Source organism: Kocuria sp. CH-021 (assembly GCF_049716185.1).
Taxonomy (GTDB): domain Bacteria; phylum Actinomycetota; class Actinomycetes; order Actinomycetales; family Micrococcaceae; genus Kocuria; species Kocuria cellulosilytica.
In genome coordinates this window covers 57,672-100,879 of sequence record NZ_JBNAFK010000016.1, presented here as the reverse complement: position 1 = coordinate 100,879, position 43,208 = coordinate 57,672, and the positions used below count along the sequence as shown (strand labels likewise).

The window sequence follows — 43,208 nt, the reverse complement described above, 5'->3', positions numbered from 1 at the left end:
GGCCGGGGCCGTGCGCCCCGACCCGGCCGCCCCCGTGCCCGGCGCCGCGGAGGTGGCCGCGGCCGTGGACCCCGCGCTCGCCGGCGCGCCCGCCGGGCGGCGCTCCGTCCTGGTGGCCGACGCGCTCACGGGGACGCCGCTGCTCGAGCGGGACCCGGACGTGCCCCTGGTCCCCGCCTCCAACCAGAAGCTCGTCACGGCGCTGTCCCTGCTCACCCACGCCGATCCCCGGCAGCGGCTGCGCACCACGGTGGTCCAGGGGCAGGAGCCGGGCACGGTGGTGCTGGTGGCGGGCGGCGACACCCTGCTGAGCCCGGGCCGCTCCGACCCGGACGCCGTGCTGGGCCGCGCCGGCGTCCGGACCCTGGCGGAGGCCACGGCCCGGGCCCTCGCCGAGCGCGGGACCGGCGGGCCCGGCACCGTGCGGTGGGACGCGAGCCTGTTCACCGGCCCGGCCCTCAACGGGGCCTGGGCCGCGGGCGACGTCGCGGCGGGGCAGATCGGGCCCGTCGCGCCCATGGCGTTCTGGTCCCACCGCGTGCCCGCGGGGGAGGGCCCCTCCGCCGCGCGGCCCGCCGACGCGGCGCGCGACGTCGCCGAGGTCTTCGCCGCCGAGCTCGCGGCCCGGCTCAGCGCGCACGGAGTGCCGGCGCCCGTCCCCGAGGTCGCGCCCGGCCGGGCGCCCGAGGGGGCGGCCGAGCTGGCCGCCGTCGAGTCCGCGCCGCTCGCCGAGCAGGCCGGGCTGATGCTGCGGGACTCCGACAACCACCTCGCCGAGGTCCTCTCGCGACTGGCGGCCCGGGCCGCGGACCGGCCCGCGAGCATCGCCGGCGGCCGCGCCGCCGCGGCCGAGGCGCTCGAGGCGCACGGCGTCGGCACGGCCGGCGTGGAGCTGTCCGACGCGTCCGGGATGTCCCTGGGCAACCGGATCCCCGCCCGCGCGCTGGAGCAGGTCGTGCGGGCCATGGTCACCGACCCCACCGGAGCACTGGTCCCGGGGGCCCGGGCCCTTCCGGTGGCCGGGGGCAGCGGGACCCTCGCCGACCGGTTCGACGACGACGCCGAGCGACCCGGGCGGGGCCTGGCTCGGGCGAAGACGGGCACGCTGAACTCCGTGGTCTCCCTCGGCGGCCACGTCACCACCGACGGAGGGCGGCTGCTGACGTTCTCCGTGCTGCTCAACGAGGTCACCGACCCGGCCGCGGCCCGGGACGCCGTGGACCGCGCGGTGGCGGCCCTGGCCCGACTGTGACGGGCCGCGGCGGGCGCTCCCAGGCGCGTGTGGTTGCATGAGGCCATGAGCGCAGCACAACGACCCCCGGTGACCCCGGAGACGGAGACCCCGGAGACGGAGGCGCCCGGGATCGTCCGGTGGGACCTCGCGGCCTCCGCCGCCGCCCGGCTCACCCCGCCGGGGCCGCGGATGTCCGCCCGGGCCATGCAGACGGCCGTGGCCTCCCTGCGCCGGCACGCCGAGGCGTCCGTGGACCACGTCCACCGGATCACCGGTCTGGAGGCCGCGCGGGACCTGCGGGACTCCACGGTGCTGGTCGTGGACCGGGCCGGCTGGTCCAAGGCCAACGCCCAGGCCTTCGAGGTGCTGATGGAGCCGGCGGTGGAGGCGCTGCGCCGGCGCCGCCCGGAGCAGTTCGGCGCGGCCGCCACCGCGCTCGGCGGCACGGCCACCGCCATGGAGATGGCCGCGGTGCTGGGGTTCCTCTCGGCGAAGGTCCTCGGCCAGTACGACCCGTACGCCGGGCTCGTCTCCGCCGTGGCCGCGCAGCGGCACCCCGGTGGACGGCTGATGCTCGTGGCGCCCAACATCCTGACGGTCGAGCGGGAGCTCAACGTCGAGCCGGAGGACTTCCGGCTGTGGGTCTGCCTGCACGAGCAGACCCACCGCGTCCAGTTCGCCGCGGCACCCTGGCTGCGGGAGCACATGATCGAGCAGATCAACGAGCTCGCGGACTCCCTCATGGGCCACGCCGAGACCCTCGGGGCGCGGCTCACGGAGGCGGTCCGGTCCCTGCCCGGGCGCGGCTCGGCGGGAGAGCCCAAGGCGTCCCTCGGCGTGGTGGGGCTGCTCATGGGAAGGCGGGAGCGGGAGGTGCTCTCCCACCTCACCGCGGTGATGAGCCTGCTCGAGGGGCACGCGAACTTCGTGATGGACGGGGTGGACGCCTCCGTGGTGCCCTCCGTGAAGACGATCCGGCGACGCTTCGAGCGGCGCTCCGAGCTGCAGGGCAGCCTCGACCGCTTCGTCCGGCGCCTGCTCGGGATGGACGCGAAGATGCGCCAGTACAGCGACGGCCAGCAGTTCGTCTCGACCGTGGTGGCGGCCGTGGGGCTGGAGCGGTTCAACCGCATCTGGGAGGCGCCGGAGCACCTGCCCACGGAGGCGGAGATCCACGCCCCCGAGCGCTGGGTCGAGCGCGTGCTGGGCCCTGCCTGAGCGCCTTCCCGGACCGGCGCCGCCACACGGGCGCCGAAAGTGTGGTAAGGGCGGCGCACCCCCGGTTGACATGCACATTCATTGAAAAAGTGACCGGAGTGACCCGCCCGTGAGGTCCCGGTCACAGCGCGACACGCGATAGGCCGGATCACCATTGTGTGACAAAATCTTTACGTGAGCACAGAGAATATCGAACAGCAGGTCAAGCTGTACGGCCAGCCCCTGTCGGAGCGCTTCGGCACGGTCGTCCAGGCCTACGGCATCACCCAGCGGCGGCTGGCCGAGGTCCTCGGCCTCTCCGCCCCGATGCTGTCGCAGCTCAACAGCGGCCGCCGGATCAAGATCGGCAACCCGGCGGTCTACGAACGCCTGGTGATGCTGGAGCAGCGCATCGGCACCCCGGACATCGAGGAGACCCTCTCCGCGGTCGAGGCGTCGCAGCCCGTGCTGTCCACCACGCAGATCCAGGCCGGCATCCACAGCGAGACCAACGCCGTGGCGGCCCTGGCCCACGTGGTCCCGCGGCACGAGCTCGAGGCGGCCCTGGACCTGCTCGGCGAGACCGCCCCGACCCTGGCCAAGGTCGTGCGCCTGGCCGTGCGGGAGTCGCAGAACCAGCAGGCCGCGAGCGACCGCGAGGACGCCCGCCGGTGACCCAGTTCGCCCGCCGCGGCCGACTGTCCCCGGACGTCGCCGCGGGGCGGCGCCGTGTGCTCGACTCCGTCCGGCGGCACGTCCCCCGGGGCTCCGGGGAGCCGCCGCTCGTGCTGGTCGCCTGCAGCGGCGGGCCGGACTCGCTCGCGCTGGCCGCCGTGGCGGCCCACTTCGCCCGGCGCGGCACGCTGCGCGTGGGCGCGGTGGTGGTCGACCACGGCCTGCAGGAGGACTCCGCGGCGGTCGCGGCGCGCACCGCCCGCACGCTCGGGCGGACCGGGCTGGGGCCCGTCGTCGTCACTGCCGTGACCGTGCGCCGGGACGCCGGCGGACCCGAGATGGCCGCCCGCACCGCCCGCTACGCGGGCATCGCGGAGGCCGTGGCCCGCACGGGCGCCGACGCCGTCCTGCTCGGCCACACCCTGGACGACCAGGCGGAGTCCGTGCTGCTGGGCCTCGCCCGCGGCTCCGGTACCCGCTCGCTGGCCGGGATGCCGCCCGTGCGCGAGCTCGACGGCGTCACCTACCTCCGTCCGTTCCTGGACCTCTCCCGCGAACAGACCCTGCAGATCTGCGCCGCCGAGCAGCTCGAGCCCTGGCACGACCCCACGAACCGGGACACCACCCTGATGCGCTCGCGGGTCCGCCACCGCGTGCTCCCGCTGCTGGAGGACGAGCTCGGCCCCGGCCTGGCCCGCGCGCTGGCCCGCTCGGCGGCGATCCTCGGCCCGGACGCGGACTACCTCGAGGGCACGGCGGCCGAGCTGCTCGAGCGCGCCCGCGCCGCGGCCCCGGCGCTGCCCGGCTCCCTGGCCCTCGACCTCGCCGCGCTCCGGGCCGCGCACCCCGCGCTGCGCCGCCGCGCCCTGTCGGCCGCCGTGGTCGCCGCCGGCGGGCAGACCCCCGCCTACGAGCGGCTCGGCGCGCTGGACGAGTTCGCCGCGGGGCACGGCGCCGCGGGGCCCGTGCAGATGGCGGGTAAGGTGTCCGTGTGGCGCCGCCGCCCGGCGGCGGGCACCCGTGGCCCGGGGCACCTGGAGCTCGTCCGCCCGCGGCCCGCGGTCCCCGCGAGCGCCACCCGACCCGCATCCGCATCGTACGAGGAGCGCCGTGAAGGCTGAGGACGTCCAGGGGGATCTCACCGAGGTCCTGTACACCAAGGAAGAGATCGACACGAGGATCGCCGAGCTCGCGGCGGCCGTGGACGCCGACTACCGGGGCCGGGACGTCCTGCTCGTGGGCGTGCTCAAGGGTGCGGTGATGGTCATGGCGGACCTGTGCCGGGCGCTCCAGGGCCAGTACCCCATGGACTGGATGGCCGTGTCCTCCTACGGCTCCGGGACCAAGTCCTCGGGCGTGGTCCGCATCCTGAAGGACCTCGACACCGACCTCACGGGGCGGGACGTGCTCATCGTCGAGGACATCATCGACTCCGGGCTGACCCTGTCCTGGCTGCGGGCCAACCTGGAGTCCCGCGGCACCGCCTCGGTGGAGATCTGCGCGCTGCTGCGCAAGCCGGAGGCGGCGAAGACCTCCATCGACGTCAAGTACGTGGGCTGGGACATCCCCAACGAGTTCGTCGTGGGCTACGGGCTCGACTACGCGGAGAAGTACCGCAACCTCGACTGCATCGCGACCCTGGCCCCCCACGTCTACGAGTGAGCCGAGGCCCCGGCGGGCGTCCCGCGGCGGTTCCCGGGCGGGCTGTCCGCTGACAGGGAACTCCCGGCCCGTCCGGGGCGGGAGCCGGAGTCCGGGCTGTACATTGTAGGTCTGCGTCCCCTGGACCCCCGGCCCTGGGCGGGCCCCGGCTCGAGGGGGCCGGACAACCATCCACGGGAGGATCAGCGGCTTGGCCACGGCGAAAAAACCCAACAACTTCTTCAGGGGACCCTGGTTCTGGGTCCTGCTGGCCGCTCTGATCCTGTTCCCCCTGGTCGGCACGCTGACCACGGGCTCCTCCGGGCGCGTGGACACCAACGTCGGGCTGCAGCTGCTCCGGGACGGGCAGGTCTCCGAGGCCAAGATCTACGACGGCCAGCAGAAGGTCGAGCTCCAGCTGGAGGAGGACCTCTCCCTCGACGGCCGGGACCTCGGGCGCAGCGTGGAGTTCTACTACGTCACCCCGCGCGGGGAAGAGGTCGTCGACGCGATGAACGCGGCGGACCTCGAGGGGTTCACGGACCAGCCCGTCGAGTCGAACTGGTTCACGAACCTCCTCGGCTTCATGCTCCCGTTCCTGATCATCCTGGCCATCTTCTGGTTCGTGTTCTCCCGGATGCAGGGCGGCGGGTCCCAGGTGATGCGCTTCGGCCGCTCGAAGGCCAAGATGTTCGACAAGGACAACCCCACGGTGACCTTCGCCGACGTCGCCGGCGCCGACGAGGCCGTGCAGGAGCTCGACGAGATCAAGCAGTTCCTGGTGGAGCGCGAGCGCTTCACCGCCCTCGGCGCGAAGGTGCCCAAGGGCGTGCTGCTCTACGGCCCGCCCGGCACCGGCAAGACCCTGCTCGCGCGGGCGGTGGCCGGTGAGGCGGGTGTCCCGTTCTTCTCGATCTCCGGCTCCGACTTCGTGGAGATGTTCGTGGGCGTGGGGGCTTCGCGGGTGCGCGACCTGTTCCAGCAGGCCAAGGAGAACGCGCCGGCCATCATCTTCGTGGACGAGATCGACGCCGTGGGCCGCCAGCGCGGCGCCGGCATGGGCGGGGGCAACGACGAGCGCGAGCAGACCCTCAACCAGCTGCTCGTCGAGATGGACGGCTTCGACGCCACGACCAACGTCATCCTGATCGCCGCGACCAACCGGCCGGACGTGCTCGACCCCGCCCTGCTGCGCCCGGGGCGCTTCGACCGGCAGATCGGCGTGGACGCACCGGACATGAAGGGCCGTCTGCAGATCCTCCGGGTGCACTCCCAGGGCAAGCCGCTCGCGGACAACGTGGACCTCGCCGCCGTGGCCAAGCGCACCCCCGGCTTCACGGGCGCGGAGCTCGCCAACGTGATGAACGAGGCGGCCCTGCTGACCGCCCGCTCCCACGCCCAGCTCATCGACGACCGCGCCGTGGACGAGGCGATCGACCGCGTGATCGCCGGCCCGCAGAAGCGCAGCCGGATCATGAAGGAGCTCGAGCGCAAGGTCACCGCCTACCACGAGGGCGGGCACGCGCTCGTGGCCGCGGCCCTGCGCAACACGGACCCGGTCACGAAGATCACGATCCTGCCCCGCGGCCGGGCCCTGGGCTACACCATGGTCATGCCCATGGACGACAAGTACTCGACCACCCGCAACGAGCTGCTCGACCAGATGGCCTACGCCATGGGCGGGCGCGCGGCGGAGGAGATCGTGTTCCGGGACCCCTCCACCGGTGCCTCCAACGACATCCAGAAGGCCACCGACACGGCCCGCAAGATGGTCACCCAGTACGGCATGAGCGCCCGCGTGGGCTCGATCAAGCTCGGCGGGGACAGCTCCGAGCCGTTCCTCGGCCGGGACGCCGCCGGCTCCGGCCGGGAGTACTCCGAGCGCACCGCCGCGATCGTGGACGAGGAGGTGCGGGCCCTGCTCGAGCAGGCCCACGACGAGGCGCACGCGATCCTGATGGACAACCGTCCCGTCCTCGACCGGCTCGCCCTCGAGCTGCTCGAGAAGGAGACGCTCAACGAGGCCCAGATCGCCGACATCTTCCACGACATCCGCAAGCGGGACCTGCGGCCCGTGTGGCTGTCCAAGGACACCCGCCCGCTCTCCGAGGACCCGCCGGTGGTCACGCAGGCCGAGCGCGAGGAGGCCCGCCGGATCCACGCCCAGGACCCCGCCACGCTGGCCCCGCAGGACCAGGCGGCCGCCGCCAAGCCGGAGCACCCCCTCGAGGTCCCCGAGCGCGGGCACTCGGTGCCGCCGGAGGAGGGCGCGGGCTCCTCGAGCAGCACCCGGACCCCCCCGGCGCCGGGCACGGACTGAACCGGCCTAGGATGGAGCGACAGCCGGTCGCGTCCGCCGACCCCCGTTCCGCCCGGCAGACCCGGTCGACCCCGAAGGAGGGCGCGTTGCCCCACGAGGCCCGCACGAAGCAGACGACCGCGCACGACCCGCGCGCGGAGGCGTTCGAGCCGCCGTACCCCGACCCCGCCCCAGCGCTGGAGGCCGGCGCCGGCGCGGTGGACCAGCCCCGGGTGGCCGCGGCCGTGCGGGAGCTGCTGCTGGCGATCGGCGAGGACCCCGACCGGGACGGGCTGCAGGGCACCCCGGGGCGCGTGGCACGGGCGTACGCGGAGATGTTCGCGGGTCTGCACCAGGACCCCGCCGAGGTGCTCGGGACCACCTTCGACATCGGCCACTCCGAGATGGTCCTGGTGAAGGACATCGCCTTCTACTCGACCTGCGAGCACCACCTCGTCCCGTTCCACGGCCACGCCCACGTGGGCTACATCCCCGGCCACGACGGGATGGTCACCGGTCTGAGCAAGCTCGCCCGCCTCGTGGACCTCTACGCGCGCCGGCCCCAGGTCCAGGAGCGGCTGACCACCCAGATCGTGGAGGCCATCGTGGAGCACCTCCAGCCGGCCGGTGTGATCGTGGTGATCGAGTGCGAGCACCTGTGCATGTCCATGCGGGGGGTGCGCAAGCCCGGCGCGATGACCGTGACCTCGGCCGTGCGCGGCCAGCTGCGCGAGACCGCCACCCGCGCCGAGGCGATGAGCCTCATCCTGGGGCGCTGAGCACGTGCCGACCCTCCGCCGCACCGACCCCGCGCACCGGCCCCCGGGCTGGGGCTCCTTCGAGGCCCTGCCCACCGGGCGCACGCTGGTCATGGGCATCCTCAACGTCACCCCCGACTCCTTCAGCGACGGCGGGGAGCACGCCGGGCACGAGGCCGCGATCGCGCACGGGCTGCGCATGATGGCCGAGGGCGCCGACATCGTGGACGTCGGGGGCGAGTCCACGCGGCCCGGCTCCGAGCGGGTCGACCCCGCCGAGGAGCGGCGCCGGATCCTGCCCGTGGTCGAGGCCCTCGCCGCCGCGGGGGCGGTGCTCAGCGTCGACACGCTCCACGCCGCGACCGCCGAGGCCGTCCTGGACGCCGGCGCGCACATCGTCAACGACGTCTCGGGACTCGCCGCCGGCCAGGACATGATCGACCTGGTCGCCGAGCGGCAGGCGCCCTACGTCCTCATGCACGCCCGGGGGCTGCCCGACGTGCAGGACTCCCGGGCCGTCTACGACGACGTCGCCGGGGAGGTGCTCGGGGAGCTCGGGGCGCTGCGGGAGCGCTGCCTGGCCGCCGGCCTGGCCCCCGAGCGGCTGGTCCTGGACCCCGGGCTGGGCTTCGACAAGCGGGGGGCGCAGAACTGGGAGCTGCTCCGGGCGCTGCCGCGCTTCACGGCCGGAGGCCACAAGGTGCTCGTGGCCGCGTCCCGCAAGCGATTCCTCGGCACCCTGCTCGAGCAGGACGGGGTGCCGCGCCCGGCCGCCGGGCGGGACGCGGCCACGGCCGCGATCAGCGCGCTCTCCGCGCACGCGGGCGCGTGGTGCGTGCGCGTCCACGACGTGCGCGCGAGCGCCGACGCCGTGGTCGCCGCGCACGCCTGGCGCGGCGTCGAGCCGGCGCTCCTGCGCCCCGCCGCGGGCACCGGCGCGGACTCCGGCGCGGGCGCCGGCGCGCCGGCCGCGGGATCCCCGGGAGCGCACCGGTGAACCGGGCGCCGCAGGAGGGCCCGGACGCCGCCCGGGTGCGCGCCGGGGACCGGGCGGGCCGCCAGCACGTGCCGGCGTCCTCCACGCGGTCCCCCGACCGCCGCGACCGGATCAACCTCCTGGGGGTCGGCGCGGTGGGCTACCACGGGGTCTTCGACCAGGAGAAGCGCAGCGGGCAGCCCTTCTTCGTGGACCTGGTCATGTACCTGGACCTGTCCGCGGCGGGGGCCTCGGACGACGTCGCCCTGACCGCCCACTACGGCGAGGTCGCCGAGGAGGTGCGGGACATCGTCATCGGCCCCAGCGTGAACCTGCTCGAGACCCTGGCCGACCGCATCGCCCGGCGGCTGCTCGAGCGCTTCCCGCTCGAGGCGGTGGAGGTCACCGTGCACAAGCCCAAGGCGCCCATCGAGGTGACGTTCTCCGACGTGTCCGTCACGATCTACCGGGAGCGCTGAGATGGGCACCCTGGCCGTCCTCGCCCTCGGCGCCAATCTCGGCGACCGGGAGGCCACCCTGCGCCGGGCCGCCCTCGACCTGGCCGCCCACCCGCGGATCACCCTGACCCGAGCCTCGCCCATCGTGCGCTCCAAGCCGGTCGGCGGACCGGCCGGGCAGGGGGACTACCTCAACGCCGTCGTGGAGGTGGAGACCGACCTGAGCCCCTTCGGGCTGCTCCGGGCCTGCCAGGAGGTGGAGGAGCGCCACCACCGCACCCGGACCCAGCGGTGGGGTCCGCGCACCCTCGACGTCGACATCGTGGTCTACGGCGACCTCCGCCTGGACGAGCCGGACCTCACCGTGCCGCACCTGCGCGCCGCCACCCGCGCGTTCGTGCTCGTCCCGTGGGCCCTCATGGACCCCGGCGCGACGCTCGAGGGGCGCAGCGTCGCCGAACTGGCCCGCCGGGCGGGCGACCTCGGGGGCCTCGGGCCGGACACGACCCCCCTGCTGGGCGAGCTCCCCGCCCCCGGTGGGGACGAGGACTGAGGAGGAGCCGCCGTGCACGTGCTCACGGTCCCCGCGCTGCTGATGTGCGCGGCCGCCGCCGGCGCCGTCGGCTGGACAGCGAACCGGCTGTCCACCGGAGCGGGCGGGCCGCTGCTGATCCTGCCCTGGGCCTCGCTCGCGGCCCTCGCCGCGGTCGCCGCGGCGCTGCTGGTGCTCGGCGTGCGGGTCAAGCGGCACCAGGAGGGGGAACACCCGGAGCGCTTCGACCCGCTGGTCGCGGCCCGCACCGCGGCCGGCGCGCAGGCCGTGGCCTGGGCGGGGGCGATGCTGACGGGCTGGCACGCCGCCGTCGCCGTCGAGCAGGCGGCCCTCGTGGCCGTGCGCTCCGACCAGGGACCGCTCTGGGCCAGCCTGGTCCACGCCGCGGCCGGGCTCGTCCTCGTGCTGGTGGGCTGGATCGTGGAGGGCTTCTGCAAACTGCCGCCCGACGATCCCGACGCGGAGGAGAGCGCCGAGTACGGTAGGGGACGGCAGAAGGAGCGCCCCGAGGGAGAAGGTGGTTATGCGCGAGAGATCCGCCCCCGGGCCCGTCGGCGGCCCCGGGGCCGCGACGTCCGGTGACCGGGTGCCCCTGCGCAACCCCGCGATCGACCCCGAGGGCCTGGCCTGGACCCGGGTCTCGCCCCGGCACCTCACCGTGGTGGTCCTCTCCACCCTCCTCTCCACCCTGTTCTGGCTCGTGGCCCTGGGCTGGCCGGCGGTGCTGGCGGTCACGGGCGTCTGGGGCGGCGCCCCCCTGGGGCTGCTGCTGCTCCCGCCCGGGGCCGCCCTCGCGGCCGGCCTGCTGTCCGTGCTCCTGGCCCCGCGCCGGGTCCGGGCGATCGGCTACGCCGAGCGCGGCGAGGACCTGCTCGTGCGGCGGGGCCTGCTCTACCAGCGGGTCACGATCATCCCCTACGGGCGGATGCAGTACGTGGACGTGTCGGTCTCCCCGCTGCAGCGCAGCTTCGGCCTGGCCACCGTGAAGCTGCACACCGCCGCCGTGGGCAGCCACGCCGAGATCCCCGGCGTGGAGCACGCCGAGGCGTCCCGGCTGCGCGAGCGGCTCACCGCGCGCGGCGAGGCCCTCCTGGCGGCCCTGTGAGCGCTGCGCCCGCCCCCGCGGCGGCTCCGCAGTGGCACCGTGTCCACCCGCTGACGCCGGTGGTCAAGGGGTGGCTCGCGATGCTCGTGATCGCGGGGGCCGTCGTCAACATCCTCCTCGACGACTTCCTCAACGCCGTCCTCGGCCGCGGGGCCGCCGGGCCGCCCCAGGACTTCGACCCCGCCCGGATGGGCGCCGTGTTCTGGTGGGCGCTGGCCGGGCTCGTGCTGGTCGTGCTCCTCCTGTTCGCGGCGGCCGTGCTGGTCTCCTGGTGGTTCACCCGCTACCAGGTGACCCCCGAGCACGTGCGGATCCGCTCCGGGGTGCTCTTCCGGCAGGAGCGCCAGGCCCGGCTGGACCGGGTGCAGGCCATCGACATCCACCGCCCGTTCCTGCCCCGGCTGCTGGGGCTGGCGGAGCTGAAGTTCGAGGTCGCGGATGCCGGGCAGTCGGCGGTGTCCCTGTCCTACCTCACCCACCCCCAGGCCCGTGCGCTGCGCGGCGAGCTGCTGGGCCGGCTCGGCCTGGCCGCCCCGGGGCGGGCCCCCGCACCCCCCGTGCCCGGCGCGCCCGTGCGGCGGCCCGCGCCCTGGGCGGTGACGGGCGACCAGGAGCGCCCGGTGCTCGGGGTGCCGGTGCCGCGGCTGATCGGCTCCGTGCTCGCCTCGGGCTCCGCCGTCGCCCTGGCCGTGCTGCTGGCCGCCGCACCGGTCGCCCTCCTGGTCGACTCCCGCACCGGGCCGGCGATGCTGGCGGCCTGGCTGCCCGGGCTGCTCAGCTTCGGGGCCATCTCCTACCGCCGCGTGGAGCAGGGCTGGTCCTTCCGGCTGCTGCGCGTCCCCGAGGGCATGCGCGTGCGCTACGGCCTGTTCGACGTCCGCTCCCAGACCGTCCCCGCCGGGCGGATCCAGGCGCTGGGCGTGGACCAGCCGCTGCTCTGGCGGCCCTTCGGCTGGTACCGGGTGCGGGTCAACGTGGCCGGCTACGGCCCCGCGGCGGGGGAGAGCGACGTCATGCGCTCCACCCTGCTGCCCGTCGGCACCCTCCCGCAGGTGCACCAGGTCCTGCACCTGGCGCTGCCCGGCGCCCGGGACGGGGACCTCCCGGGCCTGCTGCGGGAGGGCCTGCACGGTTCGGGCGCGCAGGGCCGGTTCACCACCTCCCCGCGCCGGGCCCGGTGGCTCGACCCCCTGGTGCACCGCCGGACCGGCTTCGCCGCGACCGGCGACGTCCTCGCCGTGCGCTCCGGGCGGTTGAGCCGGCACACCGCGGTGCTGCCCCACGAGAAGACGCAGTCGGTGGCCGTGAGCCAGGGACCGCTCGAGCGGGCCCTGGGCCTCGCCGACGTCCACCTGCACTCCACGCCGGGGCCCGTGACCGTGGTGGTCCCGCACCTCGACACCGGGGACGCCCGGGCGCTCGCCGCCGCCCAGGCGGTGCACGCGGCCGGTGCCCGTAGACTGGCCGACGGCCCGAGCGACCCCCAGACCCCCCGGCAGGAGAGAGCATGACCCATCCGTCCGAGCGCCCCGGACGCCTCGGCGTCGGGGTCGTCAGCGCCGGGAAGGTGGGCGCCGTCCTGGGGGCCGCGCTGCGCGCCGCCGGCCACGCCGTGGTCGGCGTGAACGCCGTCTCCGAGGCCAGCCGGGACCGGGCCGAGGCCCTCCTGCCCGGGGTGCCCGTCCTCGACGTCCCGGCCGTGCTCGAGCGCGCGGAGCTCGTGCTGCTCGCGGTGCCCGACGACGAGCTGCCGGGGCTCGTGCAGGGCCTCGCCGACGCCGGGCTGTGGCAGGCCGGCCAGCTCGTGGTGCACACCGCGGGCCGCTGGGGCACCGGTGTGCTGGAGCCGGCCCGCCGGCTCGGGGCGATCCCGCTGGCGATCCACCCGGCGATGACGTTCACGGGCATGAGCCTGGACCTGGCCCGGCTGAGCGACTGTTCGTTCGGGATCACGGCCCCGGCCCCCGTGCTGCCCATCGCCCAGGCGCTGGTGGTCGAGATGGGCGCCGAGCCCGTGGTGGTCGCGGAGGGCGACCGCGCACTGTACCACGCCGCCCTCGCCCACGGCGCCAACCACCTGATGACCGTCGCGGCCCAGTCCATGCAGGTGCTCCGGGACATCGGGGTGGAGCACCCCGCCCGCACGGTCGGGCCCCTGCTGCGGGCGACCCTGGACAACGCCCTGGCCGCGGGGGAGTCGGCGCTGACCGGTCCCGTGTCCCGCGGCGACGCGGGGACCGTGGCCGCCCACCGGGACGCCCTCGACGAGTACGCGCACGGCCACGGCGGCGACGACGTCCTGCTGGCCTACCTGGACCTCGCCCGCGTCACCGCCCGCCGCGCCCTGGACCGCGGGCTGCTGGACCGCCCGCGCTACGACGCCGTGCTCGCCGCCCTCGAGCTCACCCACGGACCCGACGGCACCGACGGCACCGACGGAGAGGACACCCCGTGAGCGAGCCCACCACCGTGCCCCGCGTCTGCCGGGGCATCGACGAGTTCCGGACGGCCCTCGCCGACCGGCTCGGCGCGGTGCCGCAGCAGCCGTCGCTGGGGCTCGTGCCCACCATGGGCGCCCTGCACGAGGGGCACGGGCACCTGGTGCGCCTCGCCCGGCAGGAGAACGCCGTGGTCGCGGTCTCGGTCTTCGTCAACCCGCTGCAGTTCGGCCCGGACGAGGACCTCGAGCGCTACCCGCGCACCCTCGAGGCCGACGTCGAGCTGCTCTCCCGGTTCGGGGCCGACCTCGTGTTCGCCCCGTCCGAGGCGGAGATGTACCCGGACGGGGAACCCCTCGTGCGCGTCACCTCCGGCCGGCTCGGCTCCGTGCTCGACGGCGCGAGCCGCCCCGGCCACTTCGACGGCGCCCTGACGGTGGTCAACAAGCTCCTCAACATCACCGCCCCGCCCGTGCCGGCCGCGTTCCGGGCGTACTTCGGGGAGAAGGACGCCCAGCAGCTGCTCCTCGTGCGCCGGATGGTCGCCGACTTCGACCTGCCCGTCACCGTGCGGGCCGTGCCCATCGTGCGCGACGACGACGGGCTCGCCCTGTCCTCCCGCAACCGCTATCTCGACGCCGCGCAGCGCCGGGCCGCGCTGGTGCTCCCGCGCACGCTCCGTGCCCTCGCCGCCGGGGAGCTGGACCTCGGGGCCGCCCGGCAGCGGATCGACGCCGAGGACCTGGTCCGGCTCGACTACCTCGTCGTCGTCGACCCCCGCACCCTGGCGCCGGTCGAGCCGGCGCCCGGCGCCCTCGCCCTCGTGGCGGCCCACGTGGGCGGCACCCGGCTGATCGACAACCTCGTGCTCTGAGCCGCCCGGCCGGGATTTGACCCCTCCCGTTATCCTGGACAACTGTGACCAACGCGCAGAACACCTCCCCGACCGCCCAGGACGAGGCCGAGCAGGCCGAGCTCTCGGACCAGATGCAGTTCCGGCTCGCCAAGCGCGCCCGGCTGCTCGACTCGGGCCGGGAGGCCTACCCCGTGGGCGTGGAGCGCACGCACACCCTCGCCGAGGTGCGGGAGGCCCACGGCCACCTCGAGCCCGGCGAGGAGACCGGCCGGTTCGTCGGCGTGGCCGGGCGCGTGGTCTTCGTGCGCAACACCGGCAAGCTGTGCTTCGCGACCCTCCAGGAGGGGGACGGCACCCGGCTGCAGGTCATGCTCTCCCTCGCGAAGGTGGGGGAGGAGTCCCTGGCCGAGTGGAAGTCCCTCGTGGACCTCGGCGACTTCGTGGCCGTGCACGGCGAGGTGATCGCCTCCCGCCGCGGCGAGCTCTCCGTCATGGCCGACACCTGGTCCATGGCCTCGAAGGCGATCCGGCCCCTGCCCACGCTGCACAACGAGCTCAGCGAGGAGACCCGGGTGCGCCGGCGCTACCTCGACCTGATCGTCCGGCCCGAGGCCCGCGAGGTGGTCGTGCAGCGGGCGCGGATCATCCAGACGGTGCGCAACGTCCTGGTGGCCCGCGGCTACGTGGAGATCGAGACGCCCATCCTGCAGCTCGTGCACGGCGGGGCCACGGCCCGGCCGTTCGAGACCCATCTCAACGCGTTCGACCAGGACATGACCCTGCGCATCGCCACGGAGCTCTACCTCAAGCGCGCCGTGGTCGGCGGGATCGAGCGGGTCTTCGAAATCGGACGGGTCTTCCGCAACGAGGGCGTCGACTCCTCGCACAGCCCCGAGTTCACCACCCTGGAGGCCTACGAGGCCTACGCCGACCAGTTCACGATGGCCGAGCGGATCAAGGAGATCATCCTGGCGTGCGCCGACGCCCTGGGCGTCGACACCATTGAGACGGAGCGGGGCACGATCGACCTGCGCGGGGAGTGGCGCTGGCTGTCCGTCTATCCCGCCCTGTCCGAGGCCGTGGGCCAGGAGATCACCCCGCAGACGCCCGTACCGGCCCTGCACCGGATCGCCGAGGAGCACGGGGTGGCCGTCGGCCCGATGTGGGACGCGGAGAAGTACGTGCTCGAGCTGTTCGGCGAGATCGTGGAGCCCACCCTGGTCCAGCCGACCTTCGTGTGCGACTACCCGCCCTCGGCGCAGCCCCTCGCCCGCCAGCACCGCTCCGAGCACGGGCTGATCGAGGCCTGGGACCTGATCATCGGCGGGATGGAGCGCGGCACGGCGTTCTCCGAGCTGATCGACCCCGTGGTCCAGCGCGAGCGGCTCACCGAGCAGTCCCACCGGGCCGCGGCCGGCGACGCCGAGGCCATGCGGCTCGACGAGGACTTCCTGCGCGCCCTCGAGCACGGCGCCCCGCCCATGGGCGGCCTGGGCCTCGGCCTGGACCGGCTCATCATGCTCTTCACCGACCTGGGGATCCGGGAGACCATCCTGTTCCCCCTCATGAAGCCGGAGCAGGACTGAGCCCGGGGCCGCGGCCGTGCCGCGGCCCCGCACCGTCCTCAGCCACCGTCCAGATCTCCCCGGGAGAATCGCACCCATGGAATACATCGCTGTCCTGCTGCCCTCGATCAGCATCGGCATCATCTTCTGGTTCGTCCTCCGCTGGATCTTCCGCGGCGACCGCACCGAGCGCGCCGTCGAGTCCCGCTCGCAGGAGGACGCCGAGCGCTGGTACGAGGAGCTCAAGCGGCGCGACGGCGAGGACCTGCCGTTCGGCCCTTCCCCGCGCCGTGACCGCGGGACGGATCGCTGAGCTCCTCCTGAGCTGATTCCCGGCTCTTGCCGATGAATTCGAATTGGTGCCCGGTTTGTCCGCTTTTTCGTGCTGTTGAATTCCGTGCCGGAATCGTAGGATAAACTCGACGGCGCCGGGAGTTCGTTCTCCCGGTGGTCGCCGGAATTCACGATCCGGATCAACCGGTCCGACACGGGGGAATCAGCACCGCCTCGGGGCACGCCGTTCACCGGCGCGTCCGGGGAAAGACGAGCGCCGAGAGGCGGAGGAGAGTTTCAGCTATGGCACAGACCGTGAAGATCATTCTCGAGGACGACCTCGACGGCGGACCCGCCGAGGAGACCGTGCGCTTCGGCCTCGACGGCGCGCAGTACGAGATCGATCTCTCCGAGGAGAACGCGGCCAAGCTGCGCGACGCCGTGCGGCCGTTCATCACCAAGGCCCGGCGCGCCCAGAGCAAGCAGACGGCGAAGCAGGCCCGCCCCACCGGGAAGTCCAACCCGGACACCGCGGCCATCCGGCAGTGGGCCCGGGAGAACGGCCACCCGGTCTCCGACCGCGGCCGCATTCACCAGGACGTGCAGAAGGCGTACTACGACGCGCACCAATAAGAACGGGCCCGGCGCCGCCGAACAGGCCGCCGGGAAATAGGAGGAGGGACCGGTCCGCCGGTCCCTCCTTTTCCCTTTCCGGCGCCCCTTTCCGGTTCCGCTTTTCGGGGCGGGGAGGACCCTGTCGGGCGCGGGCGGTTCCCGGCGGGAATTCTCCGGCATTCTTTTGATGACCTGCGCCTTTGTCGGTGCGGAAGCGAACGGCGGAAATTGTCGGGTCCCTTTCCGGCGCCGTCCGAGCCCCGGTGCACCGGTCTTCTCGCCGGTGGCGAACAGCCGCCCGTTACCCCGTGCGGGTGCGTAGCATCGGGTGCAGACATCGACTGAGGAGTATCCATGTTCGAACGCTTCACCGACCGCGCCCGCCGGGTCGTGGTGCTGGCCCAGGAAGAGGCCAGGATGCTCAACCACAACTACATCGGCACCGAGCACCTGCTGCTCGGGCTGATCCACGAGGGCGAGGGAGTGGCCGCGAAGGCGCTCGACTCGATGGGCATCACCCTCACCGGCGCCCGCGAGCAGGTCCAGGACATCATCGGGCCGGGCCAGCAGGCCCCGTCCGGGCACATCCCCTTCACCCCGCGGGCCAAGAAGGTCCTCGAGCTCTCGCTGCGCGAGGCCCTGCAGCTCGGCCACAACTACATCGGCACCGAGCACATCCTGCTGGGCATCATCCGCGCGGGCGAGGGCGTGGCGGCGCAGGTGCTGACCAAGCTCGGCGCGGAGCCCCAGAAGGTGCGCTCCACCGTGCTGGAGCTGATCTCCGGCTACCAGGGCGGTGGCACCCCCGAGAAGGAGGGCGCCGGCGTGCGCTCGGCCGGCCAGTCCGAGGGCACTCCCGCCGGCTCGGCCGTGCTGGACCAGTTCGGCCGCAACCTCACCGCGGCGGCCCGCGAGGGCAAGCTGGACCCGGTCATCGGGCGGTTCCGCGAGATGGAGCGGGTCATGCAGATCCTCTCCCGGCGCACCAAGAACAACCCGGTGCTGATCGGCGAGCCCGGCGTGGGCAAGACCGCGGTGGTCGAGGGCCTCGCCCAGGCCATCGTGCGCGGGGACGTCCCGGAGACGCTCAAGGACAAGCACCTCTACACCCTGGACCTCGGGTCCCTCGTGGCGGGCTCCCGCTACCGCGGTGACTTCGAGGAGCGGCTCAAGAAGGTGCTCAAGGAGATCCGCACCCGCGGGGACATCATCCTGTTCATCGACGAGATCCACACCCTCGTGGGCGCCGGCGCGGCCGAGGGCGCGATCGACGCCGCCTCCATCCTGAAGCCCATGCTGGCCCGGGGCGAGCTGCAGACCATCGGCGCCACGACCCTCGACGAGTACCGCAAGCACATCGAGAAGGACGCGGCCCTCGAGCGCCGCTTCCAGCCGATCCAGGTGGACGAGCCCTCTGAGGCGCACGCCGTGGAGATCCTCAAGGGGCTGCGCGACAAGTACGAGGCGCACCACCGCGTGTCCATCTCGGACGACGCCCTCGAGGCCGCCGTGCACCTCGGCGCCCGCTACATCTCCGACCGCTTCCTGCCGGACAAGGCGATCGACCTGATCGACGAGGCCGGCGCGCGCCTGCGGATCAAGCGGATGACCGCCCCGCCGGAGATCAAGGAGCTCGACGACCGCATCACCGAGGTGAAGCGGCTCAAGGAGGCCGCGATCGACGGCCAGGACTACGAGAAGGCCGCCTCGCTGCGCGACACCGAGCAGAAGCTCATCGCGGAGCGGGACGACAAGGACCGTGCCTGGCGCGAGGGCGGCGACGAGCTCGCCGAGGTGACCCCCGAGGTCATCTCCGACGTCCTCTCCGCCTCCACGGGGGTGCCCGTCTACAAGCTCACCGAGGAGGAGACGGGCCGCCTCCTGCACATGGAGGACGAGCTGCACAAGCGCATCATCGGCCAGGACGACGCCATCAAGGCGCTCTCCCGGTCGATGCGGCGCACCCGCGCGGGGCTGAAGGACCCCAAGCGCCCGGGCGGGTCGTTCATCTTCGCCGGGCCCACGGGCGTGGGCAAGACCGAGCTCGCGAAGGCGCTGGCGGAGTTCCTGTTCGGGGACGAGGACGCCCTCATCACCCTGGACATGTCCGAGTACCAGGAGAAGCACACCGTCTCCCGGCTCTTCGGTGCCCCTCCGGGCTACGTGGGCTACGAGGAGGGCGGCCAGCTCACCGAGAAGGTGCGCCGCAAGCCGTTCTCGGTGGTGCTCTTCGACGAGGTCGAGAAGGCGCACCAGGACCTGTTCAACTCGTTGCTGCAGATCCTCGAGGACGGTCGCCTGACCGACTCGCAGGGCCGCGTGGTGGACTTCAAGAACACCGTGATCATCATGACCACGAACCTGGGCACCAAGGACATCTCCCGTGCCGTCCCCGTCGGCTTCCAGACCGGCGTGGACCCCGCGTCCAACTACGAGCGCATGCAGGCGAAGGTGCAGGACGAGCTCAAGGAGCACTTCCGGCCCGAGTTCCTCAACCGCGTGGACGAGATCATCGTCTTCCCGCAGCTCACCGAGAACGAGATCGTGCAGATCGTGGACCTGTTCGTGGCCCGGCTGCAGGAACGGCTGCGCGACCAGGGGATGTCGATCGAGCTCTCCGACTCCGCGAAGCGGTGGGTCAGCCGCAAGGGCTACGACCCGTCCATGGGCGCCCGCCCGCTGCGCCGCACCATGCAGCGGGAGATCGAGGACCAGCTCTCCGAGAAGATCCTCTTCGGGGAGATCAGCACCGGGGAGAAGATCTTCGTGGACACCGACGGCGAGGGGGACGAGCAGAAGCTGGTCTTCTCCTCCACCCCGATGTCCGACCTCACGGGCGACGGCATGGTCGACCCGATGGGCGGTCTGGAGGACGTCGACGTCTCCCGCGGTGACGGCGAGAACCGTTCCGAGGGCTGAGCCCGTCCGACTCCGCCGAGGGGCGCCGGCGTTCGCAAGCGTACACTTGCGGCGTGACCGACCTGCGCCTGCGACCAGCCCGCACCTCCGACGTCCCCGCCATCAAGGACCTCGTGGCCCCGCTGGCGCGCGCCGGGGTGCTCATCAACAAGGACACGGTCGCCTACTACGAGGGCATCCAGGAGTTCCTGGTGGTGGAGGCGGTCGGCGACGAGCAGGCCGGCCTCGTGGGCTGCGGCGCGCTGCACGTGATGTGGGAGGACCTGGGCGAGGTCCGCACGCTGGCCACCTCCGACGCGTGGCGGGGCCGCGGGGTGGGCCGCACCCTGCTGGCCGGGCTGATCGAACGGGCCCGCGCCGTGGGGGTCTCCCGGGTGTTCTGCCTGACCTTCGAGGTGGACTTCTTCAGCCGCTACGGCTTCGAGGTCATGCCCAACCAGAACCAGGTGGACCCCGACGTCTTCGCCGAGCTGCTGCGCTCGCACGACGAGGGCGTGGCCGAGTACCTCGACCTGGCCCGCGTGAAGCCCAACACCCTCGGCAACACCCGGATGCTGCTGGAGCTCAGCCCGGAAGACTGACCCCGGCGGGCCCGGCGACGGCCAGCCCGTCCCGCACCAGCCCGTCCAGCGCGCGCCGGCGCTGCTCCTCCGGGGCCTCCAGCCCGTGCAGCGCGTCCAGGGCCCGGAGGGCCTCCGGCGGCAGGCCCGCGCCCGTCGCGACGTCGACGGGACCCGTGAGGTGGTGGGCCGGCACCGGCGCGGACCCGGCCCGCAGCACCGCCATGACCGCCCCGCGGACCTGGCGGTCCGTGCCGTGCCACCGCTGGCCCCGGGGGGCCTCCAGCGGCTCCGGCCGGCCCGCGGCGACCCACGCGCACGCCGACCGCACCGGGCACTGCTCGCACCGGGGGGAGCGGGCCGTGCAGACGAGGGCGCCGAGCTCCATGACCGCCTGGTTCCAGCGCACGGCCAGGGCGTCGTCGGCCGGCATCAGCTCCTCCGCGAGCCGCAGCTCGGCGGCCGTCAGCGACCGGGCCGGCAGGGCCCGGCCCGTGACGACCCGGGCGTGCACGCGGCGGATGTTCGTGTCCACCACGGTCTGCCGGTCCCCGAAGGCGAAGACCGCGATCGCGGCGGCCGTGTAGGCGCCCACGCCGGGCAGGGCCAGCAGCGCGTCGTGCGCCGCCGGCACCCGGCCCCCGTGCTGCTCGGTGATCTCGACGGCGGCCGCGTGCAGGCGCAGGGCCCGCCGCGGATAGCCGAGCCGGCCCCACGCGCGCACGGCCTCCCCGGCGCTCTCGGCCGCGAGGTCGGCGGGCCGCGGCCAGCGCCGCAGCCACGCCTGCCACACGGGCAGCACGCGCGCCACCGGAGTCTGCTGGAGCATGAACTCGCTGACCATGACCCCCCACGGGGTGCAGGCCGGGTCCCGCCACGGGAGGTCCCGGGCGGCGTCGTCGTACCAGTCGGTCACGGCCCGGTGCAGATCCGGCAGGCCGGCGGCCGGGACGGGGGGCGGGGCAGCGTGCGGGGAGCTCATCGAAGTCCACTGTAGCCTGGGAGCATGGCGCAGAAGGGTTCCGGGAGCACCCCCCACGGACGGTCGGGGAACGGTCACGACGACGACGGACGAGCTCCCCGCCACCCCGGGTCCCGGCGCGAGAGCCCCGAGGTGTACCGGCGCCGCCGGCTCGTGGCGGCCCTCGCCGCGGGCGTGCTGCTCGTGCTCGTGGCCGTGGGGCTGGTCTCGGCCGTGGCGGGCATGCTGGGCCCCGAGGAGACGGAGGGCGTCCCGGCCCCGGACACGGCCACCGCGTCCGCCGCCGCGGCCTCGCAGGAGCCCTTCGCGGACTTCACACCGCGGCCGGACGAGAGCGCGTCCGCGGCGGGGTCCGCGCCCGCCACGGAGGGCCCGGTCGAGGAGTGCGGTCCCGAGCTGGCCGTGCGGGCGTCCACGGACCGGGAGAGCTACGCCGAGGACGCGCAGCCGGTCCTCGTGCTGAGCCTCGAGAACACGGGGGAGGACCCCTGCCGCGTCAACGCGGGCACCTCCCAGATGGTCTACGAGGTGACCTCGGGGCCGGACACCGTCTTCGACAGCAGGCACTGCCAGGCCGGCTCCGAGGACGCGGAGGTGGTGCTCGAGCCCGGGCAGGAGCAGAGCGCGCGGCTGAGCTGGAACCGGGTGCGCACCGCCGAGGGCTGCACGGAGGCGGGGGGCGAGGCCCGGCCCGGCTACTACCGGCTCGAGACCTCGCTCGGGGAGCGCACGTCGGAGCCCGTGCCGTTCGTCCTGGAGTGAGCGCGCCGCGCGCGGCTCACATGAAGCGCTCGAGCAGGCTGGTCTCGGCCATCCGGGAGAGGGACTCGCGCACCGTGCGGGCCCGCTGCTCGCCGATGCCCTCGACCGCCTTGAGGTCCTCGAGGTTGGCGGCCATCAGGGACTGCAGGCCGTCGAACTGGCGCACCAGCCGGTTGGCCACCGCGCGCGGCATCGACTTGATGCCCTCCAGCAGCCGGTAGCCGTGCGGGTGCAGGTCCGTCTCGAGGCTGCCCTGGGGTTCGACGAGGCCCACCGACACCGCGATCCGCTGCAGGTCGATGAGCTCCGTGGGGGTGAGCTCGGCGAGGCGCGCCAGCCCCTCCTCGATGCCCTCCGCGGGGGTGCCGTCGGGCAGGTAGTCGCGCAGCACCACGTCCGGCCCGGGGCCGGTGCCCGCGGTGAGCTCCTCGAGCTGCAGGGCGATGAGCCGCCCGTCCACCCCGAGCTCGAGGACGTACCAGCCGATCTCGGAGGAGATCCGCCGGACCATCTCCATCCGCTGGAGGGTCAGGGCCACGTCCCGCGCCGTCACGGACGCCTCGATCTCGAGCGAGGACAGGTTTCCCAGCACCTGCTCCATCCGGTGGCTGTAGTGCTCGAGCGTCTGCAGGGCCTGGTTGGCGCGGGCCATGATCGACTGGGAGCCCTCGATGGCGTACCGGGTCTCGCCCACGTAGATCGTGATGACGCTCATGGACTGGCTCACGGAGATCACCGGCACCCCGGTCTCCTTGGCGGTGCGCTCCGCGGACCGGTGCCGGGTCCCGGACTCCGTGGTGCCGATGGAGGGGTCCGGCACGAGCTGGACCCCGGCCTTGAGGATCCGGGTGGCGTCCCGGTCGCAGATGATGGCGCCGTCCATCTTGGCCAGCTCCCGCAGCTTGGGCGCGGAGCAGTCGGTGTCGATGTCGAAGCCGCCGGAGCAGATGGTCTCGACGGAGCGGTCGAAGCCGAGGACGATCAGCCCGCCCGTGCGCCCGCGCAGGATCCGCTCGAGACCGGTGCGCAGCTCGGTGCCGGGCGCGATGCGGGCCAGCGTCTTGCGCAGTGCGTTCTCAGGGGTCTTCGCCACGGTCACATCATACGGCCGCGGCGGTCTGCCGCTTCCGGGCGGGAGCCGCGGCGGAGGCCGGGAAGAGCAGCTCCATGGCGTCGTTGATGGTGGTCACCTCCCGGACGGTGAACCCCGCCGGGACCGGGCCCGGCCCCGTGGGGCTCGCGGGCACCACCGCGTGCGTGAAGCCCAGCCGGGCGACCTCCTGGATGCGGCGCCCGATGCCCGGGACGGGCCGCACCTCGCCCGCCAGGCCCACCTCTCCGAAGCACACCAGGCGCTGCGGCAGGGGCCGGTCCTGCGCGGCCGAGGCCAGCGCCATGGCCACGGCGAGGTCGGTCGACGGCTCGGTGAGCTTCACGCCGCCGACCGTGGAGACGTAGCAGTCCAGCCCGGCCAGGTTCACGCCCGCCCGGCGCTGCAGGACGGCGAGCAGCATGGCGACCCTCGAGGAGTCGAGGCCGGCGGTGGCCCGCCGGGGCTGGGCGGTGGAGGAGCGGTCCAGCAGCGCCTGCACCTCGGCCAGCAGGGGCCGGCGGCCCTCGAGGGTCACCGTGAGGCACGTGCCGGACACCGGCATGGCCGTGCGGGAGACGAACAGGCCCGAGGGGTCCTCCACGCTCGTGATCCCGGTCTCGGTGAGGTCGAAGCAGCCGACCTCGTCCGTGGGGCCGTAGCGGTTCTTGACCGCCCGCAGCAGCCGGATCCGGGAGTGCTTCTCGCCCTCGAACTGGCACACCACGTCCACGAGGTGCTCGAGCAGCCGCGGACCGGCGATGGAGCCGTCCTTCGTCACGTGCCCCACGAGCAGCGTGGTCATGTTCCGCTTCTTGGCCGCGGCGATCAGGGACGCGGCGACCTCGCGGACCTGCGTCACCCCGCCCGCGGAGCCCTCGACCTCGGCGCTGGCCAGCGTCTGCACGGAGTCGACCACCAGCAGGCGTGGGGAGATCGTCTCGATGTGGCCCAGCGCCGTGGCCAGGTCCGTCTCGGCGGTGAGGTACAGGGTGGGCGCCACGGCGTCGATCCGGTCCGCGCGCAGCTTCACCTGCGCGGCGGACTCCTCGCCCGTGACGTAGAGGACGTCGCGGGTCCCCGAGCCCGTGCCCTCCGCGAAGCGGGCGGCGACGTCGAGCAGCAGCGTCGACTTCCCGACCCCGGGCTCGCCCGCCATCAGCACGACCGCGCCGGGGACGAGCCCGCCGCCGAGGACGCGGTCCAGCTCGGGCACCCCGGTGGGCGCCGAGGTCGCCACGGTGGCGTCCACCTGGGCGATGGGGCGGGCGGGCTCGGCGATCGACCGGGCGGCCGTGGTGCGGGCCCTGTGCTCGCCGATCTCCTCGACGGTGCCCCACGCCTGGCACTCCCCGCACCGGCCCACCCACTTGGCGGTGCTCCAGCCGCACTCGGTGCAGCGGTAGGCGGGGGAGTTGCGGCGGGTGCGGGTGCTCATGGCGTCCAGGCTAGCCGCCGGGTCGGACGGCACAGGTCCTGAAGACCCCGCGACCCGTGCTCAGGCGCGGTCCCAGCCCTCGAGCCGGGGGAGCTGGGCGCGCGCCTCCTCGTGCGTCATCCCGGCGGCCTCCAGGAGGTCCACGACCATGGGGCGCAGGTCCAGCACCAGGGTCTCGCCCTCCATGGTGCGCACCCCCATCCGTCCCGGGTGCAGGCGCCCGGCCACGTCGGCCAGCTCGTTGCGGGCCTGGCGCAGATAGCTCTCCCGGGAGCCGGGGGAGGCCACGGCGAGCGCGTTGCCCAGTGTGGTGACGGCGTCGGCGAGGTCGTCGAAGGCCGTGCCCATGGAGGCCACGGCCTCGTCCGAGAGCGTCACGTGGTTGAGCACGGAGGCGAGGCGGCGGGCGAGGACCCGCGCGTTGCGCACGGCGAGGTCCAGATAGCGGATGGAGTGCGCGATCCCCTCGATCTCCGCCCGGCGACCGCGGTACAGCGGTGAGGCCGTGGCGATCTCGAGGGAGGACTTCAGCCCGGACGTCACGGAGTCCACGAGCGGCTGGGTCTGGCGGGCGCGCACGAGAGCGTGCCAGGCGGCGGTGGCGTCGTAGTCCTCCACGGCCCGGCTCGCCTCCCGGAGGACCCCGGAGAACTCGTCGACGAGCGCCCGCAGCCCCTGGCGCGGCTGGCTCCGCGGGTCCGTGGGCACGAAGTAGGCCATGGCCAGGGCGCAGAGCCCGCCCACGACCGCGTCCGTGGAGCGGGCGAAGACCCCGTCCTGGGACGGCGGCAGCAGGACCACGAGCACGGACTGCAGCCCCATCTGGGTGGTGAACAGCGTGCCGTTGTCCAGGAAGCGGGCCAGCAGGATCGAGGTCATGAGCACCACGCAGGCCTGCCACACGCCCGTGCCCAGGACGTGGATCAGCGTGTCCCCCACGGCGATGCCGAGGGTGCAGCCGATGGAGACCTCCAGGACGCGCCGGTAGCGCAGCCCGTCCTTCGCGAAGCCCAGCGAGACCAGGGCCGCCGTGGCCGCGAAGATGGGCCCGGAGTGGCCCAGCAGCTGCTCGGCGATCACGTAGGCCCCGACGCTGGCCACCGTGATCTGGAAGCTCTGGAGCAGGCCCGTGCGGACCCGGGTGAGGCCGACCCGGGTGCGGCTGCGCACCGCGCGGGCCGCGGCTCGCGCACGGTTGCCTGGCTGCATGGGGCCATCCTAGGCGAGCGGCCCGGGGCCGCCGGCGCGCGGGCGGGGCCACCGTGCCGACCCGGGAACGGGTGGCCGCGGTGTGAGATCCGCAACTCCGGCACGGCTCCGGAGGCCGGTGTTCACCCGCCGTTCATCTTGCCAGGTCAATCTGGCCACCTGCGCTCCCTAGCGTCTTCCGGAGAGAGGTTCGCGGGTCGACCGCAGATCCACCTCTTGCACCGGCCCGGAGATCCTCCGGCGCCACGACGGACCACGGCCCCGTGACGGGCCACGACTGTGATTTGAGGGGCAACAAGTGAAGGCATCCCACCTCGGCCGTTCTGCGGCCGTCCTGGCCATCGGCACGCTCGCGCTCACCGCGTGCGGTTCGGACAACGCCACGGGCGGAGGCTCCGGCTCCGCCGAGACCTCTGCGTCCGGCGTCTCCGGCACGCTGACCGGCATCGGGTCGTCGGCCCAGAACGCCGCGATGACGGCGTGGCAGAACGGCTTCCAGGAGGCCAACCCCGAGGCCACGGTGCAGTACTCCCCGGACGGCTCCGGCGCGGGCCGCGAGGCCTTCACCGCCGGCGGCGCCGACTTCGCGGGCTCGGACGCCTACCTCGACGAGGAGGAGTACGAGGCCTCCAAGGAGGTCTGCGGCCCCGAGGGCGCGTTCCACGTCCCGGCCTACATCTCCCCGATCGCGGTGGCGTTCAACCTGCCGGGCGTCGACACCGTGAACATGGACGGCGCGACCATCGCCCAGGTCTTCACCGGGGAGATCACCGAGTGGAACGACCCCGCCATCGCCGAGCAGAACCCCGACGCGGAGCTGCCGGACACCCCGATCACCGTGGTCCACCGCAACGACGAGTCCGGGACCACCGAGAACTTCCAGGAGTACCTGGCCGCGGCCGCCCCCGAGGTGTGGACCGAGGAGGTCTCCGGCAACTGGCCCTCCCAGTGGGCCGCCGAGAACAACAAGGGCACCGCCGGCGTGGTCCAGTCCACCAACGCCACCGAGGGCGCCATCACCTACGCGGACGCCTCCGCCGTGGGCGATCTCGGCACCGTGGCCGTGGGGGTGGGCGAGGAGTACGTCGAGTACTCCTCCGAGGCCGCCGCGAAGGCCGTCGAGGCCTCGTCCCCGGTCGAGGGCCGCGCCGAGTACGACATGGCGATGGACCTCGAGCGCGACACCACCGAGTCCGGGAGCTACCCGATCGTGCTCGTGTCGTACGAGATCTTCTGCCCGCAGTACGATTCCCAGGAGACCGCTGACCTCGCGAAGGCGTTCGGCGAGTACGTCATCAGCGAGGAGGGGCAGCAGGCGGCGGCCGAGGCGGCCGGCTCCGCCCCCATGTCCGAGAACCTGCGCACCGCCGCGCAGGAGGCGATCGACCAGATCACGGTCGCCGGCTGATCCAGTTCTGCTGGTCCCGTTCGGTGCGGGCCCGGGCCCTCCCGCCCGCGCCCGCGCCGAACGGGACATTCGTGTGTGAGGCGACCTCCGCGTGAGGCGCGTCACCGGACCCACGCGCGGGGACACCACTGCGTCCCCGCACCACCCGTGTCAGGCAATCGAAGGGGCACCCGACATGTCCACCACCGTCACCACCAGGAAGACCGCCGCCGGCGGCAAGGCGGGCGACTCGATCTTCTCCGGGCTCAGCCTCGGGGCCGGCGTGCTGATCCTCGCCGTCCTGGCGGCCGTGGCGCTGTTCCTGTTCCTGCAGGCGCTACCCACCTTCCAGGCCCCCGCCGAGGAGATCTCCGGCGGCGCCGGCTTCTGGTCCTACATCTGGCCGATGGTCATCGGCACGGTGATCGCCGCCGTGATCGCGCTGGTGATCGCCACCCCGATCGGCGTGCTGGTGGCCCTGTACATCTCCCACTACGCGCCGGCGCGGATCGCCAAGCCCGTGGGCTACGTCATCGATCTGCTGGCGGCGATCCCGTCGGTGATCTACGGGGCCTGGGGCACCACCGTCCTGGCCGCCTCCGTGGTGCCCTTCTACGACTGGCTGTCGACCAACCTCGGGTTCATCCCGATCTTCAGCGGCCCGGCGTCCCAGACCGGCAAGACCATGCTCACGGCCGGGGTGGTGCTGGCCATCATGATCCTGCCGATCATCACGGCGATGTCCCGGGAGCTGTTCGTCCAGACCCCGAAGCTGCACGAGGAGGCCGCCCTGGCCCTCGGGGCGACCCGGTGGGAGATGATCCGGATGACGGTGCTGCCCTTCGCCCGCCCGGGGATCATCTCCGCGGTGATGCTCGCCCTGGGCCGCGCGCTGGGCGAGACCATGGCGGTGGCCCTGGTGCTCTCGAGCGGCCCGCTCACCTCGTCGCTCGTGCAGTCCGGGAACCAGACCATCGCGGCGGAGATCGCCCTCAACTTCCCGGAGGCCTACGGCCTGCGGCTGTCCGAGCTCATCGCCGCGGGCCTGATCCTCTTCGTGATCACCCTCGTGGTGAACATCATCGCCCGCGCCATCGTCGCCCGCTACAAGGAATTCTCGGGAGCCAACTGATGTCCTCCACCGCCTTCCGCAATCCCACGCCGGTGCGTCCCTCCTCGCCCCGCCGGTCGATGCTCACCCGGAACCAGAGGCCGGCGTGGCTGGTCCCCGTGATCGGTGCCGCCGCCGTCGTGGTGGGGGCGGCCCTCGCGGCCCTCCTGGGCTTCTCCACGGCCCTCTGGGCCGTCCTCGCCGCCGTGGTCTTCCTGGTCGCCGCACCCGTCGTCGTCTCGGTGATCGAGGGCGGGCGCAAGGGTGCCGACTCGCTGATGACCTACCTCGTCTACACGGCGTTCGTCCTGGCGGTGATCCCGCTGATCTCCGTGATCTGGACGGTGCTCGCCAACGGCCTCCCGGGCCTGACCTCCAACCTGCTGCTGACGTCCATGAACGGTGTCACCGGTGCCACGGACAACGCCGCGGCCGCGGGGGACGGGCCCGTGCTGGGCGGCGCGTACCACGCGATCGTGGGCACGGTGTCGATCACCTTCTGGGCCACCCTGCTCTCGGTCCCCATCGGCCTGCTGACGGCCATCTACCTCGTGGAGTACTCGAAGGGCGGCTGGCTGGGGCGCGGCATCACCTTCTTCGTGGACGTCATGACGGGCATCCCGTCCATCGTGGCGGGCCTGTTCGCCGCGGCCTTCTTCGGGCTGCTGCTCGGCCCGTCCACCCGCTTCGGCTTCGTGGCGGCCGTCGCGCTGACCGTGCTGATGATCCCCACGGTCGTGAAGAACACCGAGGAGATGCTGAAGATCGTCCCCAACGAGCTGCGCGAGGCGGCCTACGCGCTGGGCGTGCGCAAGTGGCGGACGATCATCAAGGTGGTGATCCCCACCGCGATCTCCGGCATCGCCTCCGGCGTGACCCTGGCGATCGCCCGGGTCATCGGGGAGACCGCCCCGCTGCTCGTCACCGCGGGCTTCGCCACCGCCATCAACTGGAACTCGTTCTCCGGGTGGATGACCACGCTGCCCACGTTCATCTACTACCAGATCATGACGCCCACGTCCCCGACGAACCCCGACCCCTCGCAGCAGCGCGCGTGGGCCGCGGCGCTGCTGCTGATCCTGATCGTGATGCTGCTCAACCTCGTCGCCCGACTGGTCGCACGGGCCTTCGCGCCCAAGACCGCCGGCCGCTGACGCGCGCCGCGCACCCACCGGACCTCCGCACGCACCTCCCGCACGCACCTCTGCGAGAAAGAAGCAAGGAACACACATGTCCAAGCGAATCGACGTCGACCACCTCAATGTCTACTACGGCGACTTCCTGGCCGTCGAGGACGTCAGCATGGGGATCGACGCCCGGTCGGTGACCGCGTTCATCGGCCCGTCCGGCTGCGGCAAGTCGACCTTCCTGCGCACCCTCAACCGCATGCACGAGGTCATCCCCGGCGCCCGCGCCGAGGGCCAGGTGCTCCTCGACGGGGAGGACCTCTACGGCCCCGGTGTGGACCCCGTGGTGGTGCGCTCCATGATCGGGATGGTCTTCCAGCGCCCCAACCCGTTCCCCACCATGTCCATCCGCGACAACGTGCTCGCGGGCGTCAAGCTCAACAGCAAGCGGATCTCGCGCGGCGACGCCGACGCGCTCGTGGAGAGCTCCCTGCAGGGCGCGAACCTGTGGAACGAGGTCAAGGACCGCCTGGACAAGCCGGGCTCGAGCCTCTCCGGCGGCCAGCAGCAGCGCCTGTGCATCGCCCGGGCGATCGCGGTGAAGCCCGACGTGATCCTCATGGACGAGCCGGCCTCCGCCCTTGACCCGATCTCCACCCTGGCGATCGAGGACCTGATCAACGAGCTGAAGCAGGACTACACCGTGGTCATCGTGACCCACAACATGCAGCAGGCCGCGCGCATCTCGGACCGGACGGCGTTCTTCAACATCCAGGGCACGGGCAAGCCGGGCAAGCTCATCGAGTACGGCCCCACGTCCGAGATCTTCAGCAACCCGCGGGAGAAGCAGACGGAGGACTACGTCTCCGGCCGCTTCGGCTGAGCCGTCCCGCCCCCGGAGGCACGGGCGCCGGTCACCCCGCGGGGTGGCCGGCGCCCGTCGTCGTCGACGCCCTCGACCGACTCCCGGGCCCGGCGGCGGAGCCCGCGCGGCCGCCCCTGCGCCGGCGTCCTGGACGTGGTGCCCCGCCCCCCCTAGAGCAGCGGTGAGAGGGCGAGCATCAGGGTGCCGGAGATCGCCGCGCACGCCGGGACGGTGAGGACCCACACGAGCAGGACCCGCTTCACCACCCTGACGTTGACGGTGTGGAAGCGCTGCTGCCGTCCCGCCCCCAGGATCGCGGCGGCGGTGGTCTGGGACGTGGACATCGGCACGGGGATCAGCGTCCCGCCCAGGAACAGCAGGGCTCCCGCGACGCCCTGGGCCACGGCGCCGCGGAACGGGTCGATCGTGATCATCCGGGAGGAGAGGGTGTAGGCGATCCGCCAGGCCCCGAACAGGGTGCCCGTGGCCAGCCCGGCCGCGATGAGCAGGAACAGCCACGGGGTGGAGCCGGCCAGCGGGTCCGCGAACCCGGCGCACAGCAGCAGCGTCGCGAGGATCCACGCGGCCCGGCGGCCGTGGTGGATGCCGTGCCCGAAGGAGACGGCCGCCGCGCCGCCGGCCAGGACCAGCCGGGAGCGGAACGTGGTCGTGTCCGGCTCGGAGTGCCGCAGCAGGTGCAGCAGGGGCACCACGAGCACCCAGGCCACGGCGTAGGCGGACAGCGGCGCCAGCACGAGGGGCACGACGACCTGGTAGAGGGCCTCGGCCGTCAGCGGGTTCCCGTCGACGAGGTCCACGGCGTGGGCGCCCAGCAGCGCGCCGAGCAGCCCGCCCGACAGCGCCGTGGTCGAGGAGCTCGGCATGCCCCACCACCAGGTGAGCAGGTTCCAGCCGATCGTGGTCACCAGGGCGCAGACGATCGTCGCGGAGCCCACCACGTCGTGCGGCACGGGCACGCCCGTGATGATCCAGTCCGCAAGCAGGTACGCGGCGGCCCACACGCCGGCGGCGTTGACGAGCGCGGTGAACACCAGGCCCACCCGGGGCGTGAGCGCGCGGAAGCGCACGGGCAGGGCCAGGGCGTTGGGGGCGTCGTGGAAACCGTTGACGAGCACGTGGGCCACGGCCAGGAGGATCCCGAGAACGGTCAGGGCCGTCAGCACGGGGTCAGGACTCCGCCACGACGATGCGGCCCACCTCGGTGGAGACCCGGACCAGTGCCCGGGCGGCCCCGGCGAAGCGCCGGACTGCGCGCTCCCGCCGCATCGCGGCGATCGCCTTGTGGTGCTCCAGCAGGTGGGACATGTGCAGCTGGTAGATCCGCTCGGACTGCTTGCCCAGCCGCAGCATCTCGTACCAGTAGTCGTCCAGGCCCTGGAGGCTGCCGAGGTCGCGCATCGCCCGGGTGGTCAGCTCGGACATCCGCTCGATCACCCCGAGCTGGTCCGTGGCGTACGAGGGCGGCCGGGTGAGGGCGTAGGCGACGTGGGCCTCCGCGACGGCCAGCAGCTCCTCGGCGGCCTTGTTGAGCCAGTGCCCCAGGATGTAGACGTCCTGCCGGGGAATGGGGATCACGAACGTGGAGCGCACCGTGGTCATCACGGAGAAGTACAGGTCCGTGGACCGGGCCTCGCACTCGCGGACCGCGTCGAGGGTCGTGGTGTCGACCTCGGGGGAGCCCAGCAGCTCGGACAGGAGCCGGACGGCCTCCGTCACCTGTCCCGACATGTCCGCCAGCAGGTCCAGGACCAGCTCGTCCTCCGGGAAGATGCGAAGCGCCATGTGGTGACCGTCCTGGGCGTGGGGACCTGCGCCGCGGAGCACGGCGGATCCCACTGTACATGGGGGCGTCGGGCGGCCCGGGGGCGCCCGGTGGTCCCCGGGAGGAGGGAAGAGGGGCGGTGCCGGACCGGGAGCGCCTCTCGGCGGAAGGCCGCTCGTGGCGGCTATGTGATGGAGCCCGGGGCTGCCGCGGCCCGGCACCTGGCTCCCATGGTAGTCGACGTGCACGTGAGGCCAAGTCCTGCGGCTGTGGGCTCCCGCACGGCAGGGCTCACGGGGCCGGCGCGGCGGAGCTCAGTCGAGGTGGCCGCGGCGCCACTGGTTCGCGGCGGCCTCGAGCTCCTCCGCGGTCCGTTCGAGCCGCTGGGTGAGGGCCACGGTGCTCGGGGGCCGTGCCGCGCCGGGGTCCACGACCGGCATCTGCCCGGTGTCCGTCAGCCGGATCCGGCCGAGGGCGATCACGCGGCAGAAGGCCGCGAACCGGTCCAGGGCGACGTCGAACTCCCCGTTGAACGCCCCGGAGAGGATGGCGTCCGCCATCGAGGTGATCTCCTCCGCCCCGGGCGGCTCCGCGACCCCGGCCACCACGTGCGAGACCTGCGCGGTGCTCCGCCCCGCCGCGAAGTAGCGGCCCATCCGCACCGGGTCCTTCCGGACCCCGGCCCGCAGGGCGTAGAGCCGCCACAGGGCCCCGGGCAGGGAGACCGCCGGGGCCTCCGCCCACATCTCGGCGATCCCCTCCAGGCCCTGCTCGTCGGTCAGCTCGATGAGCCGCCGGCTGATCTCGGGGTCGTCGCTGGCGCGCCCGCGGGAGACCAGGGCGTGGGCGGCGAGGTGGGCGGCCTCGGAGACGCGCGCCGGGTCGGGGCCGCCCTCGTGCGCGTCGAACTGCTCCGGGGAGAACTTCACCGGCTTGTGGTGGCGGGGAGCTTCGCTCATGCGTCCAGCGTACGGCCGTGGCCCGCGGCGGGCCACGGAGCGCTCACCAGTCGCTGGCCGAGGCGTGCACCGCCGCGTCCCGCCACTGCTGGTCGGCCCGCTCGAAGCCGTCCCGGGCCAGTGCCTTCCACAGCCGCAGTCCCAGGGCGGGGTCCTCCTGCTCGAGCTCCGCGAGCGTCTGCGGGGGCAGCACCCGCGCGGTGACGTCGGTGACGGCGCTGAGCGTCACGTGCTGCTTGTCCCCGGTGCCGAGGGCGAGCTCCCCGAAGCTCATCCCGGGCCCGAGGACCTGCAGCTCGACGCGCTCGCCGACGGGGGTGCGCAGGGACATCGAGACGCTGCCGCTGACGATGAGGTGGATGCCGGCGAAGTTCTGTCCCGTGCGCAGGATGTTCTCCCCGGCCGCCCACGTCCGCTCGACGGTCCGGGCGCGGAGGGCGCGGGCGTCCTCGGGCTCCAGCCGGGAGAACAGCTCGGACTCCACGGGCCGGACCCGGGACGGGGTGCACTCCGGTCCGCCGTGCTCCTCGAGCAGCGCGTCCTCGACCCACTTGATGGCCGCGGCCCGGCTGGGGAAGACCTCCAGCGGCGGCTCGCCCTCGAAGGAGCCGGCGAAGCCCGGATCGGTGGCCACCGCCACCACGGTGCGGCCCGCCGCCTGCAGCTCGGCCCGGGTCTTGGCCAGCAGCGGCATGGCGTACTCCGCGATCACGTCCACCCGGCGCAGGTCCACCACCACGTACTGGGCGCCGTAGGCGACGTCGCGGACCGTGCGGATCGCGGTCTCGGTGCCGGTGAACAGCAGGTCGCCCTGGAGCTCCACGACCACGGCGTCCTTGCCGTGCTCGGCCAGCACCGCCTCGGCCTCGGCGTTGCGGCGCACCAGCGACGGGGACTGGTCGATCGGGTAGCTGGCGCGCACGGTGGAGCGGGCCACCCGGGCGGTGTGCGTGAAGTGCAGGTCGAGGTCCTGGGAGAGCCGCTCGCAGGCGAGCACCCCGCGCACGCTGTTGCCGTGCCGGTCCAGGGCCGGGGAGAAGGTGGCCACCGCCAGCTCCCCGGGCAGGACGGCGATGATGCCGCCGCCCACCCCGGACTTCGCCGGCAGGCCCACCCGGACCATCCACTCGCCGGCGTCGTCGTACATCCCGCAGGAGCTCATGACGGACAGCACCCGGGAGACCGTCCCGACGTCGAACACCTCGTCCCCGGTCAGCGGGTTCGTGCCCGCGTTGGCGAGCGTCGCGCCCATCAGGGCGAGGTCGCGGCACGTGATGAGCACCGAGCACTGGGCGAAGTAGTCCTCGAGGGCCTGGGTCGGGTCCCCGTCGATGATCCCGGCGGAGGCCAGGAGATAGCCGAGGGCGCGGTTGCGGTCCCCGGCGTCGCGCTCCTGGTCGAGGACCTCCGGGCTGATCGCCAGCTCCCGGCCCGCGCACCGCGAGTAGGCGTCCCGGATCCGGTCCCGGCGCAGGTCGCGGTCGCTGTCGGGCACGAGCCACGTCGAGGCGATCGCGCCGGCGTTGATCATCGGGTTGGCGGGCCGCCCGGTGCCGGGCTGGAGGGAGATCTCGTTGTAGGCGTCCCCGCTGGGCTCCACGTCCATCTTCGCGTGCACCGCCTCCGCCCCGAGGTCGGAGAGCGCGAGCGCGTAGGTGAAGGCCTTGGAGATCGACTGGATGCTGAACTCGTCCCGCGTGCTGCCGGCCTCGTAGACGTGCCCGTCCGCGGTGGCGATGACGACGCCGAAGCGCTCGGTGTCGGCCTGCGCGAGCGCGGGGATGGAGGGGCTGGGCTCGCCGCCGCGGACGTCCCGCAGCTGCTCCACCACCTGCGCGAGGTACTCGGTGACGGCCGACGGGCCGAAGAGCCCCGTCTCGGCGCGTGCTTCTTCCTCGGTGCTGGGCTGCGGCACGGTCGGTCCTCCGGTCGGGTCGGCGTGGGCGGCGCGGGACAGGCCACCACTCTAGCCGTCGGGCGGCTGCGCGGATCCGGCCCGCCCGCCGGGGGCGGCGGGGTCCGGATCGCGGCGGGAACCGTGCGGTAGAGTGGTGCCCGCTCCGGACCGGCCGTGCCCCGCGCCCGCCGGTGGAGCACGGGCCTCTAGCTCAGTTGGCAGAGCAGTGGACTTTTAATCCATGGGTCGTGGGTTCGAGCCCCACGGGGCCCACGCAGTGCAAGGGCCCCGGTCCCCGGGAACTCCCGGGGGCCGGGGCCCTTCGCCGTGGCCGGCACGCGGATCGTGTCCCGGGTGCGCCGCGGTCCCCGGGCGGAGGCCTCCGTCGCAGGGGCGGTCCTCGGCGCCGGCCGGGCGGGCGCGCTCCGTGGCGGCCCCGGTGAGGCAGCGGGCGGAGTCGACGAGGCGGGCGTTGCGCTCGGCCGCCCACTGCGGGATCCGGGCGGGCATCGTGGCGTACCAGCCCAGGTTGTCCCGGCACTGCGCCCGCAGGGCGGAGCCGGCGCCGGTGTCGGTCGCCGTCACGGTGAGGGTGGACGGGAAGCGTCGCCGTCCCCGGGCGGACCCGGTGCCGCCGAGACGGAACGCGACGTCCGACCCGACGTCGACGACGGCCGCCTTGCCCTTCTGCCGGACCGTGGCGCCCTCCGCGCGGAAGTGCTCCGTGATGCGGTCCAGGGCCTGGGCGGCGGGCAGCCCCGACGCCCACTCGTCCTGGAGGCAGAAGCGCTCGTGGCGTGCCGCACGGGGGGCCCACCGGCAGAACAGGAGACCGGCGCCGATGGTCCCCAGCCAGAGCACCGTGGCCCAGAGCGGGAGCTCCAGGCGGCGCAGCGCCCAGAACGGCGCCAGCAGAAGAACCGCGCCGAGTGCCGTGAGACCCCTCGGTGTTCCCCGGGTGTCGGTCATGAACGCGTTCCCCCTCCGCGCGGCGAGCCCTGCCCCGTCAGCTGGCTCCCTTCCTACGGGAGGGCATTTGCATCTGCAAGACACGCAAGGGGGGACAGGGGCGGAGGCGATTCGTGCGTGCAGACCGTGGTGCCGTGGTCCCGGCCGCACGGTCCGCGGTCACGGAGCTGCCGCGGAGCACGTGCCGGGAGGCTCCCGCGCTGTGCCGCGGGCGGGGAACTGCTAGTCGAGCAGGGCGAGGGCCTCGCCGATGCGGTCGCGCAGGGCCCTGGCCTGCTCCACGGTCCACGCCTCGTGGCCGATGTGGAGGACCGTGCCGTCGGGGTGGGCGTAGGAGCCGTCCGCGGTGCTGATGACCTCCCAGGTCTCCAGGAGCGCGACCGGTGACGGGCCGGCGAGGGACCGGGCGGGCAGCTCCCGCGAGTTGGTGACCGTCTCGGGGTCGGTCATCTCCTGACGGGTGGCCCAGTGGGGGCGGGGGACGAGAGCGGTGTTCTCGTACATGGGGGTGCCTTCCAGGAAGAGGGGGTATGTCCATGTTTGTGCATGTGACCACGTGTTCGCGCTCGTGGCGTGCGCGTGTCGCCGAGGGATCGAGGAGTAGACGTCCGTCGGCCCCGCCTGCACTTTTGTCCTGCCGGAGGGCGTCGCCGGGCCGGGGCCGGCCTGCTGCCCGCCCTACGGCCCCTCGAGCTGCTCGGAGGGGGTGGGGACGGACTCGGGGCCGGGCGGGTCCGGCGCCGGGGCCGCGGACCCGGTCCCGGGGTCCGTCGGAAGACCGTCCGGGGTGGGAGTCGGAGTGGTCGTGACCGGAGGAGGAGGGCTGAACGAGGTGGGAGAGACGCCGGGCGTGCTCTCCGCGTCCTGCGGCCGGTCGTCGCACCCGGTCAGCGTCAGCGCGAGCAGGGCCACGGCGGGGATCGTGCGGCGCATCGGGAGCCTCTCTGTCGGGGACGACTCCTCCTACGGTAGCGGGGCGCGGCGCCGTCGCGGAGGAACGTCGCGGAGGAAGGTTGCGGAGGAAGGTCGGGTCGCGGGCCCGGCCGCCGCCGGCTCGCCGGCGCCCGGGTGTGCGAGGATCCGGGGACCAGGGTGCCGACCGGCAGGAGCCGCCATGTCCGAGCGAAGCAGCGAACGCACCGCCCTCGTCCTGCTGTCCGCGACCGCGGTGCTGCTGCTCGGGGGCCAGCTCCTCACCTGGTCCTCGGAGGACGGGGCGTTCAGCGCCCTCGTGCTCGTGCTGCTGCTGCTCTGGTCGGCGGTCATCGCCGTCCGGGTGGTCCGCTTCCTCCGGCGGGACCGGGGCCCGGACGACGCCGGGCCCGACGGTCCCGCGTAGGGCGCTGCCGCGGGCTGCCGGTGGGCCGCTCGCGCACCGCCGCGACCGTGTCCCGCGCCGTGTGCGGCCCACGCCGATGAGCGCTGCCGAGCCCGGCCCCGACCCGACCGGTCAGCGGAGGCTGATCGAGTCGAGGGCGGCCTGCGCCTCGGCGGTCAGGTTCTCCGGCAGCGGGGCGCTCTTGACGGCCTCCGACGAGGCCTGCTGGCCCTCCTCGCTGACCACGTAGTGCCCGAACGCCTTGGCCAGCTCGAGGACCTCCGGATCCGCGTAGCTGCTGCAGTAGATGTGGTAGGAGACCAGGACCACCGGGTAGGCCCCGGGCACGTCCGGCTCGCGGTCCAGCTCGAGGGCGATGTCGTGCGGTCCGGTGCCCTCCACGCGGGAGGCCTCGCCGACCGCGGCGCCGGCCGCCTCGCCGGACACGGCCACGTACTCGGAGCCGACCTCCACCCTGGCCTTGCCGAGGGACTCGTCCACGAGCGAGTCGTCCGCGTAGGTCACGGCGCCCTCGGTCTCCGCCGTGAGGCTCACCACCCCGGCGTTGCCCTGGGAACGCTCGGTGGGCAGCTCCGACGGCCAGCTGCCGTCCTCCTCGTCCGTCCACACCTCGGGGACCACCGAGTGCAGGTAGTCGGTGAAGTTCTCGGTCGTCCCCGAGTCGTCCGCGCGGGCGATGGGGGTGATGGGCAGGTCGGGCAGCTCCACGCCCTCGTTCTGGGCGGCGATCGCCGGGTCGTCCCACCGGGTGATCTCGTGCCGGAAGATGCGCGCGATGGTCGCGGCGTCGAGGTTCAGCTCCTGGATGCCGGGGAGGTTGAAGGCGATGCTGATCGGGGAGATGTAGACGGGGATGTTCAGGGCGCCGCCGGGACCGCAGAACTCGCGGACCTCGGCCTGCTCCTCCTCGTCCAGGTACGCGTCCGAGCCGGCGAAGTCCGTGCCGCCGCCCACGAGCGCGCTGCGCCCGGCCCCGGAGCCCGCGGAGAGGTACTGCACCTGGGCGTCCGGGTGCCTCGACTCGAAGCCGCTGCGCCAGGTCAGCATGGCGGCGTTCTGCGCCGAGGACCCCACGCCGGTCAGGATCCCGGACAGGTCCGAGCCGCCCTCCTCCGCCGCCCGGCGCTGCTCCTCGCCGAGCGGGTAGTCGGAGCCGCACCCCGTCAGCGCCGTCAGGGCCAGGACCAGGGCCGGTGCCGCACCGGTCCGCAGCGCCCGGGCGGGCCTGGTCCGGCGGGGCGGTCGCGAAGCGTTGAGCATGGAAGGGTCTCCTCGGAAGCGGTCAGGGTGCGGCGTCAGGGAGGCGGCGCGCCCGCAGGCGTGCAGGTCCGGGCGCCCAGCCTACCGCCACCGGCGCGGTGGGCCGGTCTAGGGTGAGCCCATGGAAAAGCTCTCCTCCTCGTGGCGCCGGGTGTCCAGCAACTTCTGGTTCGTGCCCGCCGTGTGCGTGCTCATCGCCGTCGTCCTGGCCCAGTCCGTCGTGGCCCTGGACCGGTGGCTGCCCGAGGGCCTGGACTCCCCGTGGGTCGCCTGGGTCTACGCCGTCGGCATCGACGGGTCCCGGGCGATGCTCGCCGCGATCGGCGGGTCGATGCTCGGCGTGGCCGCGACCGCCTTCTCCATCACGATCTCGGTGATCGCCACGGCCAGCTCCACGTACGGCCCGCGGCTGGTGCGCAACTTCATGGCGGACCGCTGGAACCAGCTGGTGCTGGGCGTGCTCGTCTCGACCTTCATCTACTCCCTGCTGGTCCTGCGCACCATCCGTTCGGCCTCCGACGACCTCGCCCAGCCGTTCGTCCCCCATCTGGCGGTCAACCTCGCGGTGCTGATAGCGGTCGCGGACGTGGCGCTGGTCGTCTACTTCATCCACCACATCGCGGACTCCGTGCAGGTGGACACCCTCGTGCGCGGCGCGCGCCGACGGCTGCTGGGCGTGATCGAGCGGTGGCACCCGGAGGAGGTGCCGGAGGAGCTCGTCCGGACGGTGCGGCACCGCGACGGCGGGGGCGGGATCACGGCGGGCGCCGACGGCTACGTCGCCGGCGTCGACTTCGAGCGGCTGCGCGACCACGCGGAGTCCGGTGACGTCGAGATCGAGCTCGTCCCGCGCGTGGGCGACCACGTCCTGGCCTCGGAACCCCTGTTCCGGGTGTGGCCCGAGCACCGCGCCGAGGAGCTCCAGGACCGGCTGCGGCGCTGCGTCCGGCTGAGCGACTCGCGCTCGGCCGACGAGGACGTGCGCTTCGCCGAGCAGCAGGTCGTGGAGCTCGCCGTGCGCGCTCTGTCCCCGAGCACCAACGACCCCTACACCGCGGTCAACGCCATCGAGGAGGTCGCGTCCGCTCTCGTCCGGGCCGTCTCGCGCCCGCTGCCCGGCAACACGGTCGTGATGGACGGCGTGCACCGGCTGCGGTACGGGACGGTGGGGATCGACGAGCTCGTCGACATGCCGTTCGACCAGATCCGCCCGCACGCCACCGGGCACGTGAGCGTCCTGCTCGCCCTCGTGGACCTCGCCGCGCGCCTCGAGGAGGCGAGCATCCACCCGTCCGTGCAGCGGCAGGTGCGCGAGCACGTCGAGGTGCTGCTCGACCAGTTCCGGGACAGCGCGCCGCACCCTCGGGACCTCGCCCGGGTGGAGCAGCACGTCAGGGTGCGCTCGGCCGGCTGAGCGCGTCCGCTACCGGCGCCGGAGCCGCGGGACGCGGCGCAGCAGGACGCCCACGGCCACGGCGGTCGCGGCCAGCAGGGCGGCGCCGATCCCGGCCGACAGGTGCACGCCGGCCTCGAAGGCGGCGACGGCCGAGGCCAGCAGCTCCCCGGACGCGTCCGGGCCGAGGGCCGCGGCGACGTCGACCGCCCCGCCGAGGGTCTCGGACGCGGTGGCGGCCTGCTCCGGGTCCAGCCCGGGCGGCAGGACCGTGCGGCGGGCGTAGGTCGCGGTCACGGCCGTGCCCAGGACGGCCACGCCGAGCGCGGCGCCCAGCTCGTAGGCGGTCTCCGAGATCGCCGAGGCGGCGCCGGCCTGCTCGGGCGGCACCTCGGTGAGGACCAGGTCCCCCGCGATCGTCTGGGCCGCGCCCGAGCCCAGCCCGACGACCACGAGGGCGACCACGAGCACGAGCCCGCCGGAGAGGTCGCCGAGCAGGACGAGCAGGAAGCCCGAGGCCATGACGAGCAGCCCGCCGCCGAGCACGAGCGCCGGCGGCACGAAGCCGACCACGTGCACCACCAGCAGCCCCGAGGCGATCGTGACGGCGGCGCCCGGCAGGAGGGCCAGACCCGCCTGCAGGGGCGGCATGCCCTCCACGAGCTGCAGGTGCTGGGAGACGAAGAACAGGAAGCCGATGAAGGTGGTCGAGGCCACCAGGTTGTTGAGCAGTCCGCCGGCGAACGGGGCGTGGCGGAACAGCCGCAGGTCCAGCATCGGCACCGGGCTGCGCAGCTGGCGGCGCACGAACAGCGCCCCGGCGGCCGCGGCCGCCACCGCGGCGGCCAGCACGCCGGCGGAGGGCCCGTGCGCGCCGAGATCCTTGATCCCGTGCACCAGGGCCACCATGGCCACGACGATCAGCGCGGCGCTGGGCACGTCCACCGGACCCGGCGCGGGGTTGCGGGACTCGGGCACCAGCACGGGCGCCAGGACCAGCAGCGGCAGCAGCACGGGGACCGCCAGCAGGAACACGGACCCCCACCAGAGGTGCTGGAGCAGGAACCCGCCGACGACCGGCCCCAGGACCCCGCCCGCCGAGAAGCCCGTGGCCCACACCGCGATGGCCGTCCGCCGCTGCGTGGCGTCGTGGAACATGTTGCGCAGCAGGGACAGGGTGGCGGGCATCAGCATCGACCCGAAGAGGCCCAGCGCCGCCCGCGCGGCGACGAGCACCTCCCCGCTCGGGGCGAACGCGGCCACCGCGGACACGGCCGCGAAGCCCGTGCTGCCCACCAGCAGCAGCCGGCGGCGGCCCACCCGGTCCCCGAGGGCGCCCATGGGCACGAGCAGCCCGGCGAGCACCAGCGGATAGGCGTCCACCATCCACAGCAGCTGGGCTCCGGTGGGGCGCAGCTGCCGGGAGATCTCCGGCAGGGCGAAGTTCAGCACCGTGTTGTCCACGGAGATCAGCAGCACCGGCAGCATCAGGACCACGAGCGCGGCCCACTCGCGGGCGCCGGCGCGGGCCGGGGCGTCGGGTGCCGGGGACAGCATGGCGGGACGGGGCTCCTTCGGGACGGGGTGCGGGGCCCATCCTTCCAGAGCCGGCGCCGGCCCGTTCCGGACGGAGGGGCCCGCGCCGCACTAGACTGCTCGGGACGGCCCGCCGGGCGAGCCCGCCCGGCACGTAGCGGCAAGCACGCAGCGGAAAGATTGAGGTCCCCGATGGTCGAGCCGGTCCCCACGAGCGCGATGTCCGACGCCGCCCCCGGCGTCTCCGAGCAGTACGAGGCGGCCCGGGACCGTGTCCTGGAGCTGCGGGAGGACTACGACCGGGCCCGCGAGGAGTTCCGCTGGCCGCGGATGGAGCACTTCAACTACGCCCTGGACTGGTTCGACCACGTGGCCCGGGATCCGCGGCGCGGGGCCCGGGACGCGCTGTGGATCGCCGAGGAGGACGGCACGGAGCTGCGCCGGACCTTCCGCGAGCTCGCCGAGTCCTCGTCGCGCACCGCGAACTGGCTCCGGGGCCTCGGGGTGCGGCGCGGCGACCGGGTCCTGCTCATGCTCGGCAACCAGCTCGAGCTGTGGGAGGTCCAGCTCGCCGGCATGAAGCTGGGCGCGCCCCTGATCCCCACCGCCGTCATGATGCCGCCCGCGGACCTGCAGGACCGGGTGCAGCGGGGGAGGGTCTCGTGGGTCGTCACGGACACGACCAACGCGCCGAAGTTCGCGGGCGTCGAGGGGGACTACCAGCTCGTCGTCGTCGGGGCGGGGGCCGGAGCGGTGCGTGAGCAGCTGACCGGTCGTCCCGTGCACGCCTACGCCGAGGCCGCGGACGCGGACCCCGTGCTCGTGCCGGAGGGCGTCACCCGCTCCCGGGACCCCCTGCTGCTGTACTTCACCTCCGGCACCACGTCCCAGGCCAAGCTCGTGGAGCACACCCACTACTCGTACTCCTTCGGGCACCTGTCCACGGTCTACTGGATGGGCCTGCGCCCCGGGGACGTCCACCTGAACATCGCCTCGCCCGGCTGGGGCAAGCACTCGTGGTCCAACTTCTTCGCCCCGTGGATCGCGGAGGCCACCGTGTTCATCCACAACCAGGCCCGCTTCGACGCGGTGGGCCTCATGGAGCAGATGGGCCGCGCCGGGGTCACGAGCTTCTGCGCCCCGCCGACCGTGTGGCGGATGCTCATCCAGGCCGACCTGCACCGCGTGCAGGACCCGCCGACGTCCGCCGTCTCCGCCGGGGAGCCGCTCAACCCCGAGGTGATCCGCCGGGTCCGGGACGCGTGGGGCGTGACGATCCGGGACGGCTACGGCCAGACGGAGACCACGCTGCAGATCGCCAACACCCCGGGGCAGCCGGTGGTCCCGGGAGCCATGGGGCGGCCCCTGCCCGGCTTCGTCGTCGAGCTCTTCGACCCGCAGACCGGTGCGCCCGCCGAGGAGGGGGAGATCTGCCTGAAGGTCGACGACGACCCGCCCGGGATCATGGCGGGCTACATCGACGAGCCCGAGCGCACCGCCGAGGTGGTCCAGGACGGCTGGTACCACACCCGCGACATCGCCCGCCGGGACGAGCACGGCGTCTACACGTACGTGGGGCGCACCGACGACGTCTTCAAGGCCTCCGACTACCGGATCTCACCCTTCGAGCTGGAGTCCGTGCTCATCGAGCACCCGGCGGTGGCCGAGGCCGCCGTGGTCCCGGCCCCGGACCCGGTCCGGCACGCGGTGCCGAAGGCCTACCTGGTGCTCGCCGCCGGCGCCGAGCCCACCCGGGAGCTCGCGGGGGAGATCCTGCGCTTCGCCCGGGAGAACCTGGCGCCCTACAAGCGGGTGCGCCGGGTGGAGTTCACCGATCTGCCGAAGACGATCTCGGGCAAGATCCGCCGGGTGGTGCTGCGGGAGCGCGAGGAGGCGGCGGACCGCACCGGCGCCGCGGCGCCCGCGGACGGCGGCTACGGCGTCGAGTACACGGAGGCGGACTTCCCCGGGCTGCGCGG

At 73.7% G+C, this 43,208-nt stretch carries 40 protein-coding genes and 1 tRNA gene (1 of these 41 only partly in view); 29 read left to right on the top strand and 12 right to left on the bottom strand.

Annotated features, from left to right (window positions below):
* The 20 genes from dacB to ACPYN7_RS13180 all read left to right on the top strand — a co-directional run.
* A partial coding sequence (dacB, locus tag ACPYN7_RS13275; RefSeq protein WP_424347950.1) for a D-alanyl-D-alanine carboxypeptidase/D-alanyl-D-alanine endopeptidase occupies positions 1-1,252 on the top strand: 1,252 nt, incomplete at its 5' end.
* A gap of 45 nt (positions 1,253-1,297) precedes the next feature.
* Entirely contained in the window at positions 1,298-2,452 is a 1,155-nt protein-coding gene (locus ACPYN7_RS13270; RefSeq protein ID WP_424347949.1) for a zinc-dependent metalloprotease, read from the top strand.
* A 174-nt stretch (positions 2,453-2,626) separates the two neighbouring features.
* Positions 2,627-3,106, top strand: coding sequence for a hypothetical protein (locus ACPYN7_RS13265; protein ID WP_058875279.1), 480 nt, complete (start codon positions 2,627-2,629; stop codon positions 3,104-3,106).
* Positions 3,103-4,227 (top strand): tRNA lysidine(34) synthetase TilS, encoded by a 1,125-nt coding sequence (tilS, locus tag ACPYN7_RS13260; protein WP_424347948.1) that lies wholly within the window; start codon positions 3,103-3,105, stop codon positions 4,225-4,227. The genes ACPYN7_RS13265 and tilS overlap by 4 nt, the downstream gene beginning before the upstream one ends.
* On the top strand, positions 4,217-4,768 hold the full coding sequence (gene hpt / locus ACPYN7_RS13255) for a hypoxanthine phosphoribosyltransferase (RefSeq protein WP_058875281.1): 552 nt from the start codon (positions 4,217-4,219) through the stop codon (positions 4,766-4,768). The genes tilS and hpt overlap by 11 nt, the downstream gene beginning before the upstream one ends.
* Before the next feature lie 190 nt (positions 4,769-4,958).
* Positions 4,959-7,067 (top strand): ATP-dependent zinc metalloprotease FtsH, encoded by a 2,109-nt coding sequence (gene ftsH / locus ACPYN7_RS13250; RefSeq protein WP_424347947.1) that lies wholly within the window; start codon positions 4,959-4,961, stop codon positions 7,065-7,067.
* 11 nt (positions 7,068-7,078) lie between these two features.
* On the top strand, positions 7,079-7,825 hold the full coding sequence (gene folE / locus ACPYN7_RS13245; RefSeq protein WP_368825958.1) for a GTP cyclohydrolase I FolE: 747 nt from the start codon (positions 7,079-7,081) through the stop codon (positions 7,823-7,825).
* Positions 7,826-7,829: 4 nt separating this feature from the next.
* Positions 7,830-8,801: a dihydropteroate synthase gene (folP, locus tag ACPYN7_RS13240; RefSeq protein WP_424347946.1), complete on the top strand. Its 972-nt coding sequence runs from the start codon at positions 7,830-7,832 to the stop codon at positions 8,799-8,801.
* Complete coding sequence (gene folB / locus ACPYN7_RS13235; protein WP_082697234.1) at positions 8,798-9,259, top strand: dihydroneopterin aldolase; 462 nt, start codon at positions 8,798-8,800, stop codon at positions 9,257-9,259. The genes folP and folB overlap by 4 nt, the downstream gene beginning before the upstream one ends.
* A 1-nt stretch (position 9,260) precedes the next feature.
* Positions 9,261-9,791 (top strand): 2-amino-4-hydroxy-6-hydroxymethyldihydropteridine diphosphokinase, encoded by a 531-nt coding sequence (gene folK, locus ACPYN7_RS13230; protein WP_424347945.1) that lies wholly within the window; start codon positions 9,261-9,263, stop codon positions 9,789-9,791.
* Positions 9,792-9,803: 12 nt separating this feature from the next.
* Positions 9,804-10,373: a DUF3180 domain-containing protein gene (locus tag ACPYN7_RS13225; protein WP_424347944.1), complete on the top strand. Its 570-nt coding sequence runs from the start codon at positions 9,804-9,806 to the stop codon at positions 10,371-10,373.
* The gene (locus ACPYN7_RS13220; RefSeq protein WP_368825963.1) at positions 10,315-10,896 is read left to right on the top strand and encodes a PH domain-containing protein; all 582 of its coding nucleotides are present in this window, start codon (positions 10,315-10,317) and stop codon (positions 10,894-10,896) included. The genes ACPYN7_RS13225 and ACPYN7_RS13220 overlap by 59 nt, the downstream gene beginning before the upstream one ends.
* The gene (locus ACPYN7_RS13215) at positions 10,893-12,407 is read left to right on the top strand and encodes a PH domain-containing protein (protein WP_424347943.1); all 1,515 of its coding nucleotides are present in this window, start codon (positions 10,893-10,895) and stop codon (positions 12,405-12,407) included. The genes ACPYN7_RS13220 and ACPYN7_RS13215 overlap by 4 nt, the downstream gene beginning before the upstream one ends.
* The gene (locus tag ACPYN7_RS13210; protein WP_424347942.1) at positions 12,404-13,351 is read left to right on the top strand and encodes a Rossmann-like and DUF2520 domain-containing protein; all 948 of its coding nucleotides are present in this window, start codon (positions 12,404-12,406) and stop codon (positions 13,349-13,351) included. The genes ACPYN7_RS13215 and ACPYN7_RS13210 overlap by 4 nt, the downstream gene beginning before the upstream one ends.
* A complete protein-coding gene (panC, locus tag ACPYN7_RS13205; RefSeq protein WP_424347941.1) occupies positions 13,348-14,208 on the top strand; it encodes a pantoate--beta-alanine ligase in 861 nt (286 codons plus the stop codon). Before ACPYN7_RS13210 ends, panC begins: the two co-directional genes overlap by 4 nt.
* A gap of 44 nt (positions 14,209-14,252) precedes the next feature.
* Complete coding sequence (gene lysS, locus ACPYN7_RS13200; RefSeq protein WP_368825967.1) at positions 14,253-15,776, top strand: lysine--tRNA ligase; 1,524 nt, start codon at positions 14,253-14,255, stop codon at positions 15,774-15,776.
* A 76-nt stretch (positions 15,777-15,852) separates the two neighbouring features.
* The gene (locus ACPYN7_RS13195; protein WP_058875289.1) at positions 15,853-16,068 is read left to right on the top strand and encodes a hypothetical protein; all 216 of its coding nucleotides are present in this window, start codon (positions 15,853-15,855) and stop codon (positions 16,066-16,068) included.
* A gap of 263 nt (positions 16,069-16,331) precedes the next feature.
* Positions 16,332-16,661 (top strand): Lsr2 family protein, encoded by a 330-nt coding sequence (locus ACPYN7_RS13190; protein WP_368825969.1) that lies wholly within the window; start codon positions 16,332-16,334, stop codon positions 16,659-16,661.
* A 336-nt stretch (positions 16,662-16,997) separates the two neighbouring features.
* Complete coding sequence (locus tag ACPYN7_RS13185) at positions 16,998-19,562, top strand: ATP-dependent Clp protease ATP-binding subunit (RefSeq protein ID WP_424347940.1); 2,565 nt, start codon at positions 16,998-17,000, stop codon at positions 19,560-19,562.
* A 53-nt stretch (positions 19,563-19,615) separates the two neighbouring features.
* A complete protein-coding gene (locus tag ACPYN7_RS13180; RefSeq protein WP_058875292.1) occupies positions 19,616-20,143 on the top strand; it encodes an amino-acid N-acetyltransferase in 528 nt (175 codons plus the stop codon).
* On the opposite strand, the gene ACPYN7_RS13175 is transcribed toward ACPYN7_RS13180, so the two are convergent.
* Complete coding sequence (locus ACPYN7_RS13175) at positions 20,127-21,104, bottom strand: A/G-specific adenine glycosylase (protein WP_058875293.1); 978 nt, start codon at positions 21,102-21,104, stop codon at positions 20,127-20,129. The two genes, ACPYN7_RS13180 and ACPYN7_RS13175, sit on opposite strands and share 17 nt — an antisense overlap.
* Before the next feature lie 24 nt (positions 21,105-21,128).
* Between ACPYN7_RS13175 and ACPYN7_RS13170 the strand changes: the two genes are divergently transcribed.
* Positions 21,129-21,866, top strand: coding sequence for a hypothetical protein (locus ACPYN7_RS13170; RefSeq protein ID WP_231738457.1), 738 nt, complete (start codon positions 21,129-21,131; stop codon positions 21,864-21,866).
* Between the two features lie 16 nt (positions 21,867-21,882).
* Here ACPYN7_RS13170 and disA read toward each other — a convergent pair whose 3' ends face one another.
* From disA to ACPYN7_RS13155, 3 genes are read right to left on the bottom strand one after another with little or no spacing between them, the layout of a single operon-like run.
* Entirely contained in the window at positions 21,883-22,959 is a 1,077-nt protein-coding gene (gene disA / locus ACPYN7_RS13165) for a DNA integrity scanning diadenylate cyclase DisA (protein WP_058875374.1), read from the bottom strand.
* Between the two features lie 7 nt (positions 22,960-22,966).
* Positions 22,967-24,394, bottom strand: coding sequence for a DNA repair protein RadA (gene radA / locus ACPYN7_RS13160; protein ID WP_058875295.1), 1,428 nt, complete (start codon positions 24,392-24,394; stop codon positions 22,967-22,969).
* A 60-nt stretch (positions 24,395-24,454) separates the two neighbouring features.
* A complete protein-coding gene (locus tag ACPYN7_RS13155) occupies positions 24,455-25,603 on the bottom strand; it encodes an FUSC family protein (protein WP_058875296.1) in 1,149 nt (382 codons plus the stop codon).
* Positions 25,604-25,901: 298 nt separating this feature from the next.
* Between ACPYN7_RS13155 and pstS (ACPYN7_RS13150) the strand changes: the two genes are divergently transcribed.
* The 4 genes from pstS (ACPYN7_RS13150) (at position 25,902) to pstB (ending at position 30,111) form a co-directional block, all read left to right on the top strand.
* On the top strand, positions 25,902-27,011 hold the full coding sequence (gene pstS, locus ACPYN7_RS13150) for a phosphate ABC transporter substrate-binding protein PstS (protein WP_058875297.1): 1,110 nt from the start codon (positions 25,902-25,904) through the stop codon (positions 27,009-27,011).
* 175 nt (positions 27,012-27,186) lie between these two features.
* Complete coding sequence (gene pstC, locus ACPYN7_RS13145) at positions 27,187-28,122, top strand: phosphate ABC transporter permease subunit PstC (RefSeq protein WP_058875298.1); 936 nt, start codon at positions 27,187-27,189, stop codon at positions 28,120-28,122.
* The gene (pstA, locus tag ACPYN7_RS13140) at positions 28,122-29,255 is read left to right on the top strand and encodes a phosphate ABC transporter permease PstA (protein WP_424347939.1); all 1,134 of its coding nucleotides are present in this window, start codon (positions 28,122-28,124) and stop codon (positions 29,253-29,255) included. Before pstC ends, pstA begins: the two co-directional genes overlap by 1 nt.
* Before the next feature lie 76 nt (positions 29,256-29,331).
* The gene (gene pstB, locus ACPYN7_RS13135; protein ID WP_058875300.1) at positions 29,332-30,111 is read left to right on the top strand and encodes a phosphate ABC transporter ATP-binding protein PstB; all 780 of its coding nucleotides are present in this window, start codon (positions 29,332-29,334) and stop codon (positions 30,109-30,111) included.
* A gap of 152 nt (positions 30,112-30,263) precedes the next feature.
* Here pstB and ACPYN7_RS13130 read toward each other — a convergent pair whose 3' ends face one another.
* The 4 genes from ACPYN7_RS13130 to glsA form a co-directional block, all read right to left on the bottom strand.
* Positions 30,264-31,277 (bottom strand): anion permease, encoded by a 1,014-nt coding sequence (locus tag ACPYN7_RS13130; RefSeq protein ID WP_424347938.1) that lies wholly within the window; start codon positions 31,275-31,277, stop codon positions 30,264-30,266.
* Positions 31,278-31,281: 4 nt separating this feature from the next.
* Complete coding sequence (locus tag ACPYN7_RS13125) at positions 31,282-31,896, bottom strand: DUF47 domain-containing protein (protein ID WP_058875302.1); 615 nt, start codon at positions 31,894-31,896, stop codon at positions 31,282-31,284.
* A gap of 294 nt (positions 31,897-32,190) precedes the next feature.
* Positions 32,191-32,835, bottom strand: coding sequence for a hypothetical protein (locus ACPYN7_RS13120; RefSeq protein WP_368825980.1), 645 nt, complete (start codon positions 32,833-32,835; stop codon positions 32,191-32,193).
* Between the two features lie 43 nt (positions 32,836-32,878).
* Positions 32,879-34,750 carry a glutaminase A gene (gene glsA / locus ACPYN7_RS13115; RefSeq protein ID WP_424347937.1) on the bottom strand — a complete coding sequence of 624 codons (1,872 nt, stop codon included), beginning with the start codon at positions 34,748-34,750 and terminating at the stop codon, positions 32,879-32,881.
* Positions 34,751-34,932: 182 nt separating this feature from the next.
* Here glsA and ACPYN7_RS13110 point away from each other — a divergent pair.
* Positions 34,933-35,005 (top strand) — tRNA-Lys (locus ACPYN7_RS13110).
* A gap of 918 nt (positions 35,006-35,923) precedes the next feature.
* Here ACPYN7_RS13110 and ACPYN7_RS13105 read toward each other — a convergent pair.
* A complete protein-coding gene (locus ACPYN7_RS13105) occupies positions 35,924-36,205 on the bottom strand; it encodes a hypothetical protein (RefSeq protein WP_424347936.1) in 282 nt (93 codons plus the stop codon).
* A gap of 174 nt (positions 36,206-36,379) precedes the next feature.
* Positions 36,380-36,634: a hypothetical protein gene (locus ACPYN7_RS13100; protein WP_424347935.1), complete on the bottom strand. Its 255-nt coding sequence runs from the start codon at positions 36,632-36,634 to the stop codon at positions 36,380-36,382.
* Between the two features lie 181 nt (positions 36,635-36,815).
* On the opposite strand from ACPYN7_RS13100, the gene ACPYN7_RS13095 reads away from it, so the two are divergent.
* A complete protein-coding gene (locus ACPYN7_RS13095; RefSeq protein WP_424347934.1) occupies positions 36,816-37,040 on the top strand; it encodes a hypothetical protein in 225 nt (74 codons plus the stop codon).
* Positions 37,041-37,151: 111 nt separating this feature from the next.
* On the opposite strand, the gene pstS (ACPYN7_RS13090) is transcribed toward ACPYN7_RS13095, so the two are convergent.
* Positions 37,152-38,300, bottom strand: a complete 1,149-nt coding sequence (gene pstS, locus ACPYN7_RS13090) for a phosphate ABC transporter substrate-binding protein PstS (protein WP_058875308.1) — start codon at positions 38,298-38,300, stop codon at positions 37,152-37,154.
* A 121-nt stretch (positions 38,301-38,421) separates the two neighbouring features.
* Here pstS (ACPYN7_RS13090) and ACPYN7_RS13085 point away from each other — a divergent pair, with 121 nt between their 5' ends.
* Entirely contained in the window at positions 38,422-39,714 is a 1,293-nt protein-coding gene (locus ACPYN7_RS13085; RefSeq protein ID WP_424347933.1) for a DUF2254 domain-containing protein, read from the top strand.
* 9 nt (positions 39,715-39,723) lie between these two features.
* Here ACPYN7_RS13085 and ACPYN7_RS13080 read toward each other — a convergent pair whose 3' ends face one another.
* Entirely contained in the window at positions 39,724-41,250 is a 1,527-nt protein-coding gene (locus ACPYN7_RS13080; RefSeq protein WP_424347932.1) for an MFS transporter, read from the bottom strand.
* A gap of 171 nt (positions 41,251-41,421) precedes the next feature.
* On the opposite strand from ACPYN7_RS13080, the gene ACPYN7_RS13075 reads away from it, so the two are divergent.
* Positions 41,422-43,208 carry the 5' portion of an AMP-binding protein gene (locus ACPYN7_RS13075; RefSeq protein ID WP_424347931.1) on the top strand. It continues 4 nt past the right edge of the window, so 1,787 of the gene's 1,791 nt are visible here — the first part of the coding sequence; its start codon is at positions 41,422-41,424; its stop codon lies beyond the right edge, outside the window.

Coding starts and splice junctions, on each gene's coding strand:
- ACPYN7_RS13270 (WP_424347949.1), top strand. CDS start 1,298: ATGAGCGCAGCACAACGACCCCCGGTGACCCCGGAGACGGAGACCCCG.
- folE (WP_368825958.1), top strand. CDS start 7,079: ATGGAGCGACAGCCGGTCGCGTCCGCCGACCCCCGTTCCGCCCGGCAG.
- folK (WP_424347945.1), top strand. CDS start 9,261: ATGGGCACCCTGGCCGTCCTCGCCCTCGGCGCCAATCTCGGCGACCGG.
- ACPYN7_RS13220 (WP_368825963.1), top strand. CDS start 10,315: ATGCGCGAGAGATCCGCCCCCGGGCCCGTCGGCGGCCCCGGGGCCGCG.
- ACPYN7_RS13210 (WP_424347942.1), top strand. CDS start 12,404: ATGACCCATCCGTCCGAGCGCCCCGGACGCCTCGGCGTCGGGGTCGTC.
- ACPYN7_RS13195 (WP_058875289.1), top strand. CDS start 15,853: ATGGAATACATCGCTGTCCTGCTGCCCTCGATCAGCATCGGCATCATC.
- ACPYN7_RS13190 (WP_368825969.1), top strand. CDS start 16,332: ATGGCACAGACCGTGAAGATCATTCTCGAGGACGACCTCGACGGCGGA.
- ACPYN7_RS13185 (WP_424347940.1), top strand. CDS start 16,998: ATGTTCGAACGCTTCACCGACCGCGCCCGCCGGGTCGTGGTGCTGGCC.
- ACPYN7_RS13175 (WP_058875293.1), bottom strand. CDS start 21,104: ATGAGCTCCCCGCACGCTGCCCCGCCCCCCGTCCCGGCCGCCGGCCTG.
- ACPYN7_RS13170 (WP_231738457.1), top strand. CDS start 21,129: ATGGCGCAGAAGGGTTCCGGGAGCACCCCCCACGGACGGTCGGGGAAC.
- radA (WP_058875295.1), bottom strand. CDS start 24,394: ATGAGCACCCGCACCCGCCGCAACTCCCCCGCCTACCGCTGCACCGAG.
- ACPYN7_RS13155 (WP_058875296.1), bottom strand. CDS start 25,603: ATGCAGCCAGGCAACCGTGCGCGAGCCGCGGCCCGCGCGGTGCGCAGC.
- pstC (WP_058875298.1), top strand. CDS start 27,187: ATGTCCACCACCGTCACCACCAGGAAGACCGCCGCCGGCGGCAAGGCG.
- pstA (WP_424347939.1), top strand. CDS start 28,122: ATGTCCTCCACCGCCTTCCGCAATCCCACGCCGGTGCGTCCCTCCTCG.
- pstB (WP_058875300.1), top strand. CDS start 29,332: ATGTCCAAGCGAATCGACGTCGACCACCTCAATGTCTACTACGGCGAC.
- ACPYN7_RS13125 (WP_058875302.1), bottom strand. CDS start 31,896: ATGGCGCTTCGCATCTTCCCGGAGGACGAGCTGGTCCTGGACCTGCTG.
- ACPYN7_RS13120 (WP_368825980.1), bottom strand. CDS start 32,835: ATGAGCGAAGCTCCCCGCCACCACAAGCCGGTGAAGTTCTCCCCGGAG.
- ACPYN7_RS13105 (WP_424347936.1), bottom strand. CDS start 36,205: ATGTACGAGAACACCGCTCTCGTCCCCCGCCCCCACTGGGCCACCCGT.
- ACPYN7_RS13100 (WP_424347935.1), bottom strand. CDS start 36,634: ATGCGCCGCACGATCCCCGCCGTGGCCCTGCTCGCGCTGACGCTGACC.
- ACPYN7_RS13095 (WP_424347934.1), top strand. CDS start 36,816: ATGTCCGAGCGAAGCAGCGAACGCACCGCCCTCGTCCTGCTGTCCGCG.
- pstS (WP_058875308.1), bottom strand. CDS start 38,300: ATGCTCAACGCTTCGCGACCGCCCCGCCGGACCAGGCCCGCCCGGGCG.
- ACPYN7_RS13085 (WP_424347933.1), top strand. CDS start 38,422: ATGGAAAAGCTCTCCTCCTCGTGGCGCCGGGTGTCCAGCAACTTCTGG.
- ACPYN7_RS13080 (WP_424347932.1), bottom strand. CDS start 41,250: ATGCTGTCCCCGGCACCCGACGCCCCGGCCCGCGCCGGCGCCCGCGAG.